Below are 57,671 nucleotides of genomic sequence, written 5' to 3' on the forward strand. Positions count from 1 at the left end.
AACACACCTTTTTGCTGCCGTGCCTGGGCCGCACCGAGCGCGACATGCAAGCGGCCGGGCCATCGGTGACGGTGGAAGATTCGATGTCCATGGTGCATGCCTCGCGCGGCAAGCTCGCGCCGGCTTCCGAGGCTTTGCGTTCGGAGCCCGCTATCGTCGCCGGCCTGGCGCGGGCGACGTTGCCTCAGACCCGCGTGCCGTGGATGGAACTGATCGCGGATTACGATCGCATCCGCGATGCTATCGCCTCGGTCTTTCCCGATTTCGGCAACTACAACGAGCGCATCCGTGTGCCCGGTGGTTTCCGTTTGCCGCTGCCGCCGACGGAGCGCGTGTGGAAGACGCCGTCGGGCAAAGCGCAGTTCCTAATCTTCTATGGAGTGGAGGAGGATCCGGTTGTCGCAGATGCCGGCGTTCTCAAGCTCACCACGGTCCGCAGCCACGATCAGTACAACACCACCATCTACGGTTACGACGATCGCTATCGCGGTGTCTTTGGCCGTCGTGACGTGGTGTTCATGAACAAGGACGACCTCGCCGAGCTTGGCATTCGCGAAGGTGATGTCGTGCGCGTGGAAACCGCGTTCGGTCAGGGCAAGGTGCGCAGCCTCGACAAAGTCATCGCAGTAGCCTACGAGATCGCGCGTGGTGCCGTGGCCACGTATTACCCCGAAGGCAATTGCCTGGTGCCGCTGGACTATCACGATAAGCTCAGCGGAACGCCATCCTATAAGTCAGTGCCGGTGCGTGTGATGCGGGCGGCTTGAACGCCGGTTTGCGCACGTGCAGACCGTTTCAGCGATGGGCGCAGGTGGCGGGCGTGCCGGATGCAAAGCTTTCGTACGCTGCATCCAGCGTGGCCCGTGAATCACGCGGGAGATAGTCGCTGCCCAGGTGCGGCGCGGCCAACATGGGTTTCGCGAAGAACGCGAGCACACCTTCGATCACGGCGGGCTCGCGCAGCAGGCGTCGGTGTCCAAGGCCCCGCGTCTCCACGAGTTGTGCCGATGGCCAGGACGCCGCCACGTCACGTGCCTGTGACAGCGGAACTTCGCGATCCTCTTCGTCATGGATCACCAGAAGCCGTCGCCACTTGTACGTGTCCTCCAGTGTGGCGATGTCCAGATACGACCAGGGGTGTCCTAGCCAGCGCTCGACGTCGGCGCTGAACGTAGCAACGACCCGCTCATTTGCGCCGATGGCGTGTGCAAAACCCTTGATGGCGGCGGACGGCTGGGCAAACGGCGCGACAAAAACGATGTTCGCCGGTGCATTCCATCCTGCGCGCAAAGCCAGCGATAGCGCGGTACATCCACCGGAGTGGGCGATGATGCCGGCCACGGACGATTCGGCGGACGCCACGGTTTCCAACGCATCGGCGAACTCGAAGAACGTCACCCGGCGACCACCGTGTCGGCTGGCGGCAGACGCGCCATGCGCGGGCGCGTCGAAGGCGACGACGCGGAAGCCAGCCGCATGCAGCGGTTCAACGAACGCGTGCAACTGGCCGGCATAGCCGCCCCAGCCATGCAGCAACAGAATGGTCGGACCATGGTTGTCCCAGACCCATGCGGCGATCTTCCGGCCGTGGACGTTGAACGACAAGCGGGCGCCGCTGTCCAGCACAGCTTGTTCCGCTGCGCGAGGCGTGGATCGTGGCGCGGAGAACCACAAGCGTTTCATCAACGTGGCAGCGGACGATGGATGGATCGAACCCAGCAGGCGCATGCCCGTTTGTAACAGGCGTTGGCCTGGTGAGATCCGGTTGGGTATTCCCGTGCGTGATGTCGATGCAGCCGATGAAGCTTGCAAGGTGATGCTGTCCATACGTCCTGCTCGTGGTGTCCAAGGCAGGTGGGACGTTAGCAATCGCCTTTACCCGAAACAGCGGGTATCACGGCCAGATTCATGGGCGTGTTCGCCATCGCGCGGCGATGCGTCAGAACACCGTAACGTCGGCGGTATGGAAGCGTTTGCGGAAGACAGCCGGCGTCAGTTGCGTGCGGCGCGTAAACAGCCGTGAGAACGTCGCCACGTCGAGATAACCCACTTCACCCGCGATCTGCGCGACGCTCAGCGTGGTGTTCTCCAGCAGTAACTTGGCTTTCTCCACGCGCAGGTCATGCAGCATGTCGAGCGGCGAGCGCCCGGTTTCAGCGTGGAACTTCCTCAACAAAGTGCGACTGGAGAGATTGAACGCATCGGCCAACGCGTCGAGTTTGTAGCGTTCCGCCAGACGCTGTTCGAACCACGTACTCACCGCGCGCGCGAACGATTCCTTCCGCTTGTGGCTGAAGCGGTGATCCAGATACGCAGCCTGGCTGCGCCGGCTGTGATCGATCAGGCTGAACCTGCCCACCGCGCGGGCGAGGCTGGTGCCAGCGCAATCGCGGATGAGCTGGAGGGCGAGATCGCCATACGCGGTGAATGCGCCCGAGGTGACGATCTCACCGTCGCGAATGAGCAGGGCATCAGGTACGACATCGACCCTGGGATAGCGTCGCGCCATCTCTCCGGCCAGCGCCCATGCAGTGGTCGCTTGGCGTCCATCCAGAATGCCGGCCTCCGCGAGCAATAGGCTGCCACCGCAGATGGAGGCGACTTTGCGTTGTTCCGCCGCACGACGAATGAGTAGCTTCTCTTCATCCAGGCCGGCGAGTGCTGTGCTGATGTCTTCCGCGCTGTTGAAGTCGAAGGCCGGCACCACGAGCAGATCGAAAGGCATGGGTGCCGCCACGGTGAGCTGTGCGCCGCCCGCCAGCCGCACCTGTCCAGCGTGCGTGCCGATGATGGATATGGCGAACGGCACCGGCGCGTCTGGTGCGCGCAACAAGCTGATGCGGTTGGCGACGAGCAGCACGTCCGACAGTCCGAGGACTTCGGCGCCCATGCATCCGTCGTAAGCAAGAATGGCGACGCGCACGTCGGTTTCCTTCATTCACGGCAATACGCCAAGCGTGGCGATTTTGCCTTGTACGTCAAGCGCCAATTTGCAGGGGGTGCCAGCATTCGGCAAACCAGTTTGCGAGGGAAATCACCATGTTTATCAGCACTATGCGGCGTACCTTTCCGTTTTAGTCGGGGCGTGCGGTGGCGGGCGATACGTCAATATTGGCGATATTGCACAGGCTATTCGCAAATGGGCGGCGGGATCGCCCATCGATCTGTCGCCCGGGCCGAGTGACCCGACAGCATCGCCAACCTAGTCTGCTCAGCGACCGGGGCGGCCGTCGATCCGCCCGTGCAATCCCCACCTTTTGCTTGCGGGAGCCACCCATGTCTGAGCGTCATGTCGTCGATACGTTTGTCACGTTGGTGGAGAGCGGCCGCTTCATCGAGGCGCTGCAGCGTTACTACCATCCATCTGCTGTCGTTTGGGAAAACCAACAGAAGTCACGTATCGGGCTCGAGGCGTTGATCGAGAACGAGCAGTTGGTGCTTAACACCTTCACCACCGTGAAGGGTCATGCGGTACAGGTGATGGTCGACGGCGATCATGTCGTCATCCAATGGCATTTCGAATTTGCAAACGATGCGGTGCGCCTGTCGCTGGACGAAATCGCCGTGCAGCAGTGGGCCGACGGCAAGATCGTCCATGAGCGTTTCTACTACGATCCCGCGCAGCTTCGGCCGGAGAGTGCTCGCCCCGTGGCGGCCGACACTGCGCAAGAGGCCGTTTCATCATGAGTATGGCGTGCGCCTGCGGGTGGGGCGGCGTCAGGCGTCGCGATGCTTTGTCGCGCGGCTCGCCATCCATGCGATTGGCAAGCCGACTAGCACTGTGTGGCTGAAGATCTGCTCGCCGAATGACAGGGCGGTGATGTGCGGGAAGAGTGAGGGCCAGCGCAGGGGCAGCACCATCAAGTTCATCACCGCCCACAACAGCAGGCCATAGAGCACGCCAGAGGCGAAAGGCTTTGCCGTGAGCCATGGGATCTTTCGCGCGGTGGTCAGGAACACGGCCACCATCACGAACATGATGAGGAAGTGCAACAGCACGCCGACCACGAGCGCGGGTGCGCCAGCTTTGATCGCACCGGGCCAGATGGCGGAGGCGATGCCGACAGGTATGGCGAGTGGGTTCTTGCCCTCCAGGAGCGCGTAGGTCACGACCGATAGCAGGTCGAGTGTGCCGGCGATCAGTGTGCCGGCGATCAAAGGGTTCGTCGGTCGTTCGGACAGGCTGTTCATGGCGTCTCTTCGATGAGGTTAGTGATGCGCGCGTCGGGTGGGCTGGGCAGAGACTACGGAGTGGCCGTGTGGCAGAGAATCGGTTTTCGGCAGGCGGACCGCTTTCACCGGTCATGCGGTACACAAGGTGCGGAGTACGTAGGCGAGAATGACGCGCATGACGCCGGAACATGATTCTTTTGGACGTCCAAAGGCGTGGTTGCTTCATGTCGGTGGGTGGGTGGCGTATGGGCTCGTCAGCGCGCTTGGTGCGTTGCCCTATCGCCGTGCCTATCCCGTGCTCCTTTACTTCGCCGGCACCACGGCTGCGGCGTTTCTGGCGAGCTTCGTCATGCTTGCGCTGTGCCGTCGGCTGGCGGCGGGACGATTGCCGTGGCCCAGGGCCATGACCGTGATCGTGGCGTGTTCGTATGTACTTGGCGTGGTGTGCTCCGTGAGCGGTGCGGCCTTGGAGGCTGCGGCCGGTCATGTCGGTCCGGAAGCATCGCATTGGCGGGCGGTCGCGCTCGTTGGTTTTGCCAACGCGTTCAGCCCGGCCATCATGTTGGTGGCGTGGAGCGCGATCTACGGTGCCGCCCAACACTGGCGCGAGGCGCGGCTGCGCGAGCGGGAACTGCTGTTGGCCGAATCGCTGGCGCGCGAAGCGGAACTAAAGGCGTTGCGTTACCAGATTACGCCTCACTTCCTGTTCAACACTCTCAACGGCATATCCACGCTGGTGGGCGAAGGCGATGCGCGATCGGCAAGACGCATGATCGCGCTACTGGCCAATTTTCTTCGCGCCACCTTGGAACCCGCCCGGCAAGGGGATGTGACCCTTGCCCAGGAACTCGCGCAGGTCCAGCAATACGTGGAGATCGAGCAGATCCGCCTGGGCCGACGGCTGGTGGTATCCATCCATTGCGATCCGGAGGCCAGGAATGCGCTGGTGCCACACCTGCTATTGCAGCCGTTGGTAGAGAACGCTGTCCGTCACGGCATCGCGCCTAGCCCCGAAGGCGGCACGTTGTCACTCTCCGTTTGCCGACGTGATGGCATCGTGGAAATCGCGGTGCGTAACAGTCTCAGCGAATTACCTGCTCAATCGCCTTCGGCAGGTGGCCTCGGGCTCGCCAATACGGCGGCGCGACTGGCCGCACGCTATCGTGACGCGTATCGGTTTTCCGCATCGGGTGACACACGGAAAGGCTGGTTGGCCACGATGGAGATTCCCCACCAGACCGCGACCGAGCTTGCGACATGATCCGGGCGCTGATCATCGACGACGAACCACTGGCGCGGCGCGGCGTGCGTGTTTGCCTGCGTCGCGCTGCCGATGTGGTGGTGGTCGGCGAGGCAGAGTCGGGCATGGTGGGCCTGCGGATGATCGAAACGTTGCGGCCGGACGTCGTGTTTCTCGACATACAGATGCCCGCCATGGATGGATTTGCACTGCTGTCGGCGATCGATGGTGACAAGCCGCCTTTGGTTGTTTTCCTGACGGCTCACGACAGCTATGCGCTGCAAGCATTCGGCGTGCACGCGGTCGATTACGTGATGAAACCCATTGACGATGGTCGTTTCGACGATGCCCTGTGTGCGGTTCGCCAACGCGTGCGGGAGCGGCAGGCACACACCTCTCAGGTTGCCGCAACCGGCCGCGAGCTTGTGGCGTGGGATGCACGTCTCGAGGCGAAGCGTGGCGGACGAACGGTCTGGATCGCCGTGGACGAGATCGACTGGATCCAGGCCAGCGGCGACTATGTCACCTTGCATGCGGGAGCACGGCTCCACATGATCCACGAGAGCATGGATGGCATGGAGCGTCGGCTCGATCCCAGACGCTTCGCGCGAATTCACCGTTCTACCATCGTCGCTGTCGACCGAGTCCAAGGCTTTAGCTTGCTGCCCACGCGGGATGCGCTAGTGACCTTGAAAGGCGGTGCCGCACTGCGCGTCAGTCGACGTTTTCGCCACCGGATCAGCCTGGATGGCCTCTGTAGGCTGTAGCGGACGCCATCTCTATTTCGATGGCGTAGCCGCCTGGATGGCCGCGCGTGCGAGCGGTTCCATCGCAGCATATCCCTGCTTGGTTGGGTGCACGCCATCATCCGCGAGCCCCTGTTTCATACCTCCCTGGGCTGTCGTCAGCGCGTCGTAGTAGTCGACGTACGCGAATCCGTTGCGTGCGGCATAGGTCTTGATCCACGCGTTGAGCGTCCGGATGGTGTCGACGGGGTGGATCTCGGGACGCCACTGGAAGTGCGCGGCAGGTGGAATGGAACCGAGGATGACGCGAATACCGTTCGCCTTGGCCAGCTCGGCCATGGAGGCGATGTTGCCTTCAACCTGTTCCAGCGTGACCGGACCGGTGTTGCCGGCGACGTCGTTGGTACCGGCGAGAATGTGCACCGCTTGCGGATGTAGATCGATCACGTCCTGGCGAAAGCGCAACAGCATCTGCGAGGTGGTTTGGCCGCTGATGCCGCGATCGACGTAGCCGTTGGTGAAGAAAGCGGGATTCTGCTTGCCCCAGAACTCCGTGATGGAGTCGCCCATAAAGACGACACGGGGCGCGTTGCCCGCGCGTAGTAGTTCTGCGTTCTGCGCGCGGTATTGGCACAGCTTGCCGAAATCGTGGCTGAGGATGTACGTCATCCATTGCCCCGCCGGCACTTGATCGGGCGTCTTTTGCGTAGCGCAGGGATCGGTGACGACACCAACAACGTCGTCTTGCGCATGGCTCGGCGCTACCGCGATGCACAGCAGGAATGACAAGGCGGCGGGGATGGTCCATCGAAGGGTCATGCTGTTTCCTGCTGGAAAAGTTGGGTTTTTATGTTGAAGCGGACGCTTGGGCATTTAGAGCCGCTAACAAAACTACTGCGCGACCGTCAGGCGGGCGCGGTCGGTGCTCGGAATCCTCATGTACATACAAGTACACTCCGGTTCCTGCGCGCCGCCCACGCCCACCTGCCGGCCGCTCGCTACGTTTTGTTAGCGACTCTTAGCTTCCTGCGTTGCGCAAACGTGTCAACTCCTCGTTGAGCCAATCGGCCGATGGCTGTTCCTTGCCATCGCAACGCACGAGGTAGGGCTTGCCGCTCATGCTGCTTTCCGTGGCGGCGAGCTGGATGAAATCCTCCGCTGAATGCACTTTGCCCTTTCGCTGAAGGTAATGCAGCTTATCCTCGAGATGGCCTTCGGCCTGTGTGGCGGGGTAAGCCGTACCGTTGCGGATAAACGTGCATGAGCTGTGCCCGACGAAGGACAGCAGGGCGGCGATCTCGCGCTGGCTGGCGTCGTCGGATTCGGCGTGCACGGGTAGAACCAAGAAGATCGAGGTATACGCAAGCAGTGTTGCTGCGATGAGTTCACGTAGGCGCGTGACCGTTCCGTCCATGTGTCGATATCCCGTGAATATCTGGTGTGTTGCCAAACCAGTATGACAGTGGTCCACGCACGCGGCGCGCAACCGGAGGCAGCAGGGCTGCCTCCGGTTCGTGATGCCCATGACACAGGCTTCAACCGCTGGCTTTGGACTGAGCTTCGCGCAACTTCTGTGCGCACTCTTCACAACACACCTCGACCACGCGATGGCCGATGGTGACCTTGATGGCGTTGTCGTCCAACGGGTAATCGCACGCGGCGCAGGTCTTCTCGCTCATGGTTCTCTCCGATAGTCACCCGATGCCGGGCGTGATCAACAGACCATGGAAGCACCCGGTGGCGCTGTCGAATTCTTTAGTTGTTTGCCGCATGGCCGACACAGTGGGGTGGACCGGTTCGGGTAGGAAAAATCGGACTTGTCTTATGTCGGTGGCCGGGGGGCGCTTTCTAAGCTGTGCACCGGTTTTCTTGGCTTGCGCAGGCTCCCGTGTCCAACATCAATCCCCGTGACATCAGCGAGTACGCTCACGACGCTGGCGACACACCTGTGTTGCGAGCGTGGGCGCGCGGAGGTGGCATCGTGTTCGCGCTCGCGACGGCGTTTTCCATGGCGTATTCCGCTGAGTGGAAGCTCGGCATGCTGCTGTCCGATCCACTGGTGTGGATGATGTTGTTGGTGGCGCTGGCGGCGGGTTCGGTCTGCGGTTGTGCCGTAGGCGTGCGGTTGGTCGAGCGGACCGCCCGGATCAGGTGATCAGCGGGGCCATACCCCGCGACGACTGGCGAAATTCTGCGGGCGAACGCCCGTAAGCCTGCCGGAACACATTGGTGAAATGACTGTGGCTGGAGAAGCCCAGTTCGGCGGCGAGGGCAGAGAGATCGTCCATCTTGCCAAGTAGGTCCAGCGCACGCGCCAGACGTAGCTGCAACTGGTAGCGATAGAGCGGCATGCCTTCCACCTGTTTGAAGACCTGCGTGAGATAAACCGGCGAACTGCCGATCTCCTCGCCGATCTCGGCGAGCGTCCAGCGGCGCGACAGATCGCTGGCGAGCAGCATCTTCACGCGGTCGGCGAGGCGGCGGCGCGCATGCGTGGAACCGCGCATGCGTGGAACTTGGCGTGCGCGAGGTGCGTGGGCCCAAGCTGCGGCAGACGAGAGTCAGCGCCAGCGCTTCAGCTTCCAGTGGCTCGATGCTGCCGTTACGCAGGCTATGGCGCAGCAAGGCCACCAGCGCCTGTGCGCGTGCGTCAATGCGTTGCGATTGGGAACGGAAGGTCAGGCCCTCTTCCACATGGATGAGCGCCTTGGGCGCGAGTTCGGCAAGCAAGGGTTCCGCAAGGTTCATCGACAGGCAGGCATCACCACCGTCGAGGGGATGGCTGACCTGATAACCCTGTTGTCGGTTGAAGAACAACACGTGGTTGGCATCGGCCACCGACTGGTCGGACGACACATGCCGCAGATACAACCCACGATACGGAAAGACCAACTGGGTGGATGCGGCGCATTCCTCCGCACTCCGGTGCTGACAGGTGCCGCTGCAGTGCACGTCACGCAGCGTGAGGGTGTCCGTCGACAACAGAACGTGGCTGGTGATGGTCGACATGGGCTCGGTGCCGGTGCGGCTCGGGCAGGGTGTGGGCGGAGCATAACAAGGCACCCAGCCCAGGACCTGTGCCGGTGGGTGGATAGCTAAAGATTCTGACAGCGGGCCCTGGGGTGGTGATGGTCTCCTAGATCTGCCCGAAGTGCGGGCGACCTCACGGATCACTGTCATGAGCATCGAACAGCAGAAAGCCCGCGCCCACGCGTTCCACCAGCTGCACGCCGGTAGCGCACCCTTGGTACTGCCCAACGCCTGGGATGCGGCCAGCGCACGCGTCATCGAAAAGGCCGGAGCACCCGCTGTGGCCACCAGCAGCGCCGCCATGGCGTGGGCTCTGGGCGCTCCGGATGGTGAACAACTGGGGCTCGACGACCTGCTGCTCGCCTGCCGACGCATCATCGACGCAGTGGCGGTGCCGGTGAGCGTCGATGTCGAGCGCGGCTACGGCCACGATGCCGAAGAGACCGGTGCGTTGGTTGGTGCGCTGATTCAGCTCGGTGTGGTGGGTATCAATATCGAAGATGGCAAGGACCCGGCCACCGGTCAGCTGGCCGATCCGCGCATTCTTCGCGAGCGGATCGCTTGCATTCGTGCGGTGGCGGAGCATCGCGGCGTGCCCTTGTTCATCAATGCGCGCACCGATGCCTACATCACACCGGGGCTCACCGGTGAGGCGCGCTTCAAGGAGGCGCTGGATCGTGCGCTGTCCTTCGTCGATGCGGGTGCCAACGGCATCTTCGTTCCCGGCCTGGCCGATCCGGCAGAGATTGCACGGTTCGCCATGGCACTGTCGGTGCCGCTCAACGTCTACGTGGGTTATCCGGGTGCGCCTGATGCGAACACGCTGCGCGGATTGGGCGTGCGCCGTATCAGTCTTGGCTGCGGCACCATGCAGGCAGTGCTCGCGCACCTCGGCCGGATCGCCGAAGAAGCGCTGGTGAAGGGGCGTTTCGACATCATGGGCGACCACATGCTCACGGTGGCGGAAGCAAATAGCTTGTTCACCTCTTCATCGCCACGCGTGTTCCGCGAGATGCAGCGTACGGCATGAGTCTAGGGATCGCCTGACGCGTTGCGTGCCTTGATGAAATCCACGAAGGCTCGCAATGGCGTCGGTAGGTTCTGGCGTCCGGGGTAATACAGAAAGGGGCCGCTGAAGTTCTGCCACCACGATTCAAGGATGGGTTCGAGCGCACCGCTGTCGAGATGGGGGCGCAACAGTCCCTCGTATATATGCACCACGCCGAGCCCGGCCAACGCACCGTGGATGAGCAGATCGAGCGCGGCGCCGGGACGCGTGCGCAGCGGGCCAGTGGGCTCGATGCGCACGACTTCGCCATCGCGTTCGAACTCCCACACCGGCATCGCGCCGCTGGCAAACTGACCCCGCAGGCAAGCGTGTTGCAGCAGATCACGCGGATGATGGGGGCGGCCATGCGCATCGAGATAAGCGGCCGTAGCCGCCGTGGCGAAGCGTTGCACGCGCGGGCCGATGGGGATAGCCACCATGTCCTGCTCCAGCCGCTCGTCATAGCGGATACCGGCATCGCAACCGGCGGACAGCACATCGACGAAACTGTCCTCCACCGCCACGTCGACCAGGATGTCCGGGTACGCCTTGAGGAAGTCAGCGAGGATGGCCGGCAGCACCACGCGGGCCACGCCGGCCGGCACGTTGAGCCGGAGCGTGCCGGTGGGTTTGTCGCGGAAGGCGTTGAGCACATCCAGTGCGGCTTCCATTTCCGACAACACTGGCGTGAGTCGTTCGATCAGGCGCTGGCCCGCCTCGGTGGGCGCGACGCTGCGGGTGGTGCGGTTGAGCAGACGCACCCCGAGAGCGGCTTCCAGTCGGCGCACCGCCACGCTGAGCCCGGAGGCGGATACGCCACTGGCGCGCGCGGCGTCGCGGAAGCCGCCTGCCCGGGCAACGGCGAGGAAGGCGGCGAGATCGTTGAATTCCATGGCCATTGTGCAAATTTTTGCACAGTCTGTACGAATTGGCATGGATTCTCTAACAGACGAGGCGTGTGCATAGTGGCGTCACCCCATTGAGGACATCGCCATGACTCATCCCCTGAAGACCTTTCCGTTCGCCGGTGCCGCCGTGAACCGTATGGGCTACGGCGCCATGCAGCTAGCCGGCCCGGGCGTGTTCGGCCCGCCGAAAGACCACCAAGCCGCGGTTGCCGTACTGCGCGAGGCCGTTGCGGCGGGGGTCAATCACATCGACACCAGCGACTTCTACGGGCCGCACGTGACTAACCGGCTGATTCGCGAGGCGCTGCATCCGTATCGTGATGATCTGGTCATCGTTACCAAGGTGGGCGCGACCCGTGGCGACGACGCTTCGTGGTTGCCCGCACAGGAGCCGGCCCAGCTCGAACGCGGCGTACACGACAACCTGAAGAACCTCGGTCTCGACGTGTTGGATGTGGTGAACATCCGCATCATGGGCGACGTGCATGCACCCAAGGAAGGCTCCATCGCCCGACAAGTGGAAGCGCTGGCCGAGCTGCAACGCAAGGGGCTGGTGCGCCACGTTGGCCTGAGTAACGTCACCTCGGCGCAAGTGGCCGAAGCACAGCGCATCACCGAGATCGTCTGCGTGCAGAACCACTACAACCTGGTGCATCGCGCCGACGATGCGCTGGTCGAGGAGCTCGCGGTCCAGGGCATTGCCTATGTGCCGTTCTTCCCGTTGGGCGGCTTCACGCCGATCCAGTCGTCGGGCCTGTCGGATATCGCCGCGTCGCTGGGCGCGACACCGATGCAGGTCGCGCTGGCGTGGCTGCTCCATCGCGCGCCCAACATCCTGCTGATTCCGGGTACGTCGTCAGTCGCCCACCTGCGCGAAAACATGCAGGCGGCGTTGGTGCTCCCCGACGATGTACTGGTCGCGCTGGATGCATTGGCCTTGCAGGCTTCTGCGGCCTGAGAGGTGCGGCGCGCCCGCCGAGGATCGACGAGCGCGCCGTTACGCGTGTCATGCAAGGTTCCGCAGCGGGACGGCATACTGCGCACCTGAATCCACGCAAGGAAACACGGATGTTCAAGCGCATCATGGACCGCTTTTCGGGCAAGAAGACCGACCCGGCTGCCGCGCCGGCACAAGCCCCAACCGCGCCGCCGCCGGATGAGCAGGAACTCATCACGGTCTACGACGCCTACGGCCGCGAGATGAAGATCACCCGCGCCGACTGGCGCGACAAGCTGTTCCTTCCCCAGCTCAAGTCGAGCTGGGATCAGCCAGATGCCCTGTACTCGTTGATCCTCAACGGGATCAACGACGGCATGTTTGACGAGGTCAAGGCAGCGTCCGCGCGTTTGCTGACGATCGATCCCATTCCCGAGCGCAGTGGCACCATGCGCGCCATCGTCATGCTCAAGCTCGGCCGGCTGGACGATGCCGAAGCGATACTGCGCGAGACGATGCAGAAGGTCGGCGAAACCGGCACGCTGCTCACCAATCTCGCGAAAGTGGAAGCCGAGCGTGGCGAACACGAGAAGGCCGAAGCCACGTTGTGGAAGGCGATCGAGCGCGAACCCAATCTCGACAACGGCCTGATGTGGTGGGCCGGCATCCACAAGGATCGCGGCGGCGACGAAGCCTATGCCAGTGCATTGCAGCGTGTGGCCGCACTGCCCGGCAGTTGGCGCGCGCAACTGTGGCTGGCGCGCGGCCATCTCGAACACGGCGACGTGGCCGATGCGCGCACTCTCTACGAGCAGGTGCTGGCGACGACCACACTCGATGCTGAGTCGTTGATGATGGTCTCCGGCGACCTCGGCAATCATGGCCAGGTGCCGCTGATGGTCGAGCTGATCGCGCCAGTGCTGGATTTTCAGCGGCACGACCCGCGTGCAGGCATGAACCTGGTGCAGGCGTATCTGCAGCTTGACCGTCTGGACGAAGGTGAAGCGCTGCTTTCGAAGCTCTACGCGTTGGACCTGCCGCCGTTCAAGCAATACCTGGATCGCTTTTCGGCAGAATTCCAGCAGCGTCGCACGCAGGAAGCCAAGCCCACGCCCATCGTCGAGCAGGCGATGGATATCGCAGGCGTTCCCTACAGCGGGCCGATCTGGGCGTATGGCCTGCGCAATCCGCCATGGTTGTTCGCGCCCAAGAGCGAGACGGCGAAGAAGGTCCTGTTTCTGTGCCTGAGTAAAAAGCTGACCGGCGGTGAAGCGGCGCAGCAGGAGCGCGAGAACGCCATTGGCCGGCTGAGCCGCGCCTTGCCGCTGTATTTCGCTGAGTCCGTGCATGTTTGGACCGGGCACGAAGGGCAAGCGGTGATCCCCGTGGTGCGCGGTGGCGGGCCGGTACTGTTCGGTGCGTCGGATGATGACGACGCGACCATCGAGGCGTTCAAGTCGCGTGGCGACATCATCGTGTGCGGCAGCATCGACGACAGCGAAGGACGTTGGCGCGTCGCCTGCCATGTCTGGTCCGCCGAGAAGAACGACTGGATCGCCCGCGAACAGATCGATGTTCCCGCCGACGAGCTGGGGCAGGGCGTGCTTGCACTGGAACAGCGGTTACTGGCCACATTGGGCGAGCTGCGCGAAACGCCGTGGGATACCTGGTATGCGCGCCCCTCGGTCGAGGCGATGGACGTCTATCTCACCGGACTCTCCCAGAGCCTAATGCTATCGCTGGTGGCGAATGGGCTGGTACCCAAGGACGGTCTTTGGGGCGAGCGCAACATGCTCGAATGGTGGTTGCGCATGTCGTTGCAGTGGCCATCATGGGTAGTGCCGCGCATGGCCTATCTGGCGATCCTGTCGAATGCGGCGCACTACGGTTCGCCGGTGCTGGAGGAATTCCGCGAGCGTACGCTCGCCCTGATCAGGGACGTGGAACGCGATCAGCCACTGCTGGCGCGACTGGCGCCTGTCGCCTGGAAAGCCTTCGGCATGAACGATGCGCTGGAGCACGCGCGCCGGCAGGTCGGTGCCGAGGACGCCTACGCACAATGGCTGGATCGCGTTGTACAGGGTGGGCAACCCTTGGTCAGCGCGTAAGGCTGCTTGTCACGTTAATCGCAGCGCAGAAGCTGGCGGCGTAAACCACGAGGCGTTGTGCTGTTATCGCAGGCACCTGTTGCGCGAGCGGCGGGTGCCTGCTGTTATGGTGCATGGGCGGAAACATGCCGCGTGATCGAGAGCACTCGGTGCGATTCCCACGAGCGCCGCAGGGAACATGACGACGCTAGAGGGAGGACGCCAATGACGAGTACGGAGCAGGGCGGGTCACCCATTACGCGGGCCTCGATGGTCATTGCCGCGCTCTCCACGGTGGTGGAGTGGTACGACTTCACGCTCTACCTGTATTTCGCCACGGTGTTGTCGCGGGTGTTCTTCGGTGGTGGCGATCATTCGCTACTCGCCACGCTGGCGGGTTTTGCCATTTCGTATGCGATGCGCCCGCTGGGCGCGCTGGTGTTTGGTGTGATTGGCGACCGCTTGGGCCGGCGGCCTACGTTGTTGTTGTCGATGGCGTTGATGACGGTGGCGATGCTGATCACCGCACTGCTGCCCGACTATCGTCACATGGGCGTGGTCGCGGGTTATCTGTTGTTGCTGCTGCGCTGCCTGATGGCGTTCTCCGTCGGTGGCGAATACACCGGCGTGGTCGCTTATCTGCTCGAAGGCTCGGAGAAGCGGCATCGCGGACTGGTGACCTCGCTGGCCTCGGCGGCCAGCGAGATCGGTGCCTTGTTGGCGGTGGGTGTGTCGGCGGTGACGGTGGCTTTGTCGAGCCGGGATGATCTCGACGCATGGGCGTGGCGCATACCGTTCTTCGTTGGTGCGACTTTGGCCGGCAGTGTCTGGATCGCGCGCTCAGCCATGCAGGAGTCACCGGATTTCGAGCGCCAGCAGGCGCGCGGTAGTGTGCCCCGGACGCCGGTGCGCGACACGCTGGCCTATCACCGCATTGCTATCTGGCGCACCTTTGCGATCTCCGCACTGGGATCGATCACCTATTACGTGGGTATCACCTATGTGCCGGCGTTCCTGAGTTCCACCGGTACGCTGGGTGAAAGTGAGTCCCTCACCTTGTCGACGCTGGCGGCAGTGGCAGTGATCCTGATTACGCCGTGGGTCGGGTCGCTCTCTGATCGTGTAGGACGCAAACCGGTATTGGGTTGGCTGGCCGTGCTGAGTGCCGCGCTGCCGTTGGCGATGTTCAGCCTGATGGCACACGGCTCGCGATGGCAGATCATCCTGGCGACAGTGGTACTGGCCTGCGTCGCCGGTGGCGTCAGCGCGGTGGGTGCACCGGCGACGGCGGAGCAATTCCCCGGCGAAGGGCGCCTCAGCGGCTTGGCCCTGGGGGCAACCGCGGCTACGGCGATTTTTGGCGGCGTTACGCCCTTCCTTGCCGAGTTGTTGATCCGGCTGACCGGTTGGTCGGCTGTGCCCGGGGCCATGATTGCGGTGATAGCCCTGGCCGTATTGCCGGTGCTGCTGACCATGCCGGAAACCCGGCCACAGCGCTGAGGCGGCGACCGAAGGAAGTTGCGGTGTCGCTGACGGTCGTCGCCTGCTGTCACAAAGTGACCCGGCGTGGCGGCTTCACGGCAACACGTAAAGCGATCAAAGCGTCATCGTGACTGAGATAGTGGTCACGGCATGGTAATGCTGACTGGCATGTCGCTTGCTTACTTTGCTTCATTCTTAAGCATTGGGCTGAGCGATTGTCGTCGGTGCACAGGGCGCAGGCGATAGCTCCGGGGGGATCCGCTGTCCAACATTCATTCGAACTCAAGAGCGATGTCCGTCTCTCTGGTGGGCTTGCTTGCGCTCGGACACTGCGCGGCGTTCGCTGATCGCCATCTTCCGGCGGTGGCGGCGCCTCTGCTCAAGGTCAGTCTGGGTCTGAGCGACACGCAGTTGGGCTTCCTCGACGGGCCGGCCTTTGTGCTCCTGTATGTCGTGGGCATGTTGGTGAGCTGGCCCTTGGCGAACTCTCCGCACCGACTGCGCTTGCTCGCCGGGTGCATCGGCGTGTGGGTGTTGGGCATGTTGATCTTTGCCCTCGCTCCCACATTCGACGTGCTGGTGGTGGGGCGTGCCTTGGTCGGCTTTGGGCAGGCGTTGTTCGTGCCGCTGGCGCTGGGTTTGATTGTGCAGTGTTCGGCGCCCGCACAGCGTGGGCGCTCAATGGCGGTGTTCACCGCGGCGGCGGTTGCGGGGCGCGGCCTTGCGCTGCTCGCGGGCGGTGCGGCGCTGATGCTGCTGGCGCATTGGATGCCTGCGTCTGCACATGCGCATTGGCGCGTGCTGTTTCTGGTGATGGCAGCACCCAACGTGCTGTTGATGGTTCTGCTTTGCTGTCGGCGGGAACGCATACCGACGTCTCCGTCGTCTTCGAAGGTCGCCGCCGAAATGCTGGCGGCGTTCCGCGCGCGGCCGGGCACGTTCTGCGCGTATCTGGGCAGCGCGGGCGCGAGCGTGCTGGTAGTGCAGAGCATTGGTGCGTGGGCGCCATCGATACTGCATCGCGAGCAGGGGTTGTCTCCCGCCGTGGCGGCGCTGGTGTTTGGCCTGGCGCTGCTGGTGGCGTCGCCCCTGGGGCATCTTTTGGCCGGCCTGTTGGTCGATAAGCGCGCGCGGCACGTCACGCCCATGTCCATCGTGGCGGTGGCCTTGATGGCGGTGGTGCCGATGCTGTGGGCGATTCCATCTGCTACATCGGCGACGGAGGCATGCGTGCTGCTCGCGCTTGCTTCACTGGCTGGCGGCACGGCGGCGGTAGCCGCGCTGGCGGGGCTGCCGTTGATGCTGCACGTGCAGGTGCGCGACATCGGGCTGCGCCTGTTTCTCACCTTTATTACCTTGGTCGGCGTTGCGCTGGGGCCGTACATGGCCGGGGTGGTCAGCGACAGCTTGGGTATGGGTGGCCATGGTTTGTCGCTGGCCTTATACAAGGTGTGTTCGGTAGCTGCCGCCGCTGGCGTGTCGGCAGCGCTGCTGGCATCGCAGGGCTGGCGCCGCGTCGTGGCAGAGGTGGCCGAGTGAGCGAGATATTCTCGTTTGACAGCGCCGGCATCGATCCGGACGAAGCATTTGCCCAGTACCGGGACCTTTACGCATCGGGGGCGGATGTGGAGCGCCTGCCCACACCTTTCTTCGCTCGGGTGCGTAGTTGGCGACTGGACCGCACGTTGTTGTTCTCGCGCGAGTACGGTGGCATTCGCCATCAGCGGCGTGACCGAGTGGTGCGCGATGGCTTCGATCATTTCGTACTGCATCATGTTCTGGATGGCGAGCTGCTTGGCGGCCCGGCAGGACGTTCGATACCGGTGCGGCCCGGCGAGACGCTGGTGCTCGATACCCGCGAGCCGATGGAAAGCGGCGCTGCATCGGTGCGACTGGTGACAGTCAGTCTGGCGCGGGAAACCATGTTGGCGGCGATCGGTGCGACGGACGATCTGCATGGTCACCACATCGGCCGCCGCGAGGGCGCGTTGCTCGCGTCGCTGCTGCGCGAACTGGTGGAGCAGGCTGCTCACTTGTCGCCTGGCTCACATGCGGTGGTGACGCGCACGCTGGTGGATCTGCTTTCGCTGGCTATCCATCCTGCCGGAGGCCCCGGACGTTCGGACTTCTATCGACAGGAGCGCGTGCGCCGCGAGGCAGTGCGGTGTGCGATCGAGGCGCATATCACCGACGCTGATCTTTCGGTGCAGCACATCGTTGGCCTCACTGGCATCTCGCGCGCCGGCCTGTATCGGCTGCTAGAGCCGCAGGGCGGCGTGGCGCGCTTCATACAGCTATGTCGTCTGCAGCATTTGCGAGCGCGCCTTGATGATCGTGCGTACGACGGCCGCTCGCTCGCCGAGCTGGCGCCCTTGTCCGGCCTCTCTGGGGAGAGTCATGCGGGCCGCCTATTCAAGCAATTCTTCAGCGTGTCGCCGGGCATGTACCGGGTGGCCAGTATCCGTGGCTCCCAGTCGCCGTCGGTCGAGGCCATGTCGCGCCGCTGGGACAGCTGCCTATACGAGTTGCGCTGAGCCCCGGCTGTCGCCGTCTAGCACCAGCGTCTCAGAAATGGAACGTACAGATATGTTCCTTCCCTGAGGGCTGGCCATAGCATTCCTTTATGTCATTGTGGTGATAGGTGTTTGGCAAAAATGAGCGCAATCTGATCGTCGGTTGCGCCGATGGGGCGTAAGCCCACACAGGGGAAACGATGGATCGCCAGTTTCATTTCATCTCGGGCCTGCCAAGGTCGGGGTCAACCTTGCTTTCGGCCATTTTGAGCCAGAATCCCCGCTTTTATGCGGGCATGAGCGGCCCCATCGGGGGCACCTTCAATACGCTGTTGGGTGAGTTGAGCGGTCGCAACGAGTACGCGGTGTTCGTCACCGATGCACAACGCCAACGCTTGCTCAAGGGGCTGTTCGACGGGTACTACGGGCCCGAATACACCGCCGAGATCGTCTTCGATACCAACCGCATCTGGTGCAGCAAAATGCGGCATCTCCAGTTGCTGTTTCCACAGGGCAAGGTCATTGCCTGCGTGCGCAACATGTCGTGGATCATCGACAGCATCGAACAGTTGATCCGTAAGAACACCTTCCAACCATCGTCCATCTTCAATTATCAGGCGGGTGGCACGGTGTATTCGCGTGCCGAAGGCCTGGCCAATGGCGAGGGCATGGTGGGCGCGCCGTACAACGCGTTGAAAGAAGCGTTCTACGGCGATGAAACCGCCAACCTCATGCTGCTGCAGTACGAGACGCTGGTAAGCGATCCGGCCAAGGCCATCGCCGCCGTCTACGACTTCATTGGCGAAGCGCCGTATGCGCACGACTTCGAAAACATCATCTACCAGGCCGATGAATTCGATCTGCGCGCGGGCACGCCGGGCCTGCACGAAGTACGCAAGAAGATCGCGGTGCGCGAACGCATGAGCGTGTTGCCGCCGGACGTTTTTCGACGCTTCGAAAACGACACCTTCTGGCTCGATCCCTCGCTGAATCCACGCAACGTACGCGTCATGTAACGGCGCACCGCGCCGCCTTTTTTTTCCAAAAAAAGCTTCCCGCCGAGGGCACACGGTCGTGCACGGCGGTAGCAACCAACAACTGCGAATACATCCAGGCCAACAGGGGGCCTAAGTCATGAATCGAATCTATCGTCTTGTATGGAACCGGGCTTTGGGCGTCATGCAGGTGGCCTCCGAGTTTGCGCACAGCCCGAACGGTGGCGCCGTGGCGAGCGCGGAAGATCGCGCCCCGGGCCTGTCGCTGCGTCCCCTCGCCAACGCGCTGCTCGGTGTGCTGGCGCCGCTGGTGCTGGGCGGTGCGCTGATGTTGTCCTCGTCGCCGGCGTTCGCTGTGCCGCTGCCGCCTACGGTCTTCACTGTGACGCAGTCTACTGATGACGGTATTGGCGATGCGATTGGCAGCTTGAGCTGGGCGATTGCGCAGGCCAACACGCAGCCGGGCAGCACCATCATCATCGCGCTGGCATCGGGCAACACCATCACGGCCGATGGCCTGCCGGTGATCAACCAGCCCACAACCATCCAGGTCGGCAGCGACGTGCTGCTCAACGGCACGTCGCTCACCAACGGCTCGGTGATTGCCAATAGCGCGCTTACCGTGACGGGCGCTGGCGCGATCACCTTCAACGGCCCGGCCAACCATTTCCTGCAGGGCCTGGTGCTCAACAACGCCACGGTGGATACGGGTGATGCGGCTTCCCTCACCTCGGGCTATTCGGGGGTGGCTGGCCAAGCCGGCAATAACAGCAGCAACGCGCCGGGTGGCCAGGGCGTGGCTGGCACCGACGGCAGTGCCGCAGTAAGTGGCGCGGGTTTCACCTTGACCAGCCGCGGCGCGATGTTCGGAGGCAGTGGCGGCAATGGCGGTAATGGTGGCAACGGCGGCACTGCGGCGACGGGCTATTCAGCGGTCGGCTACGCGGGTGGCGCGTCAGGCAATGGCGGCAACGGCGGTGCGGGTGTGCAGGGAACGGGTTTCACCCTGACTAACGGGGGCAGCCTCCAGGCCGGCAACGGCGGTGCGGGTGGTAGTGGCGGTGTCGGCGGTTCGGGTAACACCGGTGGCTTCAACTTTGTTGGGGGCAACGGTGCTGCGGGCGGCGCCGGCGGTATCGGGGGCGCCGGTGGCGCGGGCGTCTGGGCCGGCATCAATGCCAGCATCGTCAATAACGGTTCGATCACCGCTGGTAACGGCGGTGCCGGCGGCAACGGTGGCGCGGGTGGTAATGGCGGCGTGGGTTGGAACACGGTCGGTGGCAATGGTGGCGCCGGCGGCAACGGTGGCATAGGCGGCCAAGGCGGTTACGGCGTCATCGGCAACAATTTTCAGCTGACCAACAGCGGCTCCATCACCGCCGGCAACGGCGGTCAGGGCGGCAACGGTGGCCAGGGCGGTGCGGGCGGTGGTACGCAATATGCCGCCAGCACTGGCAATGGCGGCGCCGCTGGTGCAGCCAGCGGCGGTGGCGCCGGTGGCGCTGGTGTGACTGGCAACGGCTTTGAGTTGACCAACAGCGGCTCGATCACGGGCGGCAACGGCGGCGCGGGCGGGAACGGCGGAACCGGCGGCGCGGGTGGTTTTGCAACGTTCAATGTCGCCGGCAACGGCGGTCCAGGTGGTGCTGGTGCTAACGGCGGCGCCGGTGGCGACGGCGTGACCGGCAGCAACTTCACCCTGGTCAACAGCGGCACCATCACGGGTGGCAACGGTGGCGCAGCCGGTATCGGTGGCGCAGCCGGTGCGGCGGGTGTATCCGCCCACGGCACCGGTGGCGGCTCCTTCGGTGCCAGCATGAACGGCCTGGCGGGTGCGGGCGGTGTAGGGGTGGTCTCCACCGGCGGCTCCACCATCACCAACAACGGCTTTGTCTTTGGCGGTAAAAGCGCTGATGGCGTCACGCCGGCCGATGCGATCGATCTTTCGGGTGGTGGCAACCGTCTTGTGCTTCTGGGCAATTCGGCCATCGAGGACAGGGTAGTCAGCACCAGCGGCACGCTCAACGGTGGCGACACGCTTGAACTGGGCGGTGACACCAATGCCACGCTCACTGGTTCGCTGAGTGACCCCAATGCCTTGGCTCCCGGCCAGTACATCGGTTTTGCCAATTTCGTGAAGTCCGGCGCCAGCACGTGGACGCTGACCGGGCCGTCCCAAGTTTCGGGCAACTGGCTGGTAAGCGGCGGCGATCTGGATCTGGCGGGCAACACCAGCGTGTTCAACGGCGAGTTCACGCTGAACAACCACACCACCATGGTGGTGGGCGCCGGCGGCGCCTACCTGCATGTGACGGGGACGCAGGGCGCCAACGGCGCGGGCGGCGCGTTCGGTTACGGCAGCACGGCAGCCGGCAATGGCTCTATGGGCATGGGCGGCGGCACGGCGGTGACCGGTTACGGATTCACGCTGACCAACAATGCGCAGATCACCGGTGGTACCGGCGGCTTTGGCGGTAATGGCGGCAACGGCGCCACGGGCAGTGGCTCGGGCAGCAGTTCGCCAGCAGCGAATGGAGGTGTCGGCGGCACGGGCGGCCAGGGTGGTGTCGGCGGTGCAGCGGTGACGGGTAATGGCTTCACGCTGACCAACAGCCTGGGCATCAATGGTGGCGTGGGTGGCTTTGGCGGTAACGGCGGCAACGGCGGTTTCGCCGGCGGTAACTACAGCGTCGCCGCGCCGGGTAACGGCGGCATGGGTGGTGCGGGTGGTACAGGCGGTGCCGGTGGCAACGGCGGCGATGCTATTGCCGGCGGCGGCATCGGTGCAGGTTTCACCGTGACCAATAACCAGGGCGCATCCATCACGGGCGGTACCGGCAGCCTCGGTGGCTATGGCGGCAACGGTACTAGCGGCGGCATGTCGTGGGGCGGCACCGGTGGTGCGGGCGGCTTTGGCGGTACCGGTGGCGCCGGTGGCAACGGCGGCAATGCCCTTTCCGGATCGAGCTTCACCCTGAGCAATGACGGCACCGTCAAGGGTGGCTTGGCCGGCAACGGTGGCCATGGTGGCCAGGGCGGTGTTGGTGGCGTCGGCAATGCGATGACCAGCACCTCCACCGGGGCCACGGGCTACGCCACGGTGGCCGGGGCGGGCAATGGCGGCGTGGGCGGCGCAGGCGGTGTGGGCGGTGCCGGCGTTATTGGCGACCATGGAACGGTGATCAATGCCGGGACGGTATATGGCGGTCAGGGCGGTAACGGCGGCCAGGGTGGCGCGGGAGCTACGGGTAATTACGCCGGGGCTGGATCCTTCGCAACCGTACTGACGGACTCTTTCAACGGCGGCCTGGGTGGTTCCGGTGGTCAGGGTGGCCATGGTGGCCAGGGTGGTGCGGGCGTCAGCGGCAGCAATATGGCTGTCACCAACACCGGCTCCGTGCAGGGCGGCAATGGTGGTCAGGGTGGCGCTGGCGGCCAGGGCGGCTATGGCGGCGACACAATCGTCAACCGCGTAACGTCGGGCGGTATTGCCGGTGCGGGCGGCGTCGGCGGCATGGGCGGTACCGGCGGCGCCGGTGGCTCTGCGATGACGGGCAGCAACTTCCAGGTGACCAACAGCAACTTGCTGGCGGGTGGCACGGGTGGCGCCGGTGGCATGGGCGGTACGGGCGGGTTCGGTGGCGGCTCGTTGAATGGCGCCGCTGCTAACGGAGGCAACGGTGGCACGGGCGGCACAGGCGGCACCGGTGGCGATGCCGTGACCGGCTACGAGTTCACTGTCAGTAACACCGGCCAGATCAACGGCGGTTTCGGTGGTGCCGGTGGCCAGGGTGGCATTCAGTCCTCCTTGGGTGGCAACACGGGCTCCGGCACTCCGGGGATGGCTGGCCAAGGCGGTGCGGGTGGTGTCGGTGGCGCGGGTGGTGCGGGCATCAGCGGTAGCAATTTCTCTGTAGGTAACAGTGGCGCCATCCATGGCGGCGGCGGAAGCGTCGGCGGCGCTGGCGGCAGCAGTTCCCAGGGAGGCGATTCCTCCTACGGCACGGCGGCAGCCGGCGGCAACGGTGGCGTAGGTGGCGCAGGTGGCGCAGGTGGTACCGGCGGTGCCGGCGTGAGTGGCTTGGGCTTCCATCTCGTCAACAACGGCAGCGGCACCATCACCGGCGGTCAAGGCAGCTCGGCTGGCCAGGGTGGCAACGCTGGCATGGGTGGCGTCTCGTACGGCACTAACGGCCGTGGCGGCAACGGTGGCATTGGCGGTGCTGGTGGCGCGGGCGGTGCGGGTGTCACCGGTAGCGGCTTCACGCTGATCAACAAGGGCACCGTGACGGCTGGCGATGGTGGTCAGGGTGGGCAGGGTGGCCAGGCGGCGGCCGCGCAGCACTATCGGGCGGCCACCGCCGGACAGGCTGGCCTACAAGGTCAGGGCGGTGCGGGCGGAGTCGGTGGCTCGGGTGTCAGCGGTTCGGGTTTCACACTATCCAACACGGGTTCGATCGTTGCCGGCATGGGCGGCCAGGGTGGCTCGGGTGCGGCCAAGTATTCCGGCGGCACCCTCATGGGTAGTGGTGGCGCGGCCGGTGCTGGTGGCTCAGGTGTCAGTGGCACCGGCTTCACCGCAACCAATACCGGTTCCATCAAGGGCGGTAACGGTGGCGTCGGCGGCTCGACCAAGTACACGACGGGCTCGACCGCAACGGCGGGCGCAGGCGGTGCCGGCGGTGCCGGCGTCAGCGGCTCGGGTTTCACCTTGACCAATGCCAGCACCGGCACGATCAACGGCGGCAACGGCGGTGCTACTGGTTCCAGCCCCTTCACTCCGCCGGTGCTGGTCAGTGGAGTCAGCGCCCCGAGCGCGGGCCACGCGGCAGGTGGCGTCGGTGTGGTGTCGACGGGTGGTTCGACCGTGGATAACGCAGGCACCATCGCTGGCGGTGTGGGTGCCGATGGCATGCAGGCGGACGCGGTCAACTTCAGTGGCGGTGGCAACAACCTCATCATCGAAGCGGGCGCGATCTTCAAGGGTAACGTGGTGAGCACCAGCGGCCGCACCAACGGCGGCGATACGCTCACGCTGGGTGGCAGCACCAACGCGAGCTTCAACCTGGGTACGACGGGCGCGGTAAGCAGCAGTGCTGCATTCCAGGGCTTCAATCATTTCGCCAAGGCCGGCACCAGCACCTGGACGCTGGCGGGTAACGGCAACGCGAGCCAGTCGTGGACGATCACGGGTGGCACGCTGGTGGGCAACAACACCAGCATCGTCGGCAACGTAACGTTTGCGCCGGTGACTGGCGCCAGCGCCAACCTCACCTTCGACCAGGCGAGCAACGGCGTGTACAACGGCGTGATCAGCGGCAATGGCTCGTTGACCAAGACGGGCAGCGGCACGCTTGTGCTGACGGGCAACAACACCTACACCGGCGCCACGACGATTACTGGCGGCATGCTGCAGGTGAGCAGTGATGGCACCACCGGCATGGTGAACGGCAATGTGGTGAACGGCGGTGCGATGGCCTTCAATCGTGCCGATGCGGTGACCTATAACGCGGTGATCAGCGGTACCGGCAGCGTCTCGCAGGTTGGCACCGGCATGCTGGTGTTGAATGGCGTCAACACCTATACAGGTGGTACGTCGGTGAATGCCGGTACGCTGGAGGTCGGCGATGCGTCGCATACCTCGGCCTCGGTGCAGGGCAACGTGGGCGTCGACGCCAGCGGCACGCTGCGCGGCCACGGCACGATCAACGGCAACGTGGTCAGTGATGGCACGGTGTGGCCGGGCGGTTCGGTGGGTGTGCTCACCATCAACGGCAACTACACGCAGAACGCCAATGCCACGCTGCAGATCGATGTGACGCCGACCGAAGCATCGCAGCTGCTGGTGAAGGGCAACGCGGCGCTGGGCGGCACGTTGAGCCTGATCTACGCACCAGGTACCTACAACAGCGCGACATACACGCTGGTGCAGGCCAATGCGCTGACCGGCACGTTCGCCAGCACCACATCCAGTGGCTCTGTGCCGACGGCGTTGTCACCGACGGTGACGTACACGTCGACGCAGGCGAACCTGACGCTCACGTCGCTAACGCCGACCGCGCCCACGACGCCGGTCGTGGTGGCGCCGCATGACAGTGGGTTCTACGCCAATTTCATGCGCACGGCCAACCTGATCGGCCAGCAGTCGATGACGACGGTGCTCGACGCCACCTTGCGTCCGGGTGAGGCGGGCTGCGCGAACGGTAGCGCGGCGCATGCAAACACGGTGACCTCCGCGTGCAACAACGGCGTGTGGGTGCAGTACAGCGGCAGCAGCAACGAGTTGACCGGCAGCAATGGCCTAAACAGCACCACCTTCGGCCTGCAGGGCGGTGCCGATATGGCCGTGGGTGAGTGGGTGCACGTAGGCCTGGAGGCGGGCGTGGACCGCATCAACGGCAATGATGGCAACGGCGGCTATGGCCACATCGACAACGTGCATGGCGGCGTTTACGCGTTCGCCAACGCCGGCCCGGTAGTGGTGTCAGCCATGCTCGACCAGTCGCATGGCAGCTACCAGTTGTATCGCCAGAGCGGCGCCGGCCGCGCAGCTTCCAGCCCGGATGGCAGCACCACGGCGGCCGCGTTGCAGGTCGCATGGCCGATATCGGCGGCGCAGTGGCAGATCACGCCGGCCGTGGGCGCGCTGTACCAGCACCAGAGCCTGGATAGTTTCAATGAGATCGTGACCGGCACCAGTCCGCTGGCGTCCAGCTTCGGCGTGCATGGGCAGCAAAGCACCTACAACACCACGCAGCCGTACGCGGCAGTGTCATTCACCCGGCCGTTCACGGCGGGTGGTGTCAGCTACGTGCCGCAGTTCGACCTGGGCTATCGCTATGACACGCGCAACGGCAATGGTCCGGTGGTGCACGTGCTCAGCCAGGACGGTACGGAGTTCGCCCTGCAGGGCGATGCGATGGGGCGTGGCATGACCACAGTGGGCGCGCGTATCACGGCACAGGAGGGCGCGTCGTGGAGTCTGTACCTGGACTATCAGGGGCAGTTCTCCAGCCATCTCAACGACAACGCGCTGAGCGTGGGCTTTACCAAGCACTTCTAAGCGGCAGTAAAGCGAAGGCCGGGTGCATGACGTGTTCCGTGCGTCATGCATCCGGCCTTCGTCTCACGACCTTCCCGTCGGCGCGATTGGGTTTCATGCGCAAGGTGACTGCATGGCAGAGACAAACGAAAGAACATTGAAAACGCGTGACCGATTCACGGTTCGCTGGGTATTCGGCAACATCACCAACGAGCTTCGCCGCCAGCTCATGGCGTTCTGGTTGCGCGAGGGCGCACTGGACCATCCCGATGAAGCCTGGCGTCGCTCGTGGGAGGTTGCGTGCGTGCTCGACGATGTGTCGAGTGGCGAAGTAGGCGGCATCTGCACCGTGGCAATCGCTCTGGACGAGCGGCAGCGTTGCTATGGCTTCGTGCGAATCTACATTGGTGCATCGAACCGCCATCCCGGGTTCAACGTTCGCTTGATGCGTCAAATGATCGAAGGCTTCGAAGCACTTGCTGGTGAACCCGGTGCACCACAGCGCCTGATCGCCACCATCGAGAACCGCAAGATTGAGGGCCGTGGCGGGCAACGCCTGCTCGCACGCGTCGGTTTCCAACCGATCGGCCGAACACCTCAGGGCGAGATGATCATCGAGCGGCGTTTGGTTGCGGCGTAACATCGACCCCCGTGAAGGAACGGGCTTGCTATACGCTTGGCATGGCTGGTCAGTTCGGACGGGAGGTGGGTTCGTGCATATCAGGAAGGCGACGCTTGATGATGCGCCGGCATGCTTCGCGATTCGTCGTGACGCGATCCTCGCGCAGTGCGGTGGACACTATCCTGAGGCGGATCTGGATATCTGGACATCCGGCATCATGTCGCCATCCTTCGCGCAACGGGTGGCCGATCATTTCTACGTCGCCGTAGCGGATGGGCACTTAGTCGGCACGGCGATGATTGATCTGGTGACGGGAAAGATCGACGCCGTGTTCGTCCTGTCGGGCTATATGGGGCGCGGGATAGGTCGTGCCTTGATGGCCCAGATGGAGAGCCTGGCGCTAGATGTCGGCCTTGACAGCATTCAATTGGAGTCCACCTTGAATGCGGCGCCCTTCTATCGGGCGCTGGGATTTCAGGGCGACACTCTAAGCACGTACCAATCGTCTCTCGGTGTGAGCCTCACTTGCGTGCCGATGGTGAAGCATATGGCCGAGCGCACGGGCTGATCTACTCAAACCGCCATAGCGCCAGCGCTTCCCCGGCCATGAGTTCCGGCTGTTCTTCGGGAAAGAACAGCTGCGCATCGTCCACGAAGCGGATGCCGCGCGAATGCGGGAACGTCTGGTCGAGCCAGTGTGCCCAGCGATCCGGGAACAGTTCGTTGTCGCGCGCCCACACCATGCGCACGGGGCGCTGGAACTGACGTAGCGCGGGCTCTATCGCGGGCAGCGGGTTGGGGAACATCGCCAGGCCGTACTGCTGGCCCTGCTGACGTCGTTTGGGAGAACTTACCAAGGGGCGGAAGTACGTCTCGATGACGTCGTGTGTGAGGACGCGGTCAGGGTCGTGATAGGCATTGCCAATGCCGTCATGCGAGCGTGCGAAATGGTTGTCGGTGAGGTGGTGCTCAAACCAGGCGGGCACTTCATTGCGTCGCGCTTTCTCCAGGAATGGCAGCAGCGCTGCGGGCGGGCTGTTGGTTTGCACGTCGCCATTGGTGGCCAGCCAGCTGCGCACCCGCTGGGGATGTGAGGCGATGATCAACTGCGCGATGCCGGTGGCGCTGTCGTTGGATATAAGGTCCACATCGCGCACGCCAAGCTTGTCCAGTAACGCGATGATCATCGCTGCTTGCGCGTGCGGCGACAGGTCGGCATCGGCGGGTGCGTCGGTGTAGCCCAGGCCACGCAAGTCGGGCGCGATGCAGCGACGTATCGACGCTAGCCGGGCCATGGATCCACGCCACTGGAAGCCGTTCAGCGGGTAACCGTGGAGAAAGAGTGCAACGTCGCCAGCGCCTTGCTCGACGAAGGCCACTTTATCGGGACCTACCTGCACGAATTGCCGTGCAGCGTGGAATTCGCTGCTGGTGAATGCCCGGAAGCGCGAGGTGTCGTCCTGCGCATACAAGGGTTGCAGTGCGGCGGCGGCTGCCAGCAGTCCAGAGTGGATCAGGAAATCTCGCCTCAGCATGTGTGTTCTCCACGGCAAGAGGTGCCGTGAAAGAAGCTAAGGCGCGTGCCGTGTACTTCTCAATGACGTGCGAGGTCATGAAAACGCCTCGGCACCGTCGCCTATCAGGCCGCGCGGGCCGCTACTGCCACGGTGCCCAATTGCCGAAGGGCAATGCCCAAACCGATTCGGTAGCTGCTGCCGAGGTCGCCGTTGATGATGACGGTGGCGACTGGCGCGTTGTGCAAGCCCGGCGGCAGGCCAAGCTCGGTGCTGGCGTCTTCGTGGACCTCAACATAGGGCGTGCCGGCTTCGTCCAGTGCATCGCTCAGGCCGGCCTCCGGATGTGCCGTCGCTTGTGGCCCGAGGTCACCTGGGTCCAGCAGCATGAATTCCGAGGCGCGGCGCTTCATGGAACGCACACAACTGACAAAGTCGTTGAGTCCGTTGCAGCACACCAGCTCCAGCGAGCGGCCGGCCGTGGCCGCGAGTTGCTGGAGCTTGTCGGGAAGTACGCCGCTGGCAGGACAGTCAGCGTGGGGTCCCTGGATGATGACAATGCTCACGGTAGTGCCTGTCGTCGCCGCGGAGGGCGGATGGGCTCATGATCCGGTCGGGTGGAGTAAAGGCGCTACGCAGAAAAAGGCAGGTTTGCGTAAATTTTCTGCAATGAATCGGCGCTTCGGGCCATACGGGCGACATCCCGATAAACTGGCGGTGATGATCCCGATGGAAGCAAAGACGTGACGCATTACTCCGGCCCCCTGCTTACGCGCCCTAACGGCGAGGCGTTGATCGCCGCGCGGGATGCAGGCAACGCCGAATGGACCGGTTCGATGGATCTAGGGCGTTCGAGCGGCGTCGCGACGTTGCAGGTGGATCGCTGGACGTGGAATGGAGAGCACTACCCGTATCCCGGCAAGCTGAAAGACCGCACGATCTTTTACTGGGATGGCGACGACTTTTCCTCGGTGTCCTGCTTTTCGGGCTCGCTGATCAAGCTGGTGCCGACCGAGTGGGGCGCGCCGACGTTCGAGATCGACGGCATCAAGATGCTGCCCACCTCGAAGGAGTCGCCGGTCGATGATGCTCGCCGCAAGGTGGCCTTGGTCGAGCCGCGCGGCAAGGTGGTGCTCGATACGTGCGGTGGGCTCGGTTATTTCGCAGCGTGTTGCCTGGAGGCAGGCGTGGCCCGCATCCAGTCGTTTGAGAAGAACCCCGATGTGCTGTGGTTGCGCACGCTCAATCCCTGGTCGCCCGATCCGGATGCACCATCAAGCGGAGGGCGTTTGCAGCTCACCCATGCGGACGTGTCGCAGGCGATCGTGCAGATCGCGGACGCGTCAGTCGATGCGCTGCTGCATGACCCGCCGCGCTTTGGCATTGCGGGCGAACTCTATGCGCAGGCCTTTTACGATCAGTTGGCCCGCGTACTCCGGCGTGGTGGCCGGATGTTTCATTACACGGGCAGCCCGAACAAGCTCACCAGTGACCGCGATGTACCGCGCGAAGTTGAGAAGCGGCTGGAGAAGGCTGGCTTCAAGGCGCAGTTGGCACTGGATGGCGTACTGGCGGTTAGGCGCTGAGGTTTTCGCGCCATCCGATCATTCGGAACGGATGGCGCGAACGGTTCACTGGTTGAAGTAATGACCCAGGCCGAGGTCGTCGATCAGCTCGACTTGTTGCGGCTGCCAATCTAGTTGCGCGCGAGTCCTCGCGCTCGACACGTGATTGTCGATCTGCGTGAAGTGCGCGAACCAACCGAAATGCGCCGCGGCTTCTTCCGGCGTCTTGCTGACCACGGGAAGGTCGAGGTGGCGGCCGATGAGGGTGGCGATGTCGCGGAATGGCACGCCTTCCTCAGCCACAGCGTGATAACGCTCCCCACCCGTGCTCTTCTCCAGCGCAAGGCGATACAGGCGTGCCGCATCCAGCCGATGCACGGCGGGCCAGCGGTTGTCACCGTTGCCCACATAGGCCGACTCGCCCTTCTCCCGTGCCAGATTGATCAGGATGGGCACGAAGCCGTGATCACCGTTGCCGTGCACCGTAGGTGGCAGGCGCAGCACGGACGCGTTGATGCCGCGCGCGGCCAGCGCTTCGGTGGTTTTCTCCGAGACGATGCGCGGAAAGGTGGAGGTGTTGGCGTCGTCCTCCGTGGCCAGGCGCCCCGATGCGAGCAGACCCGTGCCGGATGTGACCACCAATGGACGGTTCGAACCGGCCAAGGCGTCGCCGATGGCGCCAAGCGCCACGCGCTCGACCTCGCAGCTTTTCTCGAACTGGGTGAAGTCGTGGATGAAGGCGGTGTGGATTACGCCGTCCGCCATGGCGACGCCACGGTGCAGGCTTTCCAGGTCTTCCAATGATCCGCGGTGCACCTCGGCACCGGTGGCGGCAAGCGCGCTGGCGGAGGCATCGGAACGGACCAGCCCCACCACGTGGTGCCCGGCATCCAGCAGTTCACGAACGACGGCGGAACCCACAAAGCCCGTGGCGCCAGTAACGAATACACGCATGATAAAGTCCCTGAGTGAATCAACCGACTTGGATGATCGGCGCAGGGCGCATCGGCGATGAAGCCGTGACGTTATACCGGTATGGCGACTGACAGGCTGAGCATGGTGGGTACCGACGAGAATCCGCTGGGGATCTTCCTCAGGGATCGTCGCGCGCGGCTTGATCCGGTGACTTACGGGTTTTCCTCGTCGCGCCGACGCACGCCCGGCTTGCGGCGTGAGGAAGTGGCGCAACGCGCCAACGTCAGCGCGACCTGGTACACGTGGCTTGAACAAGGGCGTGGCGGTTCGCCGTCCGCTGACGTGCTTGATCGCCTGGCGCGCGCACTGGCGTTGAATCCGGTCGAACGCGAGCACCTCTTCCTGTTGGCCCAACATCGCCCGCCACAGGTGCAGTACGAGGCACCCCACGGCGTGACGCCGCGCCTGCAACGGGTGCTCGATGCCATGACGTACAGCCCGGCGTTCGTGCGCACGGTGCGTTGGGACATCGTGGCGTGGAACCATGCCGCCACCCAAGTGCTTGGCGATTACGCCGCCTTTCCACCGGAGCAGCGTAATTCGCTGCGGCTGATCTTTGGCAACCCCCAAGTGCGCGAGCGCATGACAGAGTGGGAGAGTGACGCACGGGCCATCGTCGCGGCCTTTCGCGCGGAGATCGCTCGCATCGGCGCATCGAGAGACGTGGAAGCCTTCGTCGCGGAGATGTGCGAACAAAGCCCCGAGTTTGCTGACATGTGGGGCGACCACGACGTGCGCGCTTACGGCGAAGGCACCAAGCACATGCGCCACCCGGTGGTGGGCCCTGTTGCATTGGACTACTCGGTGTTCGCAGTGAGCGACCAGCCGGGGCTCAGCATGGTGGTCTACAGTCCGGCGACGCCGGAGGATGCTGTACGCGTCCGTCGCTTGGTGGATGGGCCCGCGGGGTCCGGCGTGTCCTGACGATCAGCATCTCCACGGAGGTTGGCATGTCCAGCAGAACAGCATCCTGTTATTGCGGTCAGTTGCGGATCGAAGTGCAAGGTGAACCCCTTGGCGTTGGCGTCTGCCATTGCCTTGCATGCCAACAACGCACGGGCAGCGTGTTCGCCGCGCTGGCCGGTTATGCCGCGCCGTACACGGTTACCGGCAAGGCGACAGAGTTCGTGCGCACGGGCGATCATGGATCGCAGTTCCGTTTCCGCTTCTGTCCCGTCTGTGGCAGCACTGTTTTTCACACGGAAGAAGGCGTGGAAGAACGCGTGTCCGTCGCGGTAGGCGCATTTGCCGATCCCACATTCCCGCCACCGGAAGACTCGGTCTATGAACACCGTCGGCACGCCTGGGTGAAGTTGCCCGTGAGCATCACGCGTTACGACACCGATCCGTCGTAGCGGATAGGTTGCGAGAAGGCAGGTCAGCCAGCCCTTGATCTCGCACGAGTGGCCACCATGAGGACCGGCCAGGGTATTTCAAGGGTTGGTTGTCTTTTACTTGGATGGCTAAACGACGGCTGAAACAGGCCGCTTGAATCGAAGTGTCGCAGCCACATCTCCCTGTCACCGGTCGCTTCGGGGCCGGTGCGCCGCTGCATGTTGCGCGGCGTCTACCTGTTGCTCATTGGAGAATATGGTTATGCGTACTGTTCTTGATTTCTCGCCGCTGCACCGTTCCAGCATCGGCTATGACCGCGTGTTTGATCTGCTTGAGGCGGCTACCCGCACGCAGACGAACGACAACTGGCCCCCGTTTGATTCCGTGAAGCTGAGCGAAGACAAGTACCGGATCACCATGGCGGTGGCTGGCTTTAGCCGCGAAGACATCAACATCACCGTGCAGGGCAACATGCTCACCGTTACCGGCGAGCGCAAGGGCGAGCAGGAAGGCGAAGTGCTGCATCGTGGCATTGCCAACCGCCCGTTCAATCGCCGTTTCGAGCTGGCTGACCATATGCTGGTGACGGGCGCGCGCATGGAGAACGGCTTGCTGGTGGTCGACCTCAAGCGCGAGATCCCCGAGGCATACAAGCTGCGTCGCGTTGAGATCGGCGAATCCGTCGCGGCGAATGCGACGCCGGTCCAAAGTCAGGCGGCGTAATCACCTTTTCCACGATTCATCGCGTGTTTTACCCGAGAGGGCGGCGACTCGCCGCCCTCTTTTTCTTTGTGCGCAGCGGAGCTCAGTCGTCGGCGCGTTCGCGAACGCGATCCATGAGTTCGCGCAGTTGCTTCTGTTCGTCAGCACTCAGCACGCCGAACAGTTGTTCCACCGCCTGACGTTTGGGTCCTTGCACTTCGTCTAGCTTGGCCTGGCCGGCGTCGGTGATGACGACCAACTGCGCGCGGCGGTCGGTGGGGTGCGGCGCGCGCTCGATCCAGCCGTTTTCTTCCAGCGCATCCAGCGCCGTGGTGACCGTGCGTGGGGCGTAACCCATCTGCGTGGCGATGTCGCTGGGGCGGCAGGGCGCCAGCCGCGCGACCAGCGCCAGCAGTTTCGATTGTGAAAGCGACAGCCCGGCCGCCGTCATGGCGGCGTCGACGCGCTTGCGCACCAAGTGATGCAGGGCCAGGAAGGCGTCTGCCAGTTCGACGGTGGTTGACTTGCGAGTGGTGGACATGGAAAAGTATTGAGTAAGATCACTATGAGTTCGATCCATTATATCGGTGCGGCCATGCCGTGACCAGCGAGGTTTCCATGTCCCCTGTTTCCCCTGAAATCCGGCGCGTCCGGCACCCCCTGAAGATGCGCGAGCTGACCGTGAAGCGGCTGGCGCACGTATCGCCCCGCCTGCTGCGCGTCACGCTCACGGGTGATCTGGCCGATTTCGTCTCCGCCTCGTTCGACGACCACGTGAAGCTGTTCCTGCCTGCCGAGGGTGAGTCGCGGCCGTCCCTGCCCACGGTCACCGAACAAGGCATCGCGTTCGATCCGTCCCGCCCGCGCCCGGCCAGCCGTGACTACACCCCGCGACGGTACGACCGCGCCGCCAACGAGCTGGACATCGAATTTGTGCTGCACGGCGAAGGCCCGGCCGCCTCGTGGGCGCGTAACGCGCGGGTGGGCGATTTGTTGGGCGTCGGCGGCCCGCGTGGCTCCTCCATCCTTCCCGATGGGCTGGACTGGAACCTGCTGTTGGGCGACGAAACCGCGCTGCCGGCCATCGCCCGCCGCCTGGAAGAGGCTACGCCCGGTGAGTGCATCATTGCCATCATCGAGGTCGAAGACGGCGAAGCGGTGCTGGATATCCCAACTGCAGCGCAGGCCAGCGTGACCTGGCTGCGTCGCGACGCTGGCACGGGCGGTCTGCCCGACGCCGTGAGCGATCTCATCCTGCCCGAAGGCCACGGCTTCGCCTGGGCTGCCGGCGAGTACGCCAGCATTCGCCAGGTGCGGCAGCGGCTGATCGAGGTGCACGGACTGGACCGGCAGCGCATCCGGGCATCCAGCTACTGGAAACAGGGCGAAGTGGCGTCGCACGAGACGCTCTCGGATTAACCGTTTCCGGGGCGGACGCCGCTTGACGGCGTACGTAGTTTTGCTATTCCACTTTGCGAGCCGGCGGCGTCAAATGAGCCGCTGATGCGACTCTCCTGGGCATCCCGGTGCCCTCTTCGCGAGGTGGAAACGATGTCGAGGACGACGGACGAACGTGCACCCAGGCTGACCCGCAAATCGGTCAAGGCAACAGCGGAGGAGAAGATCTCCGCCGCGCGACGCGCTCATCGGGAGAGCGTACCGCTCTCGCAGGCCACCCTGCTCGAGAGGGCGGCAGAGCGGCAGGCCAAGGCACGCGCTATTCGCGAGAAGGTGCCGCGCAAGGCGCTAGGCGGCTGGAAGGCACCCAAGAACCGGTTTGATCCGGTGGACCTGCTGATCGAAACGTCGAAGGGTCGCGTGCCGTCGCTGGTGCCGATCCGCTATGGCCGCATGATGGCCTCACCGTTCGCTTTCTATCGCGGCGCAGCGGCGGTTATGGCGGGCGACCTCGCCACCACCGAGCGCACTGGCGTCAACCTGCAAATTTGCGGTGACTGCCATCTGGTCAACTTTGGTGGCTTCGCCACGCCCGAGCGCAAGCTGGTATTCGACATCAACGATTTCGACGAGACCGCCATTGGTCCGTGGGAGTGGGACGTCAAGCGCCTGTGCGCCAGTCTGTTCGTCGCATCGCGCGCCAACGGCTTCAGCGAAAGCGACGCGAAGGATATGGCCTGGGAGGCTGCGGCGGCCTACAAGACGCATCTGGCCGAGTACGCCGAGATGCCGCTGCTGGAAGCATGGTACGACCACATCGACCTGCAGGACGTGATCGACCGCATGCAAGATGCGGAGATGAAGAAGCTCGCCATCAAGAGTGTGAGCAAGGCCGTGGAGTTCACTGCGCATACCAAGGAGTTCATCAAGCTCACGGTGGCCGGTGGTTCGCCGCCGCGCATCCAGGACGAGCCACCGCTGATCTATCACGACGACGAACTGGCCAACCACATCACGCTCGAAGAGCGCCAACTGGCCTATGACGACTACCGCAACTCGTTGTCGCCCGAACGGCGCGTACTGCTCGATCGCTTCGAGGCCGTGGATTCCGCGGTGAAGGTGGTGGGCGTGGGCAGCGTGGGCACTTACTGCGGGATCATGCTGATGGTGTCTGGCAGCGGCGATCCGCTGTTTCTGCAGTTCAAGGAGGCGCGACAGTCGGTCGTCGAGCCTTTCATCGGCATCGTGCCGTACAAGCATCACGGACAGCGCGTGGTCGCCGGCCAGCGCCTGATGCAGGCGGCCAGCGACATGTTCCTCGGCTGGACGCAGGGGCCGACGCGCCAGTTCTACGTGCGCCAGCTGCGTGATGCCAAGATCTCGCCGCAGATAGAAGTGATGCGCGTGCCCAACCTTCGCCGCTACGGTCGCCTGTGCGCGCATACGCTGGCGCGCGCGCATGCACGTTCGGGCGATGCAGTGTTGTTGTCTGCTTACCTTGGCAAGAGCGATGCGTTCGCCGATGCCATCGCCTCGTTCTCGGCAGCTTATGCCGACCAGAACGAACGCGACCATGCCGCGCTGGTAAAGGCGGTGCGGGCGGGGAAGGTGGAAGCGGTTTCGCTTAGCTAGTGCGCTGCTCGCTGGAGCCGCGCCGCCAGTTCCACGCTGCGCGGTGCGGCCAGCCCACCGTAGCGGTGGTCCACCACGTCGAGCTGCTTCTTTGCGTCGTCGATGCGGCCTGCTTCGAGTGTCGCGTGCACCTTGTCTATATCGGCGTTCAGCTCGCTCGTTATGCGCGCGCGGCAGGCGTCGAGTTTGGCTGCGTCCAGTGCATGCGGCGTTTCCAGTGAGGTCAGCGCGCGATCCAGCGCGGCGGGCTCGGCAAGGTCGTGGCCAATGCCGGCCATCGACAGCGTATCGATGTTGGTGATGCACCAGTCGTGCAGTGACTGCCGGCTTTGCCGTTCCATATCCTGGCGAGCTGCGTCCTGCTGTCCGGTCAGGTAGACGATGCGCGAGCCCGTCTGGAACTTCTCCAGCAGAGATGAGGGGGGCAGCGGAATGGTCTGCCCGATGGCATCGCTGCCCGCATCGAGCAGTACGCCACGGAAAAGATCGGGATAGCCGAGTGCCAGCCGCAGGGCGACGCGGGAGCCGCCGGAAAAGCCGCCGACGTAGACGCGTTGCGGATTGACCCGATAACGCGACATGGCATTGGTGGCGGCGAGCAGTGCCAGCGGATCACGCCTGTCCAGCACGTTGGCGTCGTTGCCGATGCCAGCGGCGGTGACAAGGATCATGCCGTGACGGTCGAACACTGACGTCCACGAAGCGGGAATCTTCGCCTCGTTCCACGGTGGTACGAACACCAGCAGCGCGTAGCCTTCGGGCGGCGCTAGCGCAGGTACGTAGAGCGCGAAGCGCTCATGCGCGAGATCTACCGGCTGCTCGGCGATGGCTACTCCGCTGGCGGCGGCGCGTTGCTGCAAGCGCTGCGCATTCAGTGGCGACACCAGCCGCCGCGCGAGTTCCGTGCTGTTGGCGTAGTCGGCGTACTGCGAGAACACGACATCGTTGATGACGCCTGTGGGCGCATCGCCGACCCAGGCGGCCGCGGCCAGCCACGCGAGGCATGCCAACCAGCAGGCGCGACGGTTCATGGCGGCAGGCTAGCACCAGCCCTCGGGTGAACTGTCACAGCAAGTTCTTGCGCCGCACCTATCATGGCTGGCTCATTGCGCGAAATCATTGAAGGGGTTCCCGATGTTCCAACCGTCGCCGCTGGCACGCCGTGCCGCGTTGCTTGTTTCGTTCTCCGTGCTGACCGCCTGTTCGAGCCAGGCGGTGGCGCCACCTGCCGCCACGGCATCCATCGACGTACCGGCCATCCAGCGACCGGACGGTGAGACGGCACAGTGGTGGTTCCGTCAGGGTGCAGCGTCGGCGGCACAGCTCTCGGCGCAATCGAACAGCGGCAGCCAGCGCGCGAAGAATGTCATCGTGTTTCTCGGCGATGGCATGAGCCTGCCGACCATCGCCGCAGCGCACGTGCGCGCCGGGCAGCGCAAGGGCGTGGACGGCGAAAGCTATCGCCTGAGCTTCGAGCGCTTTCCGTTCAGCGCGTTGAGCCGCACCTACGAGACCGACCAACAGACCCCCGACTCCGCCGGCACCATGACCGCCATCATGAGCGGCGTGAAAACGCGCGGTGGCTTTATCGGCGTGTCGCAGGTGCCGCGCCGGCAGGATTGCGCCGCGTCGCGCGGACAGGAACTGGTGAGTACGCTGGAACTGGCCTCGGTGGCTGGCATGAGTACGGGCGCCATCACCACCACGCGCATCACCCACGCCACACCGGCTGCGACGTATGGCCATCTGCCCGAGCGCAACTGGGAAGTCGATGCCGATCTCACCGCTGACGCCAAGGCGCAGGGTTGCAAGGATTTCGCTGCGCAACTGATCGACTTTCCGGGCAATGGCCTCACCGTGGCGATGGGCGGCGGGCGCACCGAGTTCATGATCGCCGGCGAGGACGATCCAGTGGAGCAGGGCAAGGTGGGTCAGCGTCTGGATGGACGCGACCTGATTGCGGAATGGAAGCGCAAGCACCCGGACGGTGCCTACGTATGGAACGGGCAGCAGCTGAAATCGCTGGACCTGACACATACGAAGCAGATGCTCGGCTTGTTCAACAGCTCGCACCTCAACTTTGAGCACGAGCGTGTGAACGACAAGCTCGACGAACCCAGCCTCGCCGAGATGACCACCAGCGCCATCGACGTGCTCAAGCAGAACCCGAAGGGTTTCTTCCTGATGGTGGAAGGCGGCCGCATCGATCACGCGCTGCACGCGGGCAATGCCTATCGTGCGCTGGACGAAACCATCGCCATGGCCGACGCAGTGGAGGCCGCGCTAAAGCACACCGACCCGCGCGACACGCTGATCGTGGTGACGGCCGACCACAGCCATACCATGACCTTCGCGGGTTATCCGAAGCGTGGCAACGACATCCTCGGCCTCGTGCAGGGACACAACGATAGTTACGACGAAGAAGGCGGCGCGGGTCTTGCCCGTGATGCCGCGGGTAAGCCGTACACCACGCTAGGCTTCGCCAATGGCCCCGGCTACATCGGTGCCAGCGATACGCAGTCGGAAGGCAGCAAAACCTTTCCGCACAGCGCGCATGACTACTCGTATGCCACCAAGGGTCGCCCGGACCTGACCAAGGCGAAGACCAACGAGCCCGACTACATGCAGGAATCCATCCTGCCCATGAAGGCGGAAACGCACGGCGGCGAAGACGTGGCGATCTTCGCCAGCGGACCGGGCGCGGCGGCGTTTCACGGCGAGCTGGAACAGAACGCCATCTTCCATGTGATCGTGCAGCACACGCCGCGCATCCGCGAGGAACTCTGCAAACTGGGCAGCTGCAACAGCGACGGCGTGCCGGTGGATCGCCCGACCTATGAAGCCTGGCTGCAGCAGGTGAAGGCGCCGGCCACCCGCTGATCGCGCAAGTCTTCACGAAGCTGACGTGTGAAATTTCTGTGTAAACGTAACTTCACACGAAAACCGCAGGATCGGGGTATCCGCTGTACGCGGATTCCCCATCCCCCGGAGTTCACGCTCAATGAAGAAGCACGTGCTCGCTGCCGCTGTCGCGGCGGCCTTGGTCGTTTTGTTGCCTACGGCTTTCGCCGCCGAGAACCCGCAGCCTGCCGACGGCGCTGCCGCCGCACCGGCCACGGCCGATGGCGCAAAGAACCTCGAAAGCATCTCGGTGATCGGCCAGGGCGAAACCCGTCAGGTGCAGCGTGTCACCGTGCAGGACACGAAGGTGCTGCCCGCCGGCACCAGCATCCAGAAGGTGCTCAACCGCATCCCCGGCGTGAACGTGCAGTCCAACGATGCATTCGGCGCCAACGAGGAATCACAGACCATCAGCCTGCGCGGCTTCAACACCGTGCGCCTGGGCTACACGCTGGATGGTCTGCCGCTGGGTGACAACGCCTACGGCAACTACAACGGCCTGAACATCAGCCGCGCCATGCTTTCCGAGAACTTCGGCGGCGTGGAGCTCAGTTCAGGCATCGGCAGCCTGGGCACGGCGTCGACCAGCAACCTCGGCGGCACCGTCCAGTACTACACCGATGATCCGTCGACCACGTTTGGTGGCCGCGTCAGCCAGACCTTCGGTAGCGACCAGAACCGCCGCACTTATCTGCGTCTCGACACGGGCGACTATCACGGCTTCTCCATGTACGTGTCCGGGGTGCGTGCCACGGCTGACATGTGGGCGCCGCCGGAATCGCCGACGACTACCAAGCAGTACAACACCAAGGCGGTCTACCAGTTCGACGGCGGCAAGATCACTGCCTTCGCCGATAACTCGCGCACTTCGCAGGCCGACTACGCCTACCTCTCCAAGAGCGGCATGGCGCGCGGCCTCGGTTGGGACTGGAACCTGTATGCGCCGGACTGGAAGCGTGCGGTAGCCGCTGCGTACTGTTCACCGATCTACACCAAGGGCGGCAAGGCCGATTCGCGCTGCGGCTTCTCCGGCGGCGTGGACAACATCGACGATGCCTACTACCAGAGCCGCGCGCTGCGTCGTGATGATCTGTATTACCTCGCTGGCGATTTCTTCCCCAGCGACACGGTGACCCTGCACACCCAGGTCTACCACCATGAAAACGGCGGCCAGGGCCACTGGTGGGCACCGGGCCAGCCGTCGTACCCGGGCACTGCGCAGGAAGTGCCGATCTCCATCCGCAGCACCAACTACACCATCAACCGCAACGGCGCGATCGCGTCGGCGACGTGGGATGTCGGTGACCATCATGTGGAAGGTGGCGTGTGGTACGAGAACAACCATCACTCGGTGCAGCGCAACTTCTACTGGATCACCGGTCCGGTCAGCGACGACAACTACCTGAGCGATCCGAACCGCCGCTTGTTCTATCAGAAGTACACCATCATCACGCGCCAGGCCTACCTGCAGGACAGCTTCAAACTGTTGGATGACCGCCTGAGCATCGACGTGGGCGTGAAGAGCCCGCACGTGAGCATGCGCGCGCAGGAAGTGCCGGGCGTGACGGTGGAAGCGCCCGTGGCCAACGGCCGCCTCAACGCCAGCAAGGCGCTGCTGCCGGAGGCGGGTATTGGCTATCAATTGGGTCACGGACAGGAAGTGTTCCTGTCGTACGCCAAGAACATCGCCGCATTCCAGGGTGGTGGTGCCAGCGGCCCGCTGCTGGTTACGCAGTCGTCGTTCAATGCCACGCAGGGCAACCTGAAGCCGGAGCAGTCACGCACTATCGAAGGCGGCTACCGCGTGGTGCAGAAGGAGTTTGAAGCATCCGTCGCTGTGTACGACGTCAACTTCAACAACCGTCTGCTGTCGCTCAATCCGTGCCCGAGCATCCAGCAGGGCACCACGCCGGCGTGCACCACGCGCTTCTATAACGTGGGTTCGGTGAGCAGCCACGGTACGGAACTCACCTTTATCTGGAAGCCGTTCGACCACTTCGAGTGGTACAACTCGGCCTCGTTCAACCGCTCCACTTACGACAACAACTACCAGCAGAACGGCGTCACCATTCCCACCCAGGGCAAGATCACGGTGGATACGCCCAACAAACTGTTCGCCAGCGAAATCAGCTGGGTGTACGGCCCCTGGAACGTTGGTCTGCGCGGCAAGTACACCGGTACGCGCTACTACACGTACACCAATGACCAGGGCTTTGGCGGCTATACGTCCTTCGATTTGGGTGCCGGTTACGACTTCGGCGCGATGTACGGCCTGACCGACGTCAAGCTGTCGCTCAACGTCACCAACCTCACCGACAAGCGTTATGCATCCAACCTCACGGCGTTCGCCAATACCGACCCCAACGGTCGTGCGCTGGCGTTCCACGCGAGTGCGCCGCGCCAGAGCTTCCTGACGCTGGACGTGAAGTTCTAATCGATGCTTAAACGTAGCGGCATCGCGGCTTCGGCCGCGATGCCGCTACGGCGCCGGTTCCCGCGGAACCACCACCACGCTGGCGCCGTAGGGCGTATGGAAGATGCCCTTCGCATAATCGATGGCCATCTGCATGTAACCCGCTGCATAGCGCGTGCTGACGCGTTCGCCATCGGGCTTCAACTCGTACTCCGTCATGCCGTGTTCGGCATGCGGGAACAGGGCGACGGTGATCGGCAAGCCCTTCAACTGAAGGGACGTGAGTCGACGCCAGGTTTCGCCGCTGGGCGCGTCGATGTCGTCTTCGCCGAGCTGCCATAGCTGCGGCGTCTTGAGTTTGCGCAGGACCGCCATCGAGTCGTAATGCCATGGCGTGTTCCACGAGGCATAGGGCTTGCCTTTCTCGCGGATCTCGTCGCTGCTCATCGGCAGCACCATGTAGCTGAAATCGCCGCGCACATCCTTGTACCAGGGTTCCTTGCTGTACTTCGCCTTGGCCACCTCAAGCTGGTTGAAGCCTTGCGTGAGGTTGCTGGACAGGATCAGGCCGATGGCATCGGAGAGCTGCCAGGCCTTGTCGATCACTGCTTGGTCGTACCCTTTTTTATGGAGATAGAACGCGACCGCTTCGCGATCCTCCTCCAGCGGCGACACCGCAAGGCCGTAGCCGATGATGAGAAAATCGACCTTGGTGCGCGTGGCCGCCAGCGGCGCGACCCAGCCACCTTGGCTGCCGCCACGGAAGCCCACGCGACCAGCGCGGGCACCGGCCAGCCGGCGTGCTTCGGCAACCGCAGCCACGGCATCGTTGGCGAGCACGCTGTAGTCCTGCGTATACGTGCCGGCCGAATCGCCCGTGCCGCGCTTGTCGTAGACAAAGGCGCCGACGCCCTGGGCCGGAAACTCGCGCTGCATGGCATCGAACTGCTGCGCCGAATCATGTTCAGCCCCATGCACCAGCACGACCACCGGCACCTTGGCATCACCGGGTGGCAGGATCAGCCGACCTACCAAGCGCGTGCCGCCGTCGCCGGTGAAGGTGGTTTGCTGCACCTGTAGCGGAATGCGTTCACCCGCCATGCCGCCGAAGCTGATCCTGCCCTTGGCGCAATCGACGAAGCGGACATCCTTGCCGTCGGGGCGATCCGTCCAGCCCAGCGTGCTGCTCCACGTATCGTTGACGCCGCGCGTCAGCTTGCCGCTGGCACCGTCGATGCGCCGCCAGCGCAGCGCATCGCTGTCAGTGGGTGCGATATCCAGTGTGCTGCCGTCGCTGAGGCGATAGGCGCCGATATGGCAATCCGTGGCGGGTGCGGCACTGGCCAGCAGCGCAGTGAGCAAGGTGGCAAGCATGGCCGTTCCGATCAGGGATGGAGTCATTGCACGCTAGCAAGGTCCAGCCAGCGGGGCATTGGCCGCAAGTCACGGCGGTGCCATCAGTCATGGCAGGCTTTCGGTGGGCTTGCAATCAAACGCGCTGTGAGCATCTTGTCAATGAATCGACATGCACGGCCGTCACGATGTCTGGATCACTGCGCCGCACGGGCGCATCGGGACAACGACAAAGGAGTAGCCGTGGGTCGTATATGCTGGGCCATCATGATGGCGGGTGCACTGGTGATGACTGCCAATAGTCAGGCGAACGAAGCACCGCTGGCGAAGAAGGTGCTGGTGATCGGCCATCGCGGCGCGAGCGCATTGCGGCCAGAACACACGCTTGCGTCCTACGGCAAAGCCATCGCCGATGGTGCGGATTTCATCGAGCCGGATCTGGTGATGACCAAAGACGGCGTGCCGGTCGCTCGCCACGAGAACGAGATCAGCGGCACCACCGACGTGGCGCAGCATGCGGAATTCGCCTCGCGCAAGACCACCAAGACCATCGATGGCGAAAAGGTCACGGGCTGGTTCACCGAAGACTTCACTCTGACGGAGCTGAAGACGCTGCGCGCTCGCGAGCGCCTGCCGCAGTTTCGCAGCACGGCGTACGACGGTGAGTTCCAGATCCCCACGCTGGACGAGATCATCGATTTCGTGGCGACCGAATCGGCCACCCAGGGCCGCGTGATCGGCATCATCCCCGAGATCAAACACGGCACCTACTTCCAGAAGGCGAGCTTGCCGATGGAAGACCGCGTGTTGGAGATCCTCGCCGCGCACACGTATACGCGCACCGCACCGGTGGAGATCCAGTCGTTCGAGATCGCCAACCTGCGCTATCTGCGCGGCAAGCTGGGCAAGGATCATCCGAACATCCGCCTGCTGCAGTTGCTCGGCGATGCCAAGGAAGAACCGTACGACGTCGTGGCCGCCGGCAAGAAGCTGACGTTCGCGCAGATGATGACGCCGGCCGGCCTGCGTGATATCGCCGGCTATGCCGATGCGATTGGCCCGAACATCCGCTCGATCATCCCGCTGGCCGCCGACGGCACGCTGGGCAAGCCCACATCGCTGGCGCACGACGCGCATGCGGTGAAGCTGGAGCTGCATCCGTACACCTTCCGCCCGGAGAACTATTTCCAGGCGAAGAACTTCTGGCAGGGCAGCGACCCGAAGACGTTCAACGAAGCAGGCTCCATCGCCGAGATTCGCGCCTACCTCGATGCCGGCGTGGATGCGTTCTTTACCGACGATCCCGCCATCGGACGCAAGGCGCTCGACGGCCGCTGAGCCGACTGATTCCACAACAGCCTCCGCTTGTCATCTCGCCTGCGCGGGGGTGACAAGCGTGAGTGACCGTGCTTCCACGACTTCACACATGCGGTGACCTGACGATGCGCCTGTCCCATTTCCTTTGTGCCGCCGGTTTTCTATCTCTGGCCCTCAGCCTGCCCGCTGCGGCGGCGCCGGTGCTGATGATCTCCATCGATGGCCTGCGCCCCGCCGATGTACTGCAGGCCGAGCAACGCGGCCTGCATCTTCCCAACCTGCAGGCATTCCTGAAGCAAGGCGCCTATGCCGAATCGGTGCGTGGCGTATTGCCCACGTTGACCTATCCCAGCCACACCACGCTGATCACTGGCGTGTCTCCGGCACTGCACGGCATCGGTGGCAACCTCACGTTTGATCCGTACAACAAGAACCAGCAGGGCTGGGATTGGTACGCCAGTGACATCAAGGTGCCCACGTTGTGGGATGCCGCGCATGCCGCGGGCCTGCATACGGCAAACGTGCATTGGCCGGTGAGTGTGGGCGCTCAGGTGGACTGGAACTTGCCGCAGATCTGGCGCACCGGCACCGCGGACGATCGCAAACTGCTCGCGGCGCTCGCCACGCCCGGATTGTTGCCTTCGCTGGAGCAAGACCTTGGCCCCTATGCGGATGGCATCGACGAGAGCATGGCCGGCGACCGCACGCGCGCGCACTTCGCGGTGAAGTTGTTGGAGACGCGCAAGCCCGATTTCATGACGGCTTACCTCACTGCGCTGGATCATGAGCAGCACGTCAGCGGTCCGGACACGCCGCAGGCCAGGGCGGTGCTGGGTCAGATCGACGAACTGGTCGGCGAGCTGGTGCAGGCCGCGCACCGCGTGCATCCCGATGGCGTGGTGGTGGTGGTCTCGGATCACGGCTTCTTGCCTGTACAGAGTGACGTGAACCTCTATGCGCCGTTCATCGCGGAAGGACTCGTCACGATCAAGGATGGCGCCGTCACGGACTGGCAGGCCATGCCGTGGAATGACGGCGGCAGTGGCGCCATCGTCCTGCGTGATCCGAATGACGCCGCCGTACATGCCAAGGTCGAGGCACTACTGGCGCGTTTGCAAAAGGATCCGGCGTACGGCATTGCCAGCGTGCTGAGCAAGGCGCAGGTGGAGAAGGGTGGCGGTACGCCGCTGGCCCAGTGGTTCGTCATGTTCAAGCCCGGTTTTGAGATGGGCATCAAGCCCGATGCGCCGATGCCTTCGCCCGGCCACTATCTCGGCATGCACGGCTACGATCCGGCGCTCGCGCAGATGCGTTCCACCTTTCTGATGCAGGGCAAGGGCGTGCCGTCGAACAAGAACCTGGGCGATATCGACATGCGTGACATCGCACCGACGGTTGCGCGCATGCTTGGTGTAAGTCTGCCGCAAGCGCAGGGCAAGTCGCTGCTTCCGTGATCGTTGGCGACAACGCTGTTCGCACGCGTTGTCGCATTTCACTGCGTTTTCGTAAGTGTTTTAAATACGCCTGTAACCGCTATTACACACGACGCCTTCACGATTTCCTAATCCGTTCGAAAGGTTTGGACGGCTATTTCCCTTTTGATCTTCCACTAGAGAACGTGCGGATTCACGGAGAATCCGCGCGCAAGGAATCGTCATGCCCAAGCTTTCCCTTCGCAGGACCGCGATCGCGCTGGCAACACTGGCATCGCTTCACGGCGGCATCGTGTTCGCCGACGACCTGAACCCGGCCGCCGCGCCCGCGGCGCCCGTTGCCGATGCGGCCGATGCATCGGCCAACACCAATCGCGACAAGGCCAAGACCATGGAGGCCGTGTCGGTGGTCGCCTCCGGCGAAACGCGTCAGGTGCAGAAGGTCACCAGTGAGGATCTGCAGCAGCTTGCGCCGGGCACGAGCCCGCTGAAGGCCATCGATAAGCTGCCGGGCGTGAACTTCCAGGCAGCCGACCCGTGGGGTGATTACGAGTGGTCCACGCAGATCACGCTGCACGGCTTCGACCAGAGCCGCCTCGGCTTCACGCTGGACGGTATTCCGCTGGGCAACATGAGCTACGGCACCACCACCGGCCTGCAGGTGACGCGTGCGATCAGCAGCGACAACATCAGCACGGTGGAACTCGCACAGGGCGCGGGCGCGCTGGGCACGGCGTCGAATACCAACCTTGGCGGCACCATCCAGTTCTACTCCGCCGATCCGGACCAGGTCGCCGGCGCGCGCATCAATCAGGTGATCGGTTCCGATTCCACCGCGCGCACCTTCGTGCGCCTGGATACGGGTGACTACCACGGTTTCTCGATGTACGTGTCGTACGACCATGCATCGACGGACAAGTGGAAGGGCTACGGCGACCAGCGTTCCGATCAGGTGAACCTGAAGTCGGTCTACCAGTGGGATAGCGGCAGCGTGAGCCTGTTCTTCGACAACTCGCGTCGCAAAGAATACGACTACATGGATCTGTCCCTTGCCAGCCAAAAGGCGCTGGGCTGGAACTGGGACTACCTGCAGCCGAACTGGGGCGCGGCGGTGCAGATCGCCAACGCATATAACGGCAAGGGCGCGTATCCGGGGATGCTGTCCTCGCTGCCGGCCGGTTATGACCTGGTGGACTCCACCTACTACGCGGGTGGCGGTATCCGTCGTGACAACCTCGCCGGCCTCAGTGGCACCTTCAACCTCAGCGATCGCACCACGCTGAACCTCGGCACCTATTACCACGACAACCGTGGCGAAGGTCAGTGGGCCACGCCGTACGTGGCTTCCTCGGCCACCGTGCCGATCGCCATGCGCACCACCGATTACGGCCTGGACCGCTACGGCGGCACCGGTTCGCTGGTGTTCTCGCTGGGCAACAACGATATCGAAGTGGGTTTCTGGGCGGAGAACGCCAAGACCAACCAGGAGCGCAACTACTTCTACCTCACCGGCGCATACGACTACCTGAGCAATTTCTACGAGAACAACGAGCCGTTCGCGCGCGGCTTCTTCCAGCACTACACCACGCAGACGCGCATGGCTTATGCGTCGGACACCATCCATTTGATGGATGACCGTCTCACCGTGAACTTCGGCGCCAAGGCACTGGGCGTGACCAACGCAGCCGACTCGCTGGTGGCGAGCAGCGCGCTGGCCGCCGGTAGCATCCGTGCCAGCGACGCGTTCCTGCCGCAGGCAGGCGTGAACTACAAGATTGACGCCAACCAGGAGGTGTACGCCTCCTACAGCAAGAACCTCTCGGCTTACGGCTTCCTGCCCTTCAGCCAGTCGCAGACGGCGTTCAACGCCAGCAAGAGTTCGCTCAGCCCTGAGCAGTCGCAGACCTTCGAGTTTGGCTATCGCGTGCACGGCGATACCATCGAAGCCTCGGCGGATGCGTACTACACGCGCTTCACCAACCGCCTGTTGGCTGTGTCGCCGTGCAGCGCAGTGCAGACCTGCTCGGCCATCCTCAATAACGTGGGCTCGGTAAAGAGCACCGGCGTTGACCTGGCGGTGATCTGGCGCCCGGTGGAACACCTGCGCTGGCTCAACTCGTTGTCCTACGACAACTCCAAGTACCAGGATGACTACCTCAACAACGGCGTGGTGGCGACCCAAGGCAAGTACGTGGTCGGCATTCCCACCTGGATGTTCACCAGCAACGTGAGCTACACGTTCGCCGGCTTCACCGCCACGCTGGACGGCAAGTACACCGGCCGCCGTTACATCACCTATATCAACGACTCCCAGGTACCCTCGTACTGGTTGTTCAACGCCGGCGTGAACTATGACCTGGGCGCGCTGTCCTTCGTAAAGGACCTGAGCTTGGGCCTGAACGTGACCAACCTGTTCAACAAGCGCTACTTTGCGACGACGGGTACCAACGGTTACGTGGCCTCGGACCCGCAGGGCTGGAACCAGACGTTGATGGCCGGCGCCCCGCGCCAAGTGTTCTTCAACATCAACGCCAAGTTCTAAGGGCTTAACGCATGTGGAGGGCCTTCCCCCGCTTGGGGAAGGTGGAGGGGGAAACGCCGTCCCGCCGGCGTACCCGCTTCTTGCAAACCCTCTCCCGGTGATCCGGGAGAGGGTTTTTTTTCGCCATCGTTCTTGGCAGCTGCTGACGCGACGTCAAAAATCACCCAGGGCGATTTATTGCGCTGCGACAGGGCTCTGGAAGCTGTTGGCTCTACCATCGGCTGAGATGGATGGATCGGGGAATCCACGCATGATTGTTTCAAACGCAACGACGGGGTCCGCCTCGTCGCGCGGGATGGATGTTGCGATTGCAGCGTTGGCCGTGGGTGCCATCGCAGGTATCACGTTCGCAGCAACCGGTGAGATCGACGGCTGGCGTTGGTTGCACTGGATCTGCAAACCGCTGACGACGTTGCTCATCTTGTGGATGGTGGTGCGGACCAATCCCGCCGTGTCCACACGTTATCGGCGCTGGATGGCCGCCGGCATGGTGTGTTCGCTGGCGGGCGACGTCTTCCTGATGCTGCCGCAAGATGCTTTTGTGCCCGGACTGGTGTCGTTCTTGCTGGCGCATCTGTGCTTCATCGTGGCGCTGCTGACCGATAGCCGCTTCGCCGAACGTCCCTGGGGCATGCTGGCCTGCGTCGCCTACGGTGCGTTCAACCTGTGGGCGCTATGGCCGTCTCTGCCGGCAGCACTGCACCTGCCGGTAATGGTCTACGTGCTGGTACTGGCCAGCATGGGCGGGCAGGCCGTGGTGCGGGTGCAGCGACACGCGATGGACGCGCTGACCAACTCCGCGCATTGGTCCGTGGCGGGCGCGCTGCTCTTCATGCTCAGCGATACACTGCTGGCGTGGAACCGCTTCCGCTTCGTCATTCCGTTGTCGGGGCTGTGGGTGCTGGCCACGTACTATGCAGCGCTGTGGTGCTTGGCGCGTTCGGTTCGCGGGAGTCGTTGAAAAGCGATGAATACGCAGGAAATCATCATCACTTGGGCTACGCCGGTGTTCTTCGCGCTGATCGCGCTGGAGTTGCTGGTGGCGAAACTGCGCGGCCGCAGCGTGTATCACAGCAGTGATGCCATCAACAGCCTTGGGCTGGGCGTGATCTCGCAGATTGTCGCGGTCTTCAGCAAGCTGCTCACGTTTGGCATCTATGCGTGGTGCGTGCAGCGCTTCGCGATCTTCGCCCTGCCGGCAAATAGTCTATGGGTGTGGATCAGCGCGCTGCTGATCTATGACTTCTGTTACTACTGGCTGCATCGCGCGGGGCATGAGGTGAACATCCTTTGGGCGGCGCACGTGGTGCACCACCAGAGCGAGGACTACAACCTCTCCACCGCCTTACGCCAGACCGGCAGCGGCATGTTGCTGGGGTGGCTGTTCTATCTGCCGATGGCCATCATCGGTTATCCGCTGGAAGTGTTCGTGGTGGTGGCGCTGATCGATCTGCTGTACCAGTTCTGGGTGCATACCGAGCTGGTGGGGCGGCTGGGCTGGTTTGACCGTGTGTTCTGCTCGCCCTCCAACCATCGCGCACATCATGCGGTGAACGACAAATACCTCGACAAGAATTACGGCGGCATCCTGATCCTGTGGGATCGCTTGTTCGGCACCTTCATCGAAGAAGACGACACCGATCCGCCGATCTACGGCACGCGCTCGCCGCTGCGCAGCTGGAACCCGCTGTGGGCCAATGCCGAGGTGTATTGGGCCACGGTGAAAGATGCGTGGCACGCGCGTCGCTGGCGCGACAAGCTGTTGGTGTGGATCAAGCCGCCGGGCTGGCGCCCGGCAGACGTGGCGGAGCGCTTTCCCAAGCCGGCGTTCGACATCGGGCGCGAGCGTTACCTTCCTTTGCTCTCGCGCAACCTCACTCTTTACGGTCTGACGCAGTTTGCCTTGCTGTTGGGCATGGCGGTGCAGTTCCTCGACCTCGCCAAACATCTGCCGGCGGCGACGTTGGTCGGCTACGCGGTGTTCCTCGTGCTCAGCCTCACCGCGCTAGGTGCGCTTATGGAGGGGCGGCGCGTCGGCGTCGGCCTGGAACTGGCAAGGCTGCTGGCGACGGCGGCCGTTCCGCTGCTTACGGGTGGGTGGTTCGGCGTATCGCATCTGGACGGCCGGGTAGTGGCTGGGTTGGTCGCCATTCCCGTGATCAGTGCCCTGGTGCTCGGCTGGCTGGCCATTTCGGCGGCTGGTCGCGAAGATTCAGGAAAACCCATCCCCAGCTAGGACGAATGGCACTACCGCGCAGCTGCAGCGTGGCAGGGGCGGGGGCATTCGTTATGATCGCGGTTTCGAGTCTGTTCGATACCTTTCAGTGGCTCGCGCCAGGAGCTGTTTGCCCGCCAGACGAGGAAGAACGAGGAAGTGTATGTCGATACACGACCGAGTGATGACGAAGTATGGTGGGCAAACAGCTCCTGGCCCGTAGGGTTGGCCATCTGTGCCCACCATGAAGCGGTGCGCGGCTTGACCTGACCACCAGTCAGGTGCTGCGCCACGCCCCACTCCCTGGCGGGCACAGATGGCCAACGCGGGCCGCTGAAAGGTATCGAACAGACTCTTTTTCTCGGGGATGAGCTGATGGGTTTCCTTAGTAAGTTGGTGCGCCACAAGCCTGTGGAGCTGTTGCAGGCGGAGGCCGGCAAGCGCGGCGATTTCCGTCGCGTTCTGGGTCTGTGGCAGCTCACCGCCATTGGCATCGGCGGCATTATCGGCGTCGGCGTGTTCGTGCTGGCGGGCAAGCAGGCGGCGATCAACGCTGGCCCTGCGGTCGCCATCTCGTTCCTGATCGCGGGCATCGCCAGCGCCGCAGCGGCGCTGTGTTACGCCGAGTTCGCCGGCATGATTCCGGTCACCGGCAGCGCCTACACCTACGGTTACGCCGTGCTCGGCGAACTGGCCGCGTGGCTGATCGGCTGGGATCTGCTGCTGGAGTACGCGCTGATCGTTGCCGTGGTGGCCATCGGCTGGTCCGGCTATGTGCAGTCGGCGCTGACCAGTTTGGGGATACACATTCCTGTTTGGGCGCAAGGCGCCATCGGCACCGGTGAGGGACACGTATTCAACGTGGTCGCAGCGTTGGTGACGCTGGGCGTGTCTGCGCTGCTGATCTTCCGTACCGAATGGGGCGCGCGCTTCAACACGGTGGTGGTGGCGATCAAGGTGGCGGCGGTCGCACTGGTGATCGGTGTCGGCGCGTTCTACGTCAAGCCATCGAACTGGGTGCCTTTCATTCCCGCGCACGTGATCGGCCCGGATGGCATCGGCCATTATGGTTTCCAGGGTGTCGCCTCGGCCGCTGCGGTCGTGTTCTTTGCGGTGTTCGGCTACGACACGCTGACCACGGCGGCGGAAGAATCGAAGAATCCGCAGCGTGATCTGCCGCGCGCGGTGCTGTTGTCGCTGGGCATTTCGATGGTGATGTACCTCGCCGTATCGATGGTGCTCACGGGTATCGCCCACTACAGCACGCTCAATACGGACGCCCCCGTGTCCGATGCCTTCAAAGGCCTGGGCCTGCATTGGGTGGCGCTCACCGTGTCGGTGTCGGCGGTGTTCGGCCTGCTCAGCGTGCTGTTTGCCTTTATGTTGGGCGCTACGCGCATCTGGTACGCGTTGTCGCGCGATGGCCTGTTGCCAAGCTGGTTTGCCCATGTGCATCCGCGTTATGGCACGCCGCATCGCCCCACAGTGGTGCTTGGTGTGTTCACCGCACTGGTCGCGGGTCTGTTGCCGATCGAGGAAGTGGCGAAGCTGGTGAACATCGGCGTGCTCTCGGCCTTCATCGTGATCTGTATGTCGGTGATGATCCTGCGCAAGCGCAAGCCGGACCTGCATCGCTCCTTCCGCACGCCATGGGTGCCGCTGGTGCCGCTCGTCGGTATCGCGTTCTCTATCTGGCTGCTGGCGGAGCTGCCGCTGATCACGTGGAAGGTGTTCCTGATCTGGGTGAGCATCGGTATGGTGATCTATCTCACCTACGGCATGCATCACAGCAAGCTGGAGAAGCAGGGCTAAGCCGAGGTTTTCACGTAGAAAAGGCCGCGAAAGCGGCCTTTTTTTTGTGCAGCAGGCAAAAGAAAACGGCCGCTTGCACGGCCGTTTTCCGTATCCACTTTGAGGAGCGACGCTTAGAAGCGCACTTCCACCGAAGCGGAGTAGGTCGCCACATTCATGTTGATCTGCGATTCGTCGGAACCGCCGCGACCATTCTTGATGTGGTAGTTGTCGTAGTTCAGGCCCAGGGCGACGTTCTTGGTGATGTCGTAACCCACGCCAGCACCGGCGTACCAGCCGTTGTTCCAGCTGCGCTGGGAAACGGTGTAGTCGCCCACCGTGGAGCCGCTGGTGGTGCGCGAGCGCAGGTAGCCGCCGTGGCCGGTGACGTACCAGTTGTTGTAGAAGTTGTACTTGGCGTTCACGCCGATCTGTGCCACGCGCGGCTTGGCCCAGGTGTCACCGAATGTGTAGTCGTTCTTGACCTTGCCGAGGTAGGCGTAGCCAACTTCAGCGCCCACGATGTTGTTCCAGCGCCAGCCGAAGCGCACGTTCTGGAACACGTCGGACTTGTCAGAGACGCCGCCGATGCGGTAGTTGCTCTGGCCCAGGTTGCCGGCCACGAAGAAGTTGTCGAGCTGGTTGGTGTTTTCGTCGGCCTTGGCAGCGAAAGGCGCGATAGCGACGACGGCCAAAGCGGCCGCAAGAAGAGTCTTGTGCATGGAATGCTCCATCTATCTATTTTTGTGATCCGTAGCGACAACAAGGGGGAATGTCGCTACGGGCCGCGCGGGGATCGCGGTGAAAAAAGGATACGGGTTTTTAACGTGTGTAAAACCCCTGAAGGGTTTCGCGGACGGGAGAGGTTCAGACACTTCCATGACCAATGGCAGGGGGTTTGACCTGTCAACGCACACTACGATCAGAGGTTCATGTTTCGTGCAGCTATGTCTTGCGCACGAATCCGATTGATTAGGAGAACCTCTTGAAAGTTTCGCGCCTCGCTTCCGCCATGCTCGCTACGGCCCTTGGCCTGAGCAGCTTTGCGGCCCTCGCCGACGTTCCTGCGCCGCAGGACATTCCGTTCCATGGCACGCTGAAGATCAACGTGGATGCGACCGATATCGCGCATCGCGTGTTCCGCGTGCACGAAACGGTGCCGGCGCAAGCGGGTCCGCTGACCCTGTTGTATCCGCAGTGGTTGCCGGGCAACCATTCGCCAACGGGTCCGATCGACAAGCTCGCTGGCTTGGTGGTGAAGGCGAATGGCAAGGTCATTCAGTGGAAGCGCGATCCGCTCAACGTGTATGCCTTCCATGTGGATGTGCCGCAGGGCGCGAGCGAAGTGGAGGTGGAGTTCCAGTTCCTTTCCGCGCAGGACATCCGCCAAGGCCGCGTGGTGATGACGCCGGAGATGCTCAACCTGCAGTGGAATTCCGTATCGGTGTACCCGGCGGGTTATTTCGCGCGACAGGTCAAGGCCGAAACCAGCGTGACATTCCCAGCCGGCTGGCAGTACGGCAGCGCGCTGGAGATGGCTTCGCGCAATGGCGACACGGTTACGTTCAAGCCGATCGACTATGAAAATCTGGTCGACTCGCCGATTTACGCGGGCAAGTACTTCAAGCGCGTGGATCTTGACCCGGGCGCGAAGACGCCGGTGTTCCTCAATGTCGTGGCGGATGATCCGAAGTACCTGGAGATCAAGCCCGAGCAGCTGAAGGTGCATCAGAATCTGGTGCAGCAGATGTACAAGCTGTACGGCGCGCACCACTACGACCACTACGACTTCCTGTTCTCGCTCAGCGACAAGATGTCGGGCAATGGCCTTGAGCACCACCGTTCCAGCGAGAACGGCGTGAGCCCGGGCTACTTCACCGAGTGGGACAAGAGCATGGTCATGCGCGACCTGCTCCCGCACGAGTTCAACCACTCCTGGGACGGGAAGTACCGTCGCGGTGCGGATCTCTCCACGCCGAACTTCAACGTGCCCATGCAGGACAGCCTGCTGTGGGTGTACGAAGGCCAGACGCAGTTCTGGGGCTACGTGATGGCCGCGCGCTCGGGTCTGTGGAAGCAGGATCAGGCGCTGGACATGCTTGCCAACGTGGCAGCGACCTACGATCGCGGCCGTCCGGGCCTGCAGCAGTGGCGCAACATCCAGGACACCACCAACGACCCGATCATCGCGATGCGCCGCCCGCTGCCGTATCGCAACTTCCAGATGAGCGAGGACTACTACTCCGGCGGCCAGATGATCTGGCTCGACGTGGACGGCAAGCTGCGTGACCTCACGGGCGACAAGCGTTCCATCGACGATTTCGCCAAGGTCTTCTTCGGCGTGAAGAACGGCGAGTGGGACGTCAACACCTACACCTTCGACGATGTGGTGAAGACGCTCAACGACATCACGCCGTACGACTGGGCGACCTACCTGCGCGAGCGCCTGGATGGCCACGGCCCGCTGATCGGCGGCTTCGAGGCGAATGGCTGGAAGCTGGTCTACGACGACAAGGCATCGGAAGTGGCCAAGGCCGTGGAGACGCGCTACGGCGGCCCCAACCTTACCTATTCGCTGGGTGTCTCGATGGGCAAGGGCGGCGATATCGTCGACGTGCTGTGGGATGGCCCAGCCTTTAAGGCCGGCCTGTCGCCGGGCATGAAGGTGATTGCCGTCAACGGCAAGGAGTACTCCGGCGACGCCATCAAGGACGCGGTGACCGCCGCGGCGAAGGACAAGAATCAGCCGGTCGAGCTGCTGGTGAAGAACTTCGACGAGTACAAGACGCTGCGCATCGACTATCACGACGGCCTGAAGTATCCGCACCTGGAGCGGATCACGGGCAAGCCCGATCGCCTGTCCGAGCTGCTCAAGGCTCGCTGATCTGTACAGCACTTCTCCCTCTCCCCTCTGGGGAGAGGGCTGGGGTGAGGGGGCAATCTTGCGACCCCGCCAGGGCGCCTGACCCGCCACATGGGCGCTGGCTCCCAACTTCGCTATACTGCGCGTCCACCGTGCGCCGGACCTACCGGTTCTGCCCACGCGTCGATGCTCAAGCGCCCGTAGCTCAGCCGGATAGAGTAGTGGCTTCCGAAGCCATTGGTCGGGGGTTCGAATCCCTCCGGGCGCGCCAAATTGAGATCCACGGAAGTCCAGGGATCTCCGACAGACTCGATAAAATCCTTAAATGTCGGAGTTATTCATCCGGATGTGTCCGGATGTGTCCCGTTGCGTCTGACCAAAAAGTGAGTAACGATGCGAGTAAAGAGGTGGCTTGTTCGCCACCTTACTCACGAGGCCGTTACTCACATGCTCACGGACGCCAAATTACGGACGATTAAGCCACGCGAAAGGGTGTATCGCATTGCCGACACCAACGGCTTATGCATTGAGGTACGGCCAACAGGCGCCAAGTTGTGGCGCTACCGTTATCGCCACGATGGCAAAGCGAGCATGGTGGCCTTGGGAGAGTATCCCGGTATCTCATTGGCCCAGGCGCGTGTTGATCGTGACAAGGCGCGTGCGATGGTGAAGGCTGGGGCCAACCCAGCGCATGTCGCCAAAACCGAGCGAGCCGCACGGTTGGAGAAAGCTGGGACGACCTTTCGATTGGTGGGACTAGAATTCATTGCCAAGCGCGAGCGTGAGGGAATGACCATTGGCAGCGTGCAACGCAGTCGTCGCTTAGTCGAGAAGGACCTCGCCAGTATCGCTAATCTTCCCATAGCCGAAATATCAGCTCCTACATTGCTCGCTGCTCTGAGAAAGATGGAACAGCGAGGCATAGTTGTATCCGCGCATCGTGCGCGAGGTTTGGCGGGCCAGATCTTTCGGTACGCGATTGCTACAGGGCGCGCTGAGCGTAATCCTGCGACGGATTTAATTGGCGCACTGGAGCAGTCTCGGGTCAATCATTTTCCGAGCATCGTTTTGCCATCGAAGATCGGGGAATTGTTGCGAGCGATCCACGGGTATCAGGGCTCACCGGTAACGATTGCGGCACTCAAGTTAGCGCCAGTCGTCTTTGTGCGCCCGGGAGAGCTAAGACACGCCGAGTGGTCAGAAATTGATCTAGATACGGCCACTTGGGACATACCCGCCGGAAAGATGAAGATGAAGAGCTCGCACCTCGTCCCACTGTCTACTCAGGCAGTTGGGGTCCTGCGAGAATTGAATGAGCTGACAGGAAATGGTCGATATGTATTTCCTGGAGTACGGAGCGTTCGACGCCCTATGAGCGAGAACACCGTTAACGCTGCTCTTCGCAGTATGGGGTTCGATAGCGAAACAATGACAGGCCATGGTTTTCGCGCAATGGCGCGTACGGTCCTGGATGAGGAGCTGGGATTCCCAGTAGATCACATCGAACACCAACTGGCCCATGCAGTCAGGGACGCTAACGGTCGAGCTTATAACCGTACCTCGCATCTACCTGCACGCCGAAAAATGATGCAAGCGTGGGCGGACTATCTGGACCTTCTGAGGGCAGGCGATAACGTGGTGTTGATCAGGCGAAGGGCCTAGTTGTTGCTGGGATCAGACAGGGGGGGCAATGGCACGGGGAACTGTAGAGCTACGAAACGCATCGCAGTCGGCCGAGATTCGGTTCGAAGTCTTAGAAGGCTATGACTCCACGGGGACGTGGCTCGACGAAGTGTGCAAGGCTTCAGATGCGCACCGAAACGAGCTTGGCTTTTTGGCTCGAAGCATCTTTGAACAATTCGCTCGTCGAGATGGACTGTATGTATTGCTTGCCCAAACATCGGCCGGCCAGCAATACGCAGGCCATCTCTTATTTGATCGACATTTTCCGCGCGCACATGTGCGACAGATGTTTGTTCTGGAGCCTTTTCGGAGGTTCGGCGCGGCGTCGCAGTTACTCGATCATCTCCGTCATTCGTTAACCCAGAGCTGCTTTATTTCTATATATGCGCGGGTTGCAGAGGATCTGACTAGCGCAAATGCCTTTTGGCATAAGCAGCGCTTCTATGTACAGCGGTCAGAGAAGGGCGGTGTCACACGAAATCGTCAAATCCTAGTTCGCTGCCATGAACTCGACTCGCCGCAACTGTTTCCTGCCAGCGGAGTGAATGATCACAATCCATTAGGCCTGGTGGAGCCCGCTGCTAACGAGCTTCCGATGTATTTGCTGGACATGAATGTGCTGTTCGATGTGCAGCCGCGTCGCCTCCGGCGCACAGAAGTTGTGGGTCTGTTCCAGGCCGAGCGAATGAATTTTTGCCGCTTGGCCATCAGTAGTGAGATCCGCGACGAGTTACAACGCAACCTGCAGTCGAGACACACGGACCCGATGGAAGCCTATATCGAGACGTTTCCGTGCCTTCCGGTCGATCAGCCTGACGAAGCGGATGGCATTTTCTCAAAGCTGGCCACGCTTATTTTCCCTCAAGCAGCCGGCCATCGGCCATTGACAGCAAATGAGCGGTCCGATATCCGCCACGTCATTACCGCAATCCAGCATGATCTGGCGGGCATCATCACCAACGATGCTGCCATGCTGGCCGTGGCGCCAGAAATTGAGCAAGTTTACGGGGTCCAAGTTCTTTCATCGGGAGCTTTTGAACTCGAAGAATCGGCAGCACGCAGCGATGAGGCATTTGAAACCGCAGAAAAAGACACGTTGCGCTTACTTTCGGTCACCACCGATGCAGAGCCGGCTGTACGGGCTTTTCTAAGCCAGAAAATGCATTTGTCGGGCTCTGCGATCGCCACTAACTGGCTGCCAATCGAGACTCAAGGC

48 protein-coding genes, 1 tRNA gene and 1 other RNA gene (1 of these 50 running past the window's edge) are annotated in these 57,671 nt (G+C 63.1%); 35 read left to right on the top strand and 15 right to left on the bottom strand.

The features are described 5' to 3' along the window. A partial coding sequence (locus tag DyAD56_RS02580) for a molybdopterin dinucleotide binding domain-containing protein (protein WP_304529230.1) occupies window positions 1-767 on the top strand: 767 nt, incomplete at its 5' end. Window positions 768-795: 28 nt separating this feature from the next. On the opposite strand, the gene DyAD56_RS02585 is transcribed toward DyAD56_RS02580, so the two are convergent. Both DyAD56_RS02585 and DyAD56_RS02590 read right to left on the bottom strand, forming a co-directional pair. After that, window positions 796-1,827 (bottom strand): alpha/beta hydrolase, encoded by a 1,032-nt coding sequence (locus tag DyAD56_RS02585; protein ID WP_102301200.1) that lies wholly within the window; start codon window positions 1,825-1,827, stop codon window positions 796-798. Window positions 1,828-1,939: 112 nt separating this feature from the next. Continuing rightward, a complete protein-coding gene (locus DyAD56_RS02590) occupies window positions 1,940-2,923 on the bottom strand; it encodes a helix-turn-helix domain-containing protein (RefSeq protein ID WP_158241232.1) in 984 nt (327 codons plus the stop codon). Window positions 2,924-3,276: 353 nt separating this feature from the next. Here DyAD56_RS02590 and DyAD56_RS02595 point away from each other — a divergent pair, with 353 nt between their 5' ends. After that, window positions 3,277-3,687, top strand: a complete 411-nt coding sequence (locus tag DyAD56_RS02595; protein WP_102301202.1) for a nuclear transport factor 2 family protein — start codon at window positions 3,277-3,279, stop codon at window positions 3,685-3,687. Window positions 3,688-3,717: 30 nt separating this feature from the next. Here DyAD56_RS02595 and DyAD56_RS02600 read toward each other — a convergent pair whose 3' ends face one another. Continuing rightward, window positions 3,718-4,191 carry a hypothetical protein gene (locus DyAD56_RS02600; protein ID WP_102301203.1) on the bottom strand — a complete coding sequence of 158 codons (474 nt, stop codon included), beginning with the start codon at window positions 4,189-4,191 and terminating at the stop codon, window positions 3,718-3,720. A 157-nt stretch (window positions 4,192-4,348) separates the two neighbouring features. Here DyAD56_RS02600 and DyAD56_RS02605 point away from each other — a divergent pair, with 157 nt between their 5' ends. Next, on the top strand, window positions 4,349-5,434 hold the full coding sequence (locus DyAD56_RS02605) for a histidine kinase (protein WP_158241233.1): 1,086 nt from the start codon (window positions 4,349-4,351) through the stop codon (window positions 5,432-5,434). After that, complete coding sequence (locus tag DyAD56_RS02610) at window positions 5,431-6,180, top strand: LytTR family DNA-binding domain-containing protein (RefSeq protein ID WP_102301205.1); 750 nt, start codon at window positions 5,431-5,433, stop codon at window positions 6,178-6,180. The genes DyAD56_RS02605 and DyAD56_RS02610 overlap by 4 nt, the downstream gene beginning before the upstream one ends. Before the next feature lie 12 nt (window positions 6,181-6,192). Here DyAD56_RS02610 and DyAD56_RS02615 read toward each other — a convergent pair whose 3' ends face one another. After that, window positions 6,193-6,978, bottom strand: a complete 786-nt coding sequence (locus DyAD56_RS02615) for an SGNH/GDSL hydrolase family protein (protein ID WP_102301206.1) — start codon at window positions 6,976-6,978, stop codon at window positions 6,193-6,195. A gap of 118 nt (window positions 6,979-7,096) precedes the next feature. Here DyAD56_RS02615 and DyAD56_RS02620 point away from each other — a divergent pair. Then, window positions 7,097-7,173: non-coding RNA, sX9 sRNA (locus DyAD56_RS02620), on the top strand. Between the two features lie 4 nt (window positions 7,174-7,177). Here the strand turns inward: DyAD56_RS02620 and DyAD56_RS02625 are convergent. Together DyAD56_RS02625 and DyAD56_RS24045 are read right to left on the bottom strand one after the other, a co-directional pair. Continuing rightward, a complete protein-coding gene (locus DyAD56_RS02625; RefSeq protein WP_158241234.1) occupies window positions 7,178-7,573 on the bottom strand; it encodes a DUF5329 domain-containing protein in 396 nt (131 codons plus the stop codon). Window positions 7,574-7,694: 121 nt separating this feature from the next. After that, window positions 7,695-7,838, bottom strand: coding sequence for a hypothetical protein (locus tag DyAD56_RS24045; RefSeq protein ID WP_199043759.1), 144 nt, complete (start codon window positions 7,836-7,838; stop codon window positions 7,695-7,697). Window positions 7,839-8,047: 209 nt separating this feature from the next. Here DyAD56_RS24045 and DyAD56_RS02630 point away from each other — a divergent pair, with 209 nt between their 5' ends. Beyond that, window positions 8,048-8,314 (top strand): hypothetical protein, encoded by a 267-nt coding sequence (locus tag DyAD56_RS02630; protein WP_102301207.1) that lies wholly within the window; start codon window positions 8,048-8,050, stop codon window positions 8,312-8,314. Here the strand turns inward: DyAD56_RS02630 and DyAD56_RS24175 are convergent. Continuing rightward, on the bottom strand, window positions 8,307-8,666 hold the full coding sequence (locus DyAD56_RS24175; RefSeq protein ID WP_233202256.1) for an AraC family transcriptional regulator: 360 nt from the start codon (window positions 8,664-8,666) through the stop codon (window positions 8,307-8,309). The two genes, DyAD56_RS02630 and DyAD56_RS24175, sit on opposite strands and share 8 nt — an antisense overlap. On the opposite strand from DyAD56_RS24175, the gene DyAD56_RS24180 reads away from it, so the two are divergent. Together DyAD56_RS24180 and DyAD56_RS02640 are read left to right on the top strand one after the other, a co-directional pair. Further along, entirely contained in the window at window positions 8,665-9,258 is a 594-nt protein-coding gene (locus tag DyAD56_RS24180) for a hypothetical protein (RefSeq protein WP_233202257.1), read from the top strand. The two genes, DyAD56_RS24175 and DyAD56_RS24180, sit on opposite strands and share 2 nt — an antisense overlap. Window positions 9,259-9,337: 79 nt before the next feature. Then, window positions 9,338-10,219 carry an isocitrate lyase/phosphoenolpyruvate mutase family protein gene (locus tag DyAD56_RS02640; RefSeq protein WP_102301208.1) on the top strand — a complete coding sequence of 294 codons (882 nt, stop codon included), beginning with the start codon at window positions 9,338-9,340 and terminating at the stop codon, window positions 10,217-10,219. A gap of 2 nt (window positions 10,220-10,221) precedes the next feature. Here the strand turns inward: DyAD56_RS02640 and DyAD56_RS02645 are convergent, their stop codons facing one another. After that, a complete protein-coding gene (locus DyAD56_RS02645) occupies window positions 10,222-11,136 on the bottom strand; it encodes a LysR family transcriptional regulator (protein WP_199178865.1) in 915 nt (304 codons plus the stop codon). Window positions 11,137-11,230: 94 nt separating this feature from the next. On the opposite strand from DyAD56_RS02645, the gene DyAD56_RS02650 reads away from it, so the two are divergent. The 9 genes from DyAD56_RS02650 to DyAD56_RS02700 all read left to right on the top strand — a co-directional run bounded on the left by DyAD56_RS02650 (window position 11,231) and on the right by DyAD56_RS02700 (window position 27,391). After that, entirely contained in the window at window positions 11,231-12,103 is an 873-nt protein-coding gene (locus DyAD56_RS02650) for an aldo/keto reductase family oxidoreductase (RefSeq protein ID WP_102301210.1), read from the top strand. 110 nt (window positions 12,104-12,213) lie between these two features. After that, window positions 12,214-14,190 carry a tetratricopeptide repeat protein gene (locus tag DyAD56_RS02655; RefSeq protein ID WP_102301211.1) on the top strand — a complete coding sequence of 659 codons (1,977 nt, stop codon included), beginning with the start codon at window positions 12,214-12,216 and terminating at the stop codon, window positions 14,188-14,190. Between the two features lie 204 nt (window positions 14,191-14,394). Continuing rightward, window positions 14,395-15,669, top strand: coding sequence for an MFS transporter (locus DyAD56_RS02660; RefSeq protein WP_102301212.1), 1,275 nt, complete (start codon window positions 14,395-14,397; stop codon window positions 15,667-15,669). Between the two features lie 273 nt (window positions 15,670-15,942). After that, complete coding sequence (locus tag DyAD56_RS02665) at window positions 15,943-17,190, top strand: MFS transporter (RefSeq protein WP_102301213.1); 1,248 nt, start codon at window positions 15,943-15,945, stop codon at window positions 17,188-17,190. After that, on the top strand, window positions 17,187-18,185 hold the full coding sequence (locus DyAD56_RS02670) for a helix-turn-helix domain-containing protein (RefSeq protein ID WP_102301214.1): 999 nt from the start codon (window positions 17,187-17,189) through the stop codon (window positions 18,183-18,185). Before DyAD56_RS02665 ends, DyAD56_RS02670 begins: the two co-directional genes overlap by 4 nt. 179 nt (window positions 18,186-18,364) lie before the next feature. Continuing rightward, the gene (locus DyAD56_RS02675) at window positions 18,365-19,180 is read left to right on the top strand and encodes a sulfotransferase (protein ID WP_102301215.1); all 816 of its coding nucleotides are present in this window, start codon (window positions 18,365-18,367) and stop codon (window positions 19,178-19,180) included. A 118-nt stretch (window positions 19,181-19,298) separates the two neighbouring features. Further along, on the top strand, window positions 19,299-26,222 hold the full coding sequence (locus DyAD56_RS24425; protein ID WP_158241235.1) for an ESPR-type extended signal peptide-containing protein: 6,924 nt from the start codon (window positions 19,299-19,301) through the stop codon (window positions 26,220-26,222). A gap of 112 nt (window positions 26,223-26,334) precedes the next feature. Next, window positions 26,335-26,841 carry a hypothetical protein gene (locus DyAD56_RS02695; RefSeq protein ID WP_146010422.1) on the top strand — a complete coding sequence of 169 codons (507 nt, stop codon included), beginning with the start codon at window positions 26,335-26,337 and terminating at the stop codon, window positions 26,839-26,841. 73 nt (window positions 26,842-26,914) lie between these two features. Then, a complete protein-coding gene (locus DyAD56_RS02700; RefSeq protein WP_102301217.1) occupies window positions 26,915-27,391 on the top strand; it encodes a GNAT family N-acetyltransferase in 477 nt (158 codons plus the stop codon). Window position 27,392: 1 nt separating this feature from the next. Here the strand turns inward: DyAD56_RS02700 and DyAD56_RS02705 are convergent, their stop codons facing one another. After that, on the bottom strand, window positions 27,393-28,358 hold the full coding sequence (locus DyAD56_RS02705; RefSeq protein ID WP_102301218.1) for an alpha/beta fold hydrolase: 966 nt from the start codon (window positions 28,356-28,358) through the stop codon (window positions 27,393-27,395). A gap of 104 nt (window positions 28,359-28,462) precedes the next feature. Then, window positions 28,463-28,903 carry a hypothetical protein gene (locus DyAD56_RS02710; RefSeq protein ID WP_102301219.1) on the bottom strand — a complete coding sequence of 147 codons (441 nt, stop codon included), beginning with the start codon at window positions 28,901-28,903 and terminating at the stop codon, window positions 28,463-28,465. Window positions 28,904-29,080: 177 nt separating this feature from the next. Between DyAD56_RS02710 and DyAD56_RS02715 the strand changes: the two genes are divergently transcribed. Then, on the top strand, window positions 29,081-29,923 hold the full coding sequence (locus DyAD56_RS02715) for an SAM-dependent methyltransferase (protein WP_102301220.1): 843 nt from the start codon (window positions 29,081-29,083) through the stop codon (window positions 29,921-29,923). A gap of 45 nt (window positions 29,924-29,968) precedes the next feature. Here the strand turns inward: DyAD56_RS02715 and DyAD56_RS02720 are convergent, their stop codons facing one another. Further along, the gene (locus DyAD56_RS02720; protein WP_102301221.1) at window positions 29,969-30,856 is read right to left on the bottom strand and encodes an SDR family oxidoreductase; all 888 of its coding nucleotides are present in this window, start codon (window positions 30,854-30,856) and stop codon (window positions 29,969-29,971) included. Between the two features lie 81 nt (window positions 30,857-30,937). Between DyAD56_RS02720 and DyAD56_RS02725 the strand changes: the two genes are divergently transcribed. From DyAD56_RS02725 to DyAD56_RS02735, 3 genes are all read left to right on the top strand, one after another. Further along, window positions 30,938-31,801, top strand: coding sequence for a helix-turn-helix transcriptional regulator (locus DyAD56_RS02725; RefSeq protein WP_102301222.1), 864 nt, complete (start codon window positions 30,938-30,940; stop codon window positions 31,799-31,801). Between the two features lie 26 nt (window positions 31,802-31,827). Beyond that, window positions 31,828-32,232 (top strand): GFA family protein, encoded by a 405-nt coding sequence (locus DyAD56_RS02730; RefSeq protein WP_102301223.1) that lies wholly within the window; start codon window positions 31,828-31,830, stop codon window positions 32,230-32,232. Between the two features lie 241 nt (window positions 32,233-32,473). After that, window positions 32,474-32,935 carry an Hsp20 family protein gene (locus tag DyAD56_RS02735; protein WP_102301224.1) on the top strand — a complete coding sequence of 154 codons (462 nt, stop codon included), beginning with the start codon at window positions 32,474-32,476 and terminating at the stop codon, window positions 32,933-32,935. An 82-nt stretch (window positions 32,936-33,017) separates the two neighbouring features. Here the strand turns inward: DyAD56_RS02735 and DyAD56_RS02740 are convergent, their stop codons facing one another. Then, complete coding sequence (locus DyAD56_RS02740; RefSeq protein WP_158241236.1) at window positions 33,018-33,455, bottom strand: MarR family transcriptional regulator; 438 nt, start codon at window positions 33,453-33,455, stop codon at window positions 33,018-33,020. A gap of 77 nt (window positions 33,456-33,532) precedes the next feature. Here DyAD56_RS02740 and DyAD56_RS02745 point away from each other — a divergent pair, with 77 nt between their 5' ends. Both DyAD56_RS02745 and DyAD56_RS02750 read left to right on the top strand, forming a co-directional pair. Then, a complete protein-coding gene (locus DyAD56_RS02745; RefSeq protein ID WP_102301226.1) occupies window positions 33,533-34,333 on the top strand; it encodes a siderophore-interacting protein in 801 nt (266 codons plus the stop codon). A gap of 132 nt (window positions 34,334-34,465) precedes the next feature. Next, window positions 34,466-35,944 carry a DUF2252 domain-containing protein gene (locus DyAD56_RS02750; RefSeq protein WP_102301227.1) on the top strand — a complete coding sequence of 493 codons (1,479 nt, stop codon included), beginning with the start codon at window positions 34,466-34,468 and terminating at the stop codon, window positions 35,942-35,944. Here DyAD56_RS02750 and DyAD56_RS02755 read toward each other — a convergent pair. After that, window positions 35,941-36,975: a PHB depolymerase family esterase gene (locus tag DyAD56_RS02755; protein ID WP_102301228.1), complete on the bottom strand. Its 1,035-nt coding sequence runs from the start codon at window positions 36,973-36,975 to the stop codon at window positions 35,941-35,943. The genes DyAD56_RS02750 and DyAD56_RS02755 overlap by 4 nt on opposite strands. A 103-nt stretch (window positions 36,976-37,078) precedes the next feature. Between DyAD56_RS02755 and DyAD56_RS02760 the strand changes: the two genes are divergently transcribed. Both DyAD56_RS02760 and DyAD56_RS02765 read left to right on the top strand, forming a co-directional pair. Further along, window positions 37,079-38,824, top strand: a complete 1,746-nt coding sequence (locus DyAD56_RS02760) for an alkaline phosphatase (RefSeq protein WP_102301229.1) — start codon at window positions 37,079-37,081, stop codon at window positions 38,822-38,824. Window positions 38,825-38,945: 121 nt separating this feature from the next. Next, the gene (locus DyAD56_RS02765; RefSeq protein ID WP_102301230.1) at window positions 38,946-41,279 is read left to right on the top strand and encodes a TonB-dependent receptor; all 2,334 of its coding nucleotides are present in this window, start codon (window positions 38,946-38,948) and stop codon (window positions 41,277-41,279) included. A 45-nt stretch (window positions 41,280-41,324) separates the two neighbouring features. Here DyAD56_RS02765 and DyAD56_RS02770 read toward each other — a convergent pair whose 3' ends face one another. After that, window positions 41,325-42,632 carry a CocE/NonD family hydrolase gene (locus tag DyAD56_RS02770; protein WP_102301231.1) on the bottom strand — a complete coding sequence of 436 codons (1,308 nt, stop codon included), beginning with the start codon at window positions 42,630-42,632 and terminating at the stop codon, window positions 41,325-41,327. 267 nt (window positions 42,633-42,899) lie between these two features. Here DyAD56_RS02770 and DyAD56_RS02775 point away from each other — a divergent pair, with 267 nt between their 5' ends. From DyAD56_RS02775 to DyAD56_RS02800, 6 genes are all read left to right on the top strand, one after another. Further along, a complete protein-coding gene (locus DyAD56_RS02775) occupies window positions 42,900-43,949 on the top strand; it encodes a glycerophosphodiester phosphodiesterase (protein ID WP_233202267.1) in 1,050 nt (349 codons plus the stop codon). A gap of 104 nt (window positions 43,950-44,053) precedes the next feature. After that, the gene (locus tag DyAD56_RS02780; protein ID WP_102301233.1) at window positions 44,054-45,382 is read left to right on the top strand and encodes an ectonucleotide pyrophosphatase/phosphodiesterase; all 1,329 of its coding nucleotides are present in this window, start codon (window positions 44,054-44,056) and stop codon (window positions 45,380-45,382) included. A 202-nt stretch (window positions 45,383-45,584) separates the two neighbouring features. Then, window positions 45,585-47,903 (top strand): TonB-dependent receptor, encoded by a 2,319-nt coding sequence (locus DyAD56_RS02785; RefSeq protein ID WP_102301234.1) that lies wholly within the window; start codon window positions 45,585-45,587, stop codon window positions 47,901-47,903. A 250-nt stretch (window positions 47,904-48,153) separates the two neighbouring features. Beyond that, complete coding sequence (locus DyAD56_RS02790) at window positions 48,154-48,864, top strand: lysoplasmalogenase (RefSeq protein WP_233202258.1); 711 nt, start codon at window positions 48,154-48,156, stop codon at window positions 48,862-48,864. A gap of 6 nt (window positions 48,865-48,870) precedes the next feature. Beyond that, entirely contained in the window at window positions 48,871-50,139 is a 1,269-nt protein-coding gene (locus DyAD56_RS02795; protein ID WP_102301236.1) for a sterol desaturase family protein, read from the top strand. Between the two features lie 354 nt (window positions 50,140-50,493). Beyond that, on the top strand, window positions 50,494-51,930 hold the full coding sequence (locus DyAD56_RS02800; protein ID WP_102301237.1) for an amino acid permease: 1,437 nt from the start codon (window positions 50,494-50,496) through the stop codon (window positions 51,928-51,930). Window positions 51,931-52,043: 113 nt separating this feature from the next. On the opposite strand, the gene DyAD56_RS02805 is transcribed toward DyAD56_RS02800, so the two are convergent. Beyond that, a complete protein-coding gene (locus DyAD56_RS02805) occupies window positions 52,044-52,631 on the bottom strand; it encodes a porin family protein (protein WP_158241237.1) in 588 nt (195 codons plus the stop codon). A 290-nt stretch (window positions 52,632-52,921) separates the two neighbouring features. Between DyAD56_RS02805 and DyAD56_RS02810 the strand changes: the two genes are divergently transcribed. The 4 genes from DyAD56_RS02810 to DyAD56_RS23500 all read left to right on the top strand — a co-directional run. Then, complete coding sequence (locus DyAD56_RS02810; protein WP_233202268.1) at window positions 52,922-54,793, top strand: M61 family peptidase; 1,872 nt, start codon at window positions 52,922-52,924, stop codon at window positions 54,791-54,793. Window positions 54,794-54,966: 173 nt separating this feature from the next. Continuing rightward, window positions 54,967-55,043, top strand: a tRNA-Arg gene (locus DyAD56_RS02815). 176 nt (window positions 55,044-55,219) lie between these two features. Continuing rightward, window positions 55,220-56,434: an integrase arm-type DNA-binding domain-containing protein gene (locus DyAD56_RS02820; protein ID WP_102301343.1), complete on the top strand. Its 1,215-nt coding sequence runs from the start codon at window positions 55,220-55,222 to the stop codon at window positions 56,432-56,434. Window positions 56,435-56,606: 172 nt separating this feature from the next. Then, window positions 56,607-57,671, top strand: partial view of a GNAT family N-acetyltransferase gene (locus DyAD56_RS23500; protein WP_158241238.1) — the 5' portion only. It continues 999 nt past the right edge of the window; only the first 1,065 of its 2,064 coding nucleotides appear in the window; the start codon lies at window positions 56,607-56,609; its stop codon lies beyond the right edge, outside the window.

This window comes from Dyella sp. AD56 (genome assembly GCF_002878475.1).
Classification (GTDB): Bacteria; Pseudomonadota; Gammaproteobacteria; order Xanthomonadales; family Rhodanobacteraceae; genus Dyella.

Coding starts and splice junctions, on each gene's coding strand:
- DyAD56_RS02650 (WP_102301210.1), top strand. CDS start 11,231: ATGACTCATCCCCTGAAGACCTTTCCGTTCGCCGGTGCCGCCGTGAAC.
- DyAD56_RS02600 (WP_102301203.1), bottom strand. CDS start 4,191: ATGAACAGCCTGTCCGAACGACCGACGAACCCTTTGATCGCCGGCACA.
- DyAD56_RS02655 (WP_102301211.1), top strand. CDS start 12,214: ATGTTCAAGCGCATCATGGACCGCTTTTCGGGCAAGAAGACCGACCCG.
- DyAD56_RS02810 (WP_233202268.1), top strand. CDS start 52,922: ATGCTCGCTACGGCCCTTGGCCTGAGCAGCTTTGCGGCCCTCGCCGAC.
- DyAD56_RS02820 (WP_102301343.1), top strand. CDS start 55,220: ATGCTCACGGACGCCAAATTACGGACGATTAAGCCACGCGAAAGGGTG.
- DyAD56_RS24175 (WP_233202256.1), bottom strand. CDS start 8,666: ATGCGCGGTTCCACGCATGCGCGCCGCCGCCTCGCCGACCGCGTGAAG.
- DyAD56_RS24045 (WP_199043759.1), bottom strand. CDS start 7,838: ATGAGCGAGAAGACCTGCGCCGCGTGCGATTACCCGTTGGACGACAAC.
- DyAD56_RS02740 (WP_158241236.1), bottom strand. CDS start 33,455: ATGTCCACCACTCGCAAGTCAACCACCGTCGAACTGGCAGACGCCTTC.
- DyAD56_RS02770 (WP_102301231.1), bottom strand. CDS start 42,632: ATGCTTGCCACCTTGCTCACTGCGCTGCTGGCCAGTGCCGCACCCGCC.
- DyAD56_RS02665 (WP_102301213.1), top strand. CDS start 15,943: ATGTCCGTCTCTCTGGTGGGCTTGCTTGCGCTCGGACACTGCGCGGCG.
- DyAD56_RS24425 (WP_158241235.1), top strand. CDS start 19,299: ATGAATCGAATCTATCGTCTTGTATGGAACCGGGCTTTGGGCGTCATG.
- DyAD56_RS02660 (WP_102301212.1), top strand. CDS start 14,395: ATGACGAGTACGGAGCAGGGCGGGTCACCCATTACGCGGGCCTCGATG.
- DyAD56_RS02705 (WP_102301218.1), bottom strand. CDS start 28,358: ATGCTGAGGCGAGATTTCCTGATCCACTCTGGACTGCTGGCAGCCGCC.
- DyAD56_RS02730 (WP_102301223.1), top strand. CDS start 31,828: ATGTCCAGCAGAACAGCATCCTGTTATTGCGGTCAGTTGCGGATCGAA.
- DyAD56_RS02755 (WP_102301228.1), bottom strand. CDS start 36,975: ATGAACCGTCGCGCCTGCTGGTTGGCATGCCTCGCGTGGCTGGCCGCG.
- DyAD56_RS02745 (WP_102301226.1), top strand. CDS start 33,533: ATGTCCCCTGTTTCCCCTGAAATCCGGCGCGTCCGGCACCCCCTGAAG.
- DyAD56_RS02615 (WP_102301206.1), bottom strand. CDS start 6,978: ATGACCCTTCGATGGACCATCCCCGCCGCCTTGTCATTCCTGCTGTGC.
- DyAD56_RS02735 (WP_102301224.1), top strand. CDS start 32,474: ATGCGTACTGTTCTTGATTTCTCGCCGCTGCACCGTTCCAGCATCGGC.
- DyAD56_RS02605 (WP_158241233.1), top strand. CDS start 4,349: ATGACGCCGGAACATGATTCTTTTGGACGTCCAAAGGCGTGGTTGCTT.
- DyAD56_RS02625 (WP_158241234.1), bottom strand. CDS start 7,573: ATGGACGGAACGGTCACGCGCCTACGTGAACTCATCGCAGCAACACTG.
- DyAD56_RS02790 (WP_233202258.1), top strand. CDS start 48,154: ATGATTGTTTCAAACGCAACGACGGGGTCCGCCTCGTCGCGCGGGATG.
- DyAD56_RS02720 (WP_102301221.1), bottom strand. CDS start 30,856: ATGCGTGTATTCGTTACTGGCGCCACGGGCTTTGTGGGTTCCGCCGTC.
- DyAD56_RS02795 (WP_102301236.1), top strand. CDS start 48,871: ATGAATACGCAGGAAATCATCATCACTTGGGCTACGCCGGTGTTCTTC.
- DyAD56_RS02785 (WP_102301234.1), top strand. CDS start 45,585: ATGCCCAAGCTTTCCCTTCGCAGGACCGCGATCGCGCTGGCAACACTG.
- DyAD56_RS02775 (WP_233202267.1), top strand. CDS start 42,900: ATGACTGCCAATAGTCAGGCGAACGAAGCACCGCTGGCGAAGAAGGTG.
- DyAD56_RS02610 (WP_102301205.1), top strand. CDS start 5,431: ATGATCCGGGCGCTGATCATCGACGACGAACCACTGGCGCGGCGCGGC.
- DyAD56_RS02805 (WP_158241237.1), bottom strand. CDS start 52,631: ATGCACAAGACTCTTCTTGCGGCCGCTTTGGCCGTCGTCGCTATCGCG.
- DyAD56_RS02595 (WP_102301202.1), top strand. CDS start 3,277: ATGTCTGAGCGTCATGTCGTCGATACGTTTGTCACGTTGGTGGAGAGC.
- DyAD56_RS02675 (WP_102301215.1), top strand. CDS start 18,365: ATGGATCGCCAGTTTCATTTCATCTCGGGCCTGCCAAGGTCGGGGTCA.
- DyAD56_RS02765 (WP_102301230.1), top strand. CDS start 38,946: ATGAAGAAGCACGTGCTCGCTGCCGCTGTCGCGGCGGCCTTGGTCGTT.
- DyAD56_RS02585 (WP_102301200.1), bottom strand. CDS start 1,827: ATGGACAGCATCACCTTGCAAGCTTCATCGGCTGCATCGACATCACGC.
- DyAD56_RS24180 (WP_233202257.1), top strand. CDS start 8,665: ATGCGTGGAACTTGGCGTGCGCGAGGTGCGTGGGCCCAAGCTGCGGCA.
- DyAD56_RS02760 (WP_102301229.1), top strand. CDS start 37,079: ATGTTCCAACCGTCGCCGCTGGCACGCCGTGCCGCGTTGCTTGTTTCG.
- DyAD56_RS02725 (WP_102301222.1), top strand. CDS start 30,938: ATGGCGACTGACAGGCTGAGCATGGTGGGTACCGACGAGAATCCGCTG.
- DyAD56_RS02780 (WP_102301233.1), top strand. CDS start 44,054: ATGCGCCTGTCCCATTTCCTTTGTGCCGCCGGTTTTCTATCTCTGGCC.
- DyAD56_RS02800 (WP_102301237.1), top strand. CDS start 50,494: ATGGGTTTCCTTAGTAAGTTGGTGCGCCACAAGCCTGTGGAGCTGTTG.
- DyAD56_RS02750 (WP_102301227.1), top strand. CDS start 34,466: ATGTCGAGGACGACGGACGAACGTGCACCCAGGCTGACCCGCAAATCG.
- DyAD56_RS02640 (WP_102301208.1), top strand. CDS start 9,338: ATGAGCATCGAACAGCAGAAAGCCCGCGCCCACGCGTTCCACCAGCTG.
- DyAD56_RS02645 (WP_199178865.1), bottom strand. CDS start 11,136: ATGGCCATGGAATTCAACGATCTCGCCGCCTTCCTCGCCGTTGCCCGG.
- DyAD56_RS02695 (WP_146010422.1), top strand. CDS start 26,335: ATGGCAGAGACAAACGAAAGAACATTGAAAACGCGTGACCGATTCACG.